General features: G+C 29.9%; 52 protein-coding genes and 1 tRNA gene (1 of these 53 running past the window's edge). 28 read left to right on the top strand and 25 right to left on the bottom strand.

Translation table 11 applies throughout. The features are described from left to right. Positions 1–50: 50 nt before the first annotated feature. The 6 genes from WHD07_RS18125 to acs form a co-directional block, all read right to left on the bottom strand. Entirely contained in the window at positions 51–407 is a 357-nt protein-coding gene (locus WHD07_RS18125) for a hypothetical protein (protein ID WP_343329509.1), read from the bottom strand. Between the two features lie 6 nt (positions 408–413). After that, positions 414–842 (bottom strand): GreA/GreB family elongation factor, encoded by a 429-nt coding sequence (locus tag WHD07_RS18120; protein WP_245893470.1) that lies wholly within the window; start codon positions 840–842, stop codon positions 414–416. 2 nt (positions 843–844) lie between these two features. Then, on the bottom strand, positions 845–1,036 hold the full coding sequence (locus WHD07_RS18115; RefSeq protein ID WP_343329508.1) for a hypothetical protein: 192 nt from the start codon (positions 1,034–1,036) through the stop codon (positions 845–847). Positions 1,037–1,218: 182 nt separating this feature from the next. Beyond that, positions 1,219–2,544, bottom strand: a complete 1,326-nt coding sequence (locus WHD07_RS18110; RefSeq protein WP_343329507.1) for a sigma-54 dependent transcriptional regulator — start codon at positions 2,542–2,544, stop codon at positions 1,219–1,221. A 3-nt stretch (positions 2,545–2,547) separates the two neighbouring features. After that, complete coding sequence (locus WHD07_RS18105) at positions 2,548–3,648, bottom strand: HAMP domain-containing sensor histidine kinase (protein WP_343329506.1); 1,101 nt, start codon at positions 3,646–3,648, stop codon at positions 2,548–2,550. A 13-nt stretch (positions 3,649–3,661) separates the two neighbouring features. Next, complete coding sequence (acs, locus tag WHD07_RS18100) at positions 3,662–5,569, bottom strand: acetate--CoA ligase (RefSeq protein ID WP_343329505.1); 1,908 nt, start codon at positions 5,567–5,569, stop codon at positions 3,662–3,664. A 431-nt stretch (positions 5,570–6,000) separates the two neighbouring features. On the opposite strand from acs, the gene WHD07_RS18095 reads away from it, so the two are divergent. Then, positions 6,001–6,771: a sulfite exporter TauE/SafE family protein gene (locus WHD07_RS18095; protein WP_105048142.1), complete on the top strand. Its 771-nt coding sequence runs from the start codon at positions 6,001–6,003 to the stop codon at positions 6,769–6,771. A 113-nt stretch (positions 6,772–6,884) separates the two neighbouring features. Next, a complete protein-coding gene (locus WHD07_RS18090) occupies positions 6,885–7,676 on the top strand; it encodes a TerC family protein (RefSeq protein ID WP_105048141.1) in 792 nt (263 codons plus the stop codon). 464 nt (positions 7,677–8,140) lie between these two features. Here WHD07_RS18090 and rny read toward each other — a convergent pair whose 3' ends face one another. The 3 genes from rny to WHD07_RS18075 form a co-directional block, all read right to left on the bottom strand. Next, complete coding sequence (gene rny / locus WHD07_RS18085) at positions 8,141–9,709, bottom strand: ribonuclease Y (RefSeq protein ID WP_105048140.1); 1,569 nt, start codon at positions 9,707–9,709, stop codon at positions 8,141–8,143. A 232-nt stretch (positions 9,710–9,941) separates the two neighbouring features. Further along, on the bottom strand, positions 9,942–10,232 hold the full coding sequence (locus WHD07_RS18080; RefSeq protein ID WP_105048139.1) for a cell division protein ZapA: 291 nt from the start codon (positions 10,230–10,232) through the stop codon (positions 9,942–9,944). 13 nt (positions 10,233–10,245) lie between these two features. Then, the gene (locus WHD07_RS18075) at positions 10,246–10,536 is read right to left on the bottom strand and encodes a hypothetical protein (protein WP_343329504.1); all 291 of its coding nucleotides are present in this window, start codon (positions 10,534–10,536) and stop codon (positions 10,246–10,248) included. A 148-nt stretch (positions 10,537–10,684) separates the two neighbouring features. Between WHD07_RS18075 and WHD07_RS18070 the strand changes: the two genes are divergently transcribed. Together WHD07_RS18070 and WHD07_RS18065 are read left to right on the top strand one after the other, a co-directional pair. After that, entirely contained in the window at positions 10,685–12,388 is a 1,704-nt protein-coding gene (locus WHD07_RS18070; RefSeq protein WP_343329503.1) for a M23 family metallopeptidase, read from the top strand. Positions 12,389–12,452: 64 nt separating this feature from the next. Next, positions 12,453–14,843, top strand: coding sequence for a TonB-dependent receptor (locus WHD07_RS18065; RefSeq protein WP_343329502.1), 2,391 nt, complete (start codon positions 12,453–12,455; stop codon positions 14,841–14,843). Positions 14,844–14,847: 4 nt separating this feature from the next. Here the strand turns inward: WHD07_RS18065 and WHD07_RS18060 are convergent, their stop codons facing one another. Both WHD07_RS18060 and WHD07_RS18055 read right to left on the bottom strand, forming a co-directional pair. Further along, the gene (locus tag WHD07_RS18060) at positions 14,848–15,240 is read right to left on the bottom strand and encodes a hypothetical protein (protein ID WP_105048135.1); all 393 of its coding nucleotides are present in this window, start codon (positions 15,238–15,240) and stop codon (positions 14,848–14,850) included. Positions 15,241–15,342: 102 nt separating this feature from the next. Beyond that, entirely contained in the window at positions 15,343–15,750 is a 408-nt protein-coding gene (locus WHD07_RS18055; RefSeq protein ID WP_343329501.1) for a helix-turn-helix transcriptional regulator, read from the bottom strand. 83 nt (positions 15,751–15,833) lie between these two features. Here WHD07_RS18055 and WHD07_RS18050 point away from each other — a divergent pair, with 83 nt between their 5' ends. Together WHD07_RS18050 and WHD07_RS18045 are read left to right on the top strand one after the other, a co-directional pair. Continuing rightward, a complete protein-coding gene (locus WHD07_RS18050; RefSeq protein WP_343329500.1) occupies positions 15,834–17,657 on the top strand; it encodes an ATP-binding protein in 1,824 nt (607 codons plus the stop codon). Further along, positions 17,650–18,276 (top strand): response regulator transcription factor, encoded by a 627-nt coding sequence (locus WHD07_RS18045; protein ID WP_343329499.1) that lies wholly within the window; start codon positions 17,650–17,652, stop codon positions 18,274–18,276. The genes WHD07_RS18050 and WHD07_RS18045 overlap by 8 nt, the downstream gene beginning before the upstream one ends. Here the strand turns inward: WHD07_RS18045 and bcp are convergent. Both bcp and WHD07_RS18035 read right to left on the bottom strand, forming a co-directional pair. Beyond that, complete coding sequence (gene bcp, locus WHD07_RS18040; RefSeq protein WP_343329498.1) at positions 18,273–18,725, bottom strand: thioredoxin-dependent thiol peroxidase; 453 nt, start codon at positions 18,723–18,725, stop codon at positions 18,273–18,275. The two genes, WHD07_RS18045 and bcp, sit on opposite strands and share 4 nt — an antisense overlap. A gap of 128 nt (positions 18,726–18,853) precedes the next feature. Next, the gene (locus WHD07_RS18035; RefSeq protein WP_105048130.1) at positions 18,854–19,711 is read right to left on the bottom strand and encodes a follicular epithelium yolk protein subunit; all 858 of its coding nucleotides are present in this window, start codon (positions 19,709–19,711) and stop codon (positions 18,854–18,856) included. Between the two features lie 237 nt (positions 19,712–19,948). Here WHD07_RS18035 and WHD07_RS18030 point away from each other — a divergent pair, with 237 nt between their 5' ends. Next, a complete protein-coding gene (locus WHD07_RS18030; protein ID WP_343329497.1) occupies positions 19,949–20,599 on the top strand; it encodes an endonuclease III in 651 nt (216 codons plus the stop codon). Between the two features lie 34 nt (positions 20,600–20,633). On the opposite strand, the gene WHD07_RS18025 is transcribed toward WHD07_RS18030, so the two are convergent. The 4 genes from WHD07_RS18025 to WHD07_RS18010 form a co-directional block, all read right to left on the bottom strand. Continuing rightward, positions 20,634–20,972: a protease inhibitor I42 family protein gene (locus tag WHD07_RS18025; protein ID WP_343329496.1), complete on the bottom strand. Its 339-nt coding sequence runs from the start codon at positions 20,970–20,972 to the stop codon at positions 20,634–20,636. A gap of 63 nt (positions 20,973–21,035) precedes the next feature. Further along, a complete protein-coding gene (locus WHD07_RS18020; protein WP_343329495.1) occupies positions 21,036–21,440 on the bottom strand; it encodes a hypothetical protein in 405 nt (134 codons plus the stop codon). 25 nt (positions 21,441–21,465) lie between these two features. Further along, on the bottom strand, positions 21,466–22,584 hold the full coding sequence (locus tag WHD07_RS18015) for a C1 family peptidase (protein WP_105048126.1): 1,119 nt from the start codon (positions 22,582–22,584) through the stop codon (positions 21,466–21,468). A gap of 399 nt (positions 22,585–22,983) precedes the next feature. Further along, positions 22,984–23,568, bottom strand: a complete 585-nt coding sequence (locus tag WHD07_RS18010; protein WP_211296700.1) for an RNA polymerase sigma factor — start codon at positions 23,566–23,568, stop codon at positions 22,984–22,986. 218 nt (positions 23,569–23,786) lie between these two features. Here WHD07_RS18010 and uvrA point away from each other — a divergent pair, with 218 nt between their 5' ends. Both uvrA and WHD07_RS18000 read left to right on the top strand, forming a co-directional pair. Next, the gene (gene uvrA / locus WHD07_RS18005; RefSeq protein WP_343329494.1) at positions 23,787–26,579 is read left to right on the top strand and encodes an excinuclease ABC subunit UvrA; all 2,793 of its coding nucleotides are present in this window, start codon (positions 23,787–23,789) and stop codon (positions 26,577–26,579) included. A gap of 316 nt (positions 26,580–26,895) precedes the next feature. After that, on the top strand, positions 26,896–28,008 hold the full coding sequence (locus tag WHD07_RS18000; RefSeq protein ID WP_343329493.1) for a MauE/DoxX family redox-associated membrane protein: 1,113 nt from the start codon (positions 26,896–26,898) through the stop codon (positions 28,006–28,008). Positions 28,009–28,083: 75 nt separating this feature from the next. Here the strand turns inward: WHD07_RS18000 and WHD07_RS17995 are convergent, their stop codons facing one another. Together WHD07_RS17995 and WHD07_RS17990 are read right to left on the bottom strand one after the other, a co-directional pair. Next, positions 28,084–29,166: an HmuY family protein gene (locus WHD07_RS17995; RefSeq protein WP_343329492.1), complete on the bottom strand. Its 1,083-nt coding sequence runs from the start codon at positions 29,164–29,166 to the stop codon at positions 28,084–28,086. 25 nt (positions 29,167–29,191) lie between these two features. After that, a complete protein-coding gene (locus tag WHD07_RS17990) occupies positions 29,192–31,321 on the bottom strand; it encodes a TonB-dependent receptor plug domain-containing protein (RefSeq protein ID WP_343329491.1) in 2,130 nt (709 codons plus the stop codon). Between the two features lie 95 nt (positions 31,322–31,416). Between WHD07_RS17990 and WHD07_RS17985 the strand changes: the two genes are divergently transcribed. The 9 genes from WHD07_RS17985 to WHD07_RS17945 all read left to right on the top strand — a co-directional run bounded on the left by WHD07_RS17985 (position 31,417) and on the right by WHD07_RS17945 (position 41,768). Continuing rightward, a complete protein-coding gene (locus WHD07_RS17985) occupies positions 31,417–32,319 on the top strand; it encodes a DUF6607 family protein (RefSeq protein ID WP_343329490.1) in 903 nt (300 codons plus the stop codon). A 3-nt stretch (positions 32,320–32,322) separates the two neighbouring features. After that, positions 32,323–33,795: an ankyrin repeat domain-containing protein gene (locus tag WHD07_RS17980; RefSeq protein WP_343329489.1), complete on the top strand. Its 1,473-nt coding sequence runs from the start codon at positions 32,323–32,325 to the stop codon at positions 33,793–33,795. A gap of 11 nt (positions 33,796–33,806) precedes the next feature. After that, the gene (locus WHD07_RS17975) at positions 33,807–34,298 is read left to right on the top strand and encodes a DUF2271 domain-containing protein (RefSeq protein ID WP_343329488.1); all 492 of its coding nucleotides are present in this window, start codon (positions 33,807–33,809) and stop codon (positions 34,296–34,298) included. 11 nt (positions 34,299–34,309) lie between these two features. Then, positions 34,310–36,508, top strand: a complete 2,199-nt coding sequence (locus WHD07_RS17970; protein ID WP_343329487.1) for a PepSY domain-containing protein — start codon at positions 34,310–34,312, stop codon at positions 36,506–36,508. Positions 36,509–36,519: 11 nt separating this feature from the next. Beyond that, positions 36,520–36,873, top strand: a complete 354-nt coding sequence (locus WHD07_RS17965) for a DUF6686 family protein (RefSeq protein WP_343329486.1) — start codon at positions 36,520–36,522, stop codon at positions 36,871–36,873. Between the two features lie 104 nt (positions 36,874–36,977). Next, entirely contained in the window at positions 36,978–38,063 is a 1,086-nt protein-coding gene (locus WHD07_RS17960; protein ID WP_343329485.1) for a hypothetical protein, read from the top strand. Positions 38,064–38,146: 83 nt separating this feature from the next. Beyond that, positions 38,147–40,168 (top strand): histidine kinase, encoded by a 2,022-nt coding sequence (locus tag WHD07_RS17955; protein WP_343329484.1) that lies wholly within the window; start codon positions 38,147–38,149, stop codon positions 40,166–40,168. Between the two features lie 3 nt (positions 40,169–40,171). Continuing rightward, complete coding sequence (locus tag WHD07_RS17950) at positions 40,172–41,017, top strand: metallophosphoesterase (protein ID WP_343329483.1); 846 nt, start codon at positions 40,172–40,174, stop codon at positions 41,015–41,017. Position 41,018: 1 nt separating this feature from the next. Beyond that, complete coding sequence (locus WHD07_RS17945) at positions 41,019–41,768, top strand: LytTR family DNA-binding domain-containing protein (protein ID WP_343329482.1); 750 nt, start codon at positions 41,019–41,021, stop codon at positions 41,766–41,768. 303 nt (positions 41,769–42,071) lie between these two features. Here the strand turns inward: WHD07_RS17945 and WHD07_RS17940 are convergent. Beyond that, positions 42,072–42,147: transfer RNA gene (locus WHD07_RS17940), tRNA-His, on the bottom strand. Between the two features lie 54 nt (positions 42,148–42,201). Continuing rightward, positions 42,202–42,918, bottom strand: a complete 717-nt coding sequence (gene bshB1 / locus WHD07_RS17935; protein ID WP_343329481.1) for a bacillithiol biosynthesis deacetylase BshB1 — start codon at positions 42,916–42,918, stop codon at positions 42,202–42,204. Positions 42,919–43,303: 385 nt separating this feature from the next. Between bshB1 and pckA the strand changes: the two genes are divergently transcribed. Beyond that, positions 43,304–44,914, top strand: a complete 1,611-nt coding sequence (gene pckA, locus WHD07_RS17930; RefSeq protein ID WP_105048113.1) for a phosphoenolpyruvate carboxykinase (ATP) — start codon at positions 43,304–43,306, stop codon at positions 44,912–44,914. Positions 44,915–44,951: 37 nt separating this feature from the next. Here pckA and WHD07_RS17925 read toward each other — a convergent pair whose 3' ends face one another. Beyond that, a complete protein-coding gene (locus WHD07_RS17925; RefSeq protein WP_105048112.1) occupies positions 44,952–46,109 on the bottom strand; it encodes a trans-sulfuration enzyme family protein in 1,158 nt (385 codons plus the stop codon). A gap of 72 nt (positions 46,110–46,181) precedes the next feature. Here WHD07_RS17925 and WHD07_RS17920 point away from each other — a divergent pair, with 72 nt between their 5' ends. From WHD07_RS17920 to WHD07_RS17905, 4 genes are all read left to right on the top strand, one after another. Further along, a complete protein-coding gene (locus WHD07_RS17920) occupies positions 46,182–46,880 on the top strand; it encodes a DUF2520 domain-containing protein (RefSeq protein ID WP_343329480.1) in 699 nt (232 codons plus the stop codon). 59 nt (positions 46,881–46,939) lie between these two features. Beyond that, positions 46,940–47,467, top strand: a complete 528-nt coding sequence (locus WHD07_RS17915) for a KdsC family phosphatase (protein ID WP_158841732.1) — start codon at positions 46,940–46,942, stop codon at positions 47,465–47,467. A 51-nt stretch (positions 47,468–47,518) separates the two neighbouring features. Then, entirely contained in the window at positions 47,519–47,947 is a 429-nt protein-coding gene (locus tag WHD07_RS17910; RefSeq protein ID WP_105048109.1) for a DUF2147 domain-containing protein, read from the top strand. A gap of 111 nt (positions 47,948–48,058) precedes the next feature. Further along, complete coding sequence (locus tag WHD07_RS17905; protein ID WP_343329479.1) at positions 48,059–49,297, top strand: ATP-binding cassette domain-containing protein; 1,239 nt, start codon at positions 48,059–48,061, stop codon at positions 49,295–49,297. Here WHD07_RS17905 and WHD07_RS17900 read toward each other — a convergent pair. Continuing rightward, positions 49,294–49,935 (bottom strand): protein-L-isoaspartate(D-aspartate) O-methyltransferase, encoded by a 642-nt coding sequence (locus WHD07_RS17900; protein ID WP_105048107.1) that lies wholly within the window; start codon positions 49,933–49,935, stop codon positions 49,294–49,296. The genes WHD07_RS17905 and WHD07_RS17900 overlap by 4 nt on opposite strands. Before the next feature lie 175 nt (positions 49,936–50,110). Here WHD07_RS17900 and WHD07_RS17895 point away from each other — a divergent pair, with 175 nt between their 5' ends. The 3 genes from WHD07_RS17895 (at position 50,111) to WHD07_RS17885 (ending at position 52,807) form a co-directional block, all read left to right on the top strand. Continuing rightward, positions 50,111–51,070: a Gfo/Idh/MocA family protein gene (locus tag WHD07_RS17895; RefSeq protein ID WP_105048106.1), complete on the top strand. Its 960-nt coding sequence runs from the start codon at positions 50,111–50,113 to the stop codon at positions 51,068–51,070. A 204-nt stretch (positions 51,071–51,274) separates the two neighbouring features. Further along, entirely contained in the window at positions 51,275–52,168 is an 894-nt protein-coding gene (locus WHD07_RS17890; protein WP_343331027.1) for a 3-hydroxybutyryl-CoA dehydrogenase, read from the top strand. Continuing rightward, positions 52,169–52,807, top strand: a complete 639-nt coding sequence (locus WHD07_RS17885; protein ID WP_343329478.1) for an acyloxyacyl hydrolase — start codon at positions 52,169–52,171, stop codon at positions 52,805–52,807. A gap of 49 nt (positions 52,808–52,856) precedes the next feature. Here the strand turns inward: WHD07_RS17885 and WHD07_RS17880 are convergent, their stop codons facing one another. Then, positions 52,857–53,330 (bottom strand): Dps family protein, encoded by a 474-nt coding sequence (locus tag WHD07_RS17880; protein ID WP_343329477.1) that lies wholly within the window; start codon positions 53,328–53,330, stop codon positions 52,857–52,859. A gap of 104 nt (positions 53,331–53,434) precedes the next feature. Here WHD07_RS17880 and WHD07_RS17875 point away from each other — a divergent pair, with 104 nt between their 5' ends. After that, a complete protein-coding gene (locus tag WHD07_RS17875; RefSeq protein ID WP_105048103.1) occupies positions 53,435–54,376 on the top strand; it encodes a hydrogen peroxide-inducible genes activator in 942 nt (313 codons plus the stop codon). Between the two features lie 126 nt (positions 54,377–54,502). On the opposite strand, the gene WHD07_RS17870 is transcribed toward WHD07_RS17875, so the two are convergent. After that, the gene (locus WHD07_RS17870; protein WP_105048102.1) at positions 54,503–56,122 is read right to left on the bottom strand and encodes an ABC-F family ATP-binding cassette domain-containing protein; all 1,620 of its coding nucleotides are present in this window, start codon (positions 56,120–56,122) and stop codon (positions 54,503–54,505) included. A gap of 187 nt (positions 56,123–56,309) precedes the next feature. On the opposite strand from WHD07_RS17870, the gene WHD07_RS17865 reads away from it, so the two are divergent. Beyond that, positions 56,310–57,671, top strand: partial view of a hypothetical protein gene (locus WHD07_RS17865; protein WP_343329476.1) — the 5' portion only. 30 nt of this gene lie beyond the right edge of the window; 1,362 of the gene's 1,392 nt are visible here — the first part of the coding sequence; the start codon lies at positions 56,310–56,312; the stop codon falls past the right edge of the window.

Here is a 57,671-nt window from a genome sequence, read left to right as displayed (position 1 = left end):
ATCTCATCTGGAGCTACCTACAAAAAAAACTAACTTAACAAATTAGCAAATTAGACCATACTATTTTTTAATTTTTTATAATTATTTAAATGCTCTATATATAAATTTCTATTTTTTTTATGCTCTGTGTAAAAGAATAAATCGCATTCTAAATCAATACATTCAATGTAATTATCTAAGACATTTCTATATTCTAAAAGTAACTGATGTAAAACCTTATTCTCTTCTACAATCTTAAAAAAAACATCACTTAAATTCTTTTTTTTAAGTATTTCAAACTCAACATTATTACATTCTTGCGAGATTTCATTAAGATCTAACATCCATCTATTTACCTCTCTTAAACTTCTTTTTTGAATTATTTCATTTTCAGAATATTCACTTATATTATTTTTTACACGCATCATAATTACCTATTTGGTTACCTTTAATTCTTGCTCTACATTTAACACATTCAATTTTTGTAAACCTCCAGGAAAATCCCATAAAATAACATCACCCTTTGCGTAGCCCAAAACAGCTGTTCCCATAGGTAACAATAAAGAAATTTTATTATCTAACGTGTTACTATTAGCTGGTACAACTAGTTTAAATGTTTTTTCCCACAAACCATCTTGAGAGCTAACTGTTACCAAAGAATTTAGTCTTACAACATCCTTAGGCATGTTATTTTCCGCAACCACTTTTGTAGCATTTCTTAGCTCTTCTTGTAATTTTAAAATATGATTTTTAACTGTTTTTGAGGCTGTTGCATTGTTTAAATTCAAGAGTTTTTCTATAATTAAAAACTCATTTTCTTCAATAATTAATTGACCATATTTCATTTTTTCTAAAATCTTCATTATTACATAATTTCGAGTTCTATTTCTCCTTCTGTAAAACTAAAATCGGGTGCTATAGTAGTTGTTGAACTCGAAGTATTAAAACTCTTTTTTTCATATTCACTACAAGACCAAATTGCATTTTTATTTGATGTTAAGCTGCAATCTATCTTATGAATACACGTATTACATAAACTTTTACTATTGAGTATCATAATATAATTTTAAATTACAATTACCTATTAGCAAGCCATGTGCCACCTTTTTAGAACAAAAACACAACACCCCGCAAAACACTATAAAACAACCATTTAATTAAAACACAACTTATATCACAAAAAAAGCAGCTGAGGAATATTTCCCTAACTGCTACTTTTTTACCCGCTTTTTTAAAAATTTATTTTAATTTTTCTCGAAGTGTTTTCCGGTCTATTTGAAGAATTTCTGCGGCTTTTGTTTTGTTGTTATTGGTTGCTTGAAGCACTTTTAAAATATACGTTTTCTCAAACTCTTTTAAAGATACTAATTCTTTATTTTCAGAAAAATCTATTTGATATTTAATGTGTTCTGGCAAGTGCTCTACATCTACAAACCGATCGCACATAATAATGGCTCTTTGTATCACATTTTCTAACTCTCTAATATTACCCGGCCAATTGTATTTTTTTAAAACGGCTAAAGCTTCTGGAGTTATTTTTAAAAACCGGTCTTTATATTCTATTCCGTATTTAAACAGGAATTTATCTACCAATAACGGAATGTCTGTAACTCTTGCTACCAAAGAAGGAACTTCTATTTGTACTACCGTTAACCTATAATACAAATCTTCTCTAAAGCGCTCTTTTTTTATTAAATCTTTTAGATTGATGTTGGTTGCGGCAATTACGCGAACGTCAATTTTTTCTGGTTTTTGAGCCCCCACTCTTACCACTTCTTTTTCTTGCAAAACACGTAATAACCTTAATTGCGTTGATAAAGGAGCGTTCCCTATTTCATCAAGAAAAATAGTACCATTATTTGCTGCTTGAAAAAAACCTTTTCTGTCTTTATCTGCTCCAGTAAATGCTCCTTTTACATACCCAAATAACTCTGACTCTAACAAATTTTCTGGTATGGCCCCACAGTTTACCACAATAAATGGTGCTGAAGAATATTTACCCATATAGTGAATAGAACGTGCAACCAACTCTTTTCCGGTTCCGCTTTCTCCATGAATAAAAACTGTTGCTTTGTTATTTTTTAAACGCTCTATTACGTCCGTTACTTTTTTCATGGCAGGAGAAGTACCTATTAATTCTCCATATGGTTTTGATACCGTTTCAGCTTTTACCTTGGTAATTTTATCTACTTTAGGTTTAGATGCCATCGATTTTAAAATGGCCGTTTTTAACTCTTCTTTTGTAAAAGGTTTGGTAATATAATCTGCCGCTCCAGATTTCATAACCTCTAAAGCGCCATCTATAGACGGAAAACCGGTAACAACTAATTTAGGTATTTTAGGATAATGTTCTGAGGCATATTTGATTAATTCTAAACCATCTACACCAGGCATTTGTAAATCTGTTATTAACAAATCTATAGAAGTATCTTTTAAAATTTCTAAAGCTTCTTTTACCGAAATGGCTTTGTATGTATGATAATTTAAGGATTGCAAATGCCTTTGAATGAGTTCTAAAATATGAATATCATCATCTACAATTAAAATATTCTCTTTATTTAGCATCTTTTAACTTTTAGGAAAGCGAACAACAAAAATAGTGCCTTTTGGTGAATTTGTTTCATGAGCAATCGTTCCTTTATGACTTTTAATAATTCCGTGTACAACGCTTAAACCTAAACCAGCACCTTCGCCTACAGGTTTGGTTGTAAAAAATGGATTAAAAATGTTTTCTGAGTTTTCTTTAGAGATTCCTTCTCCTTCATCTGAAATTTTAATTTCAACTATTTTTTGTTTGTCTTTTACCTCAATATTAATTTTACCTTTAAAAGGTGAAAAATAGATAGCATTCATTACCAAATTGAAAATAACTTGAGTTAATTGAATTTTATCTACCTTTAGGTAAACCTCATCACTAGAAAAAGAAACTGTGCAACTTATATTTTTCTTCTTAAAATTAGGATTCAACAAACGTATCGATTCTTCTATAATAGTATTGATATTAATTGCGGTCATTTGTTGTGGCATTTCACAAGAAAAAAACATTAATTTTTTTACAACTTCTCTAGAATAAATAGCACTATCTATTACTTTGTCTAGATCTTCACTACCAATTTTATCATCCTTATAGCGTTCTTTTAACAACTCTGCAAACCCTAAAATATTAGCTAATGGTGTATTTAATTCATGTGCTATACCCGCCGTAATTTCACCTAAAATAGTTAATCTGCCAGCTCTTTCTATTTGACTTTGTGCTATTTTTTCCTTTTCTTTTATTTGTTCTCTCTCTAAAAAATCGCCAATTTCTAAAGCTATTTTTTTTAACAGTAATTTCTCTTCTTTTAAAAATGCGTTTTCAGAAAATTTTTGCTTAGAATACCCAACCGTTACAGCTCCTTTTATATGACTAAACGTTTTTATGGCAGAAATAATAAAAATAGCATCTTCTATTTTTTTACCTGTAACAACGGTAATTTCACTAACTTTAATTTCCACAAACGCTTCTTTTGGAAAACGTATTGCTTGTTTTAAACTGATGCCTATTTCATTTAATAATGCTTTTCTATTATTAAAATTACTATTTCTAATTAAAGAACTGACTCGGTATAAGCAAGTCAGTTCTTTAATTCTTTCTTTTAATTTATCTTCTAAAGTAATAGAATCTTCCATTTATAGTTAAATATCACAATCTATTATCAATAATTATTTGTACAATTTCTGGATTTAACAAAGTACTTGTATCCCCTAAATTATCCATTTCATTACAAGCAATTTTACGTAAAATACGTCTCATAATTTTACCTGAACGAGTTTTTGGCAATCCTTCTGTAAACTGAATTTTATCTAATTTTGCAATTGGGCCAATTCTATCTGTTATTAATTGATTAATTTCTTTTTGTAAATTGTTATGATCTCTGTATTCTCCGGCATCTTTTAAGGTAATGTAGCCATACAACGCACTCCCTTTTATATCATGAGGAAAACCAACGATGGCGCTTTCTGCAATTGCAGGATGTTCATTTATAGCATCTTCTATTGGTGCGGTTCCTAAATTATGACCAGAAACAATAATTACATCATCTACTCTACCTGTAATTCTATAATAACCAACCTCGTCTCTAAGCGCTCCATCACCAGTAAAATACATATTATCAAACGCAGAAAAATAGGTTTCTTTATAACGCTCGTGATTGCCCCAAATGGTTCTTGCAATACTTGGCCAAGGGTATTTTATACACAATCTTCCTTCTACTTGATTTCCTTTTAATTCTTCTCCGTTTTCATCCATAATTGCTGGCTGAATTCCTATAAAAGGCAATGTTGCATAGGTGGGTTTTGTTGGTGTTACATACGGAATTGGAGTAATCATAATTCCACCAGTTTCTGTTTGCCACCAAGAATCTATAATAGGACTTCTTCCTTTACCAACATTATCATTATACCAGTGCCAAGCTTCTTCATTAATTGGTTCTCCAACAGACCCTAACACTTTTAGGCTAGATAAATTGTATTTATCAATTAATGCTGTACCATGTTTTGCCAAAGCTCTAATTGCTGTTGGCGCCGTATAAAACTGGCTTACTTTATGTTTTTCGATGATATCCCAAAAGCGTCCAAAATCTGGGTAACTTGGCACACCTTCAAACAAAACAGTAGTTGCTCCGTTTGCTAAAGGCCCATAAACAATATAAGAATGTCCTGTTATCCAACCAATATCCGCCGTACACCAATACACATCATTTTCTCTATATTGAAATGCATTTTTAAAGGTATACGCAGTGTACACCATATAGCCTGCCGTGGTATGTACCATTCCTTTTGGTTTTCCTGTAGACCCAGAAGTATACAAGATAAATAACGGATCTTCTGCATCCATTATTTCTGCTTTACATTCTTTAGAAGCTTTATCTAATAAAGGTTGTAACCAAGTATCTCGTCCTTCTTTCATGTTGATATCTGCATGGGTTCTTTTGGCAACCAACACATTTTCTACACCAGGACAACTTTCTAATGCTTCATCTACAATTCCTTTTAAATCTATTGATTTTTTCCCTCTAAAAGAACCATCTGCAGTAATAACCATTTTACAGTCAGAATCATTTATTCTGGTAGCTAAAGCTGTTGATGAAAACCCTGCAAATACAACGGAATGAATGGCTCCAATTCTTGCACAAGCCAACAAAGAAATTGCCAATTCAGGAATCATTGGCACATAAATACAAACTCTATCTCCTTTTTTAACGCCGTGTTCTTTTAAAACATTTGCAAATTGATTTACTCTTTCGTGCAATTGCTGATACGTAATATGTTCTGCTGGTTCTGCGGGATCATTTGGCTCAAACAAAATAGCCGTTTTATCGCCGCGTGTAGCCAAATGCCTATCAATACAATTTTCTGTAATATTTAATTTAGCTCCTTGAAACCATTTTATTTCTGGCTTCGAAAAATCCCAATCTAAAACTTTATCCCATTGTTTTCTCCATAAAAAATGTTCCTCTGCAATTTCTTCCCAAAAATTTTCTGGCTCTCTTATCGATTTTCTATAAACTTTAAAATATTCTTCTAAGTGTTTTATGTGGTAGTTGCTCATACTAATTTAGTTAATTGTAATTATTTCTTAAAAATATAAATTATATTTATGATTGCGAAGGGTAATAGATTAATTTAAGTGTTTTTTTAACATTAAAAATAAAAATCATGCATTTTTACCCCCTTTTTTATATTGATTTCATAAATATCTCAATAAAAAAGTACTAATTCTTTTGATCTTAATTCACTAATATCACTTAAAGAAAGTTCTTTATTTTTAAATTAAAAAGCTATTAAGTATAACAAAGTGGTCTTTTTTATCTATTTAATATTTCAACAATACACCATACCTTTATAAAAAGGAAAGCTAAAGCTATAAAATTACTTAGTAGTTGATATTAAGAAATCATTTAATTCTTAAATTTTATCATTATTTATGCTACCTTTATTTTTTATTACTAAAATATCTTCTTTTTTTTCTAAACTTTTAACTTGTTAATAGACACACTTTTTACTTATTGGCCCATTATATTACTCTTTTTTACTGTTGCTATTTTATATGCGGCTGTAGGATTTGGTGGCGGATCTAGTTATTTAGCTATTTTGGCTTTAACAGGTATTGTTTTTACTCAAATTAGAGCAACTTCACTTTTGTGTAATATTGTTGTGGTTGTAGGAAACGTATTTTTATTTCATCAACAAAAAGCCATTCAATGGAAAAAAGTGATCCCCCTAATTACCTTTAGTATTCCTTTGGCTTATTTAGGTGGATACCTAAAAATAAGTCAACAATTCTTTTTTATTCTATTAGGGCTTACATTACTTTTTGCAGCAATTACCATGTGGATTTCAAAAAAAATAATTTCTTCGGATGAAAAAAACAACTCTTCAACACCAATAAGAAATGCTAGTTTTGGAGGAATCATAGGCTTTGTTTCTGGAATGGTTGGAATTGGTGGTGGTATTTTTTTGGCTCCTTTACTACATCTTACCAACTGGGATACTCCTAAAAAAATAGCCGCTACGGCAAGTATATTTATACTCGTAAATTCTATTGCTGGTTTATTGGGGCAATATTCTAATCCAGATTTTATTATTGATTGGAACTTAACATCTTTATTATTAATTACTGTTTTTATCGGCGGACAAATAGGTAGCAGAATGAGTCATAATTACTTTAGCCCCATTCAATTAAAAAAAGCAACTGCCATTTTAATTGCCTTTGTGAGTTTACGTATTCTATGGAAATATCTTTTTATTTAATTCTCTTTAGAAATTAAAATTTTTAAAACTCCTTCTTTCAATCTTTCAAAAATAATATTGTGTAATCAATACAATCGAAATATCTTTGAAACATCTATAAAAAAAAATAAAAAATGTTAGGAATTCTTTTTACGTTATTAATGCTTGTTTTATTACAAGCTGTGCTTGGTTTTGACAACCTCCTTTATATTTCATTAGAATCTAAAAAAGCACCAGAAGCAGATCAAAAAAGGGTTAGAAAAGTAGGTATTTTAATCGCTATCGTATTAAGAATCGTTTTACTTTTTGTATTGGTTTCTATTATTGATTTTTTTCAAGAACCTTTTTCTTTTTTATCTGGAGGAATTACAGATATTATTCATTTTGCATTTAACGGTCATAGTATTATTGTACTTCTTGGTGGTGGTTTTATCATCTACACCGCTATTAAAGAAATTTGGCACATGATTTCTACTAAAGGACTTGAAGTATCTGACATGGCTACAGAGCAAAGTACAAAATCTTCTAATGCCGTTATTACTAGTATTGTTATTATGAATTTGGTTTTTTCTTTCGATTCTATTTTAGCTGCCATTGGTCTTACTAGTGAAATAGAAAGTGCTACAACCGCTTTTATCGTTATGGCAATTGCTATTGTAATAAGTGGTTTATTAATGCTTGTAATGGCCGATAAAATATCTACTTTCTTATCAAAAAACAGAATGTACGAAGTGCTTGGTTTATTTATCCTTTTTATTGTGGGAATTATGTTAGTTACAGAAGGCGGACATTTAGCACATTTAAAACTGTTTGGAGAAGAAATTGTACCAATGAGTAAAACAACATTCTACTTTGTATTGGCTATTTTAATAGTTGTTGATGTTGTACAAGGAAGATATCAAAAGAAGTTACTTTCTCAGAAATAAGAGAATCTAAATTATACTAAAAAGGGTTTCAAATAAATGAAACTCTTTTTTTTTGATTTTATGTTAATTTCGTTTAAAGATAATTAGATAAAAATAAACAAATAAGTTATATTTGTTTCAATTAGTTTCGGGGGAAACTAATTAATTAATAGTCAGATATATTGTCACACTTGATAATAGATTATTAAAACCGTTACTCTATAGTAACGGTTTTCTTTTTACAAACAATAAATAGCAATAGTAACAGATAAGCAACCAAAAGCTATTCTATTGGTTTATCTATCAAACATCAAAAGCTTAATTATTATCTTTTAATAAAAGCAACCTGCAATCTCATTACATACATATAGTGCAAAAAAAAAAATCCTATTATAAATTATAATAGGATTTTTTTGATATTTATTTTCATCGAATAATACTATTCGATTACATTTATGCTGTATTAACAGAAAGTAATAGCATTTTTATTTAGCTACATTAACCGCTCTAGTTTCTCTAATAACAGTTACTTTTACCTGACCTGGATACGTCATATCGTTTTGTATTTTTTGAGAGATACTAAAAGACAATTCTGCTGCTTTGGTATCATTTACTTTACCACTTTCTACCATTACACGTAGTTCACGTCCTGCCTGAATAGCATAAGCTTTTTGAACACCTGCAAATCCAAATGCAATATTTTCTAAATCTTTTAAACGCTGAATGTAAGAATCTAATACCTGACGTCTTGCCCCTGGTCTTGCTCCTGAAATAGCATCACAAACTTGTACAATTGGCGCTATTAACGTTTTCATTTCAATTTCATCATGGTGTGCTCCAATAGCATTACAAACATCTGGTTTTTCACCATATTTCTCTGCCCATTCCATACCTAATAAAGCATGCGGAAGTTCGCTTTCTGTATCTGGCACTTTACCAATATCATGCAATAAACCTGCACGTTTTGCTACTTTAGAATTTAACCCCATTTCTGCAGCCATAATACCACAAAGATTAGCTACTTCTCTCGAGTGCTGTAATAAATTCTGTCCGTAAGAAGAACGATATTTCATTCTACCAACAGTTTTTATCAATTCTGGATGTAAACCATGAATCCCTAAATCTATAACAGTTCTTTTACCAACTTCTATAATTTCTTGTGTAATTTGGTTCTCTGTCTTTTTAACAACCTCTTCAATCCTAGCAGGATGAATTCTACCATCCGTTACTAATTTGTGCATTGCTAATCTTGCAATCTCTCTTCGTACAGGATCAAAACAAGAAAGAATAATGGCTTCTGGAGTATCATCTACAATAATTTCTACACCAGTTGCTGCTTCTAAAGCTCTAATATTTCGTCCTTCTCTACCAATAATTCGTCCTTTAACATCATCAGACTCTAAGTTAAATACAGACACACAGTTTTCTACGGCTTGCTCTACACCTACTCTTTGTATGGTTCCTAAAATAACTTTTCTAGCTTCTTGTTCTGCTGTTAATTTAGCTTCTTCAATAGAAGTTTGTACAAAAGCCATAGCTTCTGTTTTTGCTTCGTCTTTTAAAGATGAAATCAACTCTTTTTTAGCATCTTCTGCGGATAAACCAGAAATTTGCTCTAGCATGTCTACATGACGCTTGTGCATTTTTTCTAGCTCAGTTTCTTTATTCTCTAAAAAGTCTAATTTCTTATTAAACTCCCCTTCTTTATGTTCTAAAGATTTATTTAATCTTTTATTTTTATCTACTTCAGATGCTACTTGAGACTCTCTATCTCTAATACGTTTTTCTACATCAGAAATCTTTTTTTCTCTACTAAGAATTACTTTTTCATGCTCTGCTTTTAACTCAATAAACTTTTCTTTTGCTTGTAATATTTTCTCTTTTTTTACAGAATCTGCATCTATTTTTGCCTCTTTTAAAATTGCTGCAGCTTCTTTTCTTGTTCCACTAAGTATCTTTTTCCCTTTTGCTTTTTCTAAAGCATTTGCAATTAAAAATCCGACTGCAATTCCTATCAAAACTCCCACAATAATGGGAAGTATCATTCCATCCATAATTTAAATTTAATATATAAAAAAAGCCTACATTAGTGTGGTTTTTTAAACTCCAAATATGTTACTTATAGGACTAACTAACTGTTCAAGGATCCACTTGGTACTGAAATAAATTCAGTAGCTATGGCTTGCTATAGTAGTTAAGACTCATCCTTCATAATTGAATCGTGTTGAGTTTAATAAACAATGTACTAACGTAGGCAGTGTGTTGTTAATGTATATTTTAAAGAACTTATTTTAAATGAGAATCAACCAAATTAGTTAACTCTTTTATTTTATCTACTACTTCTCTATCTGTAGAATCCTTTTCTATTGATGTTATTTCTACTTTAGAAGCAAATTGTAATGCACACATTGCTAAAACATCTTGTTTATCGCTTACTGCATAATTTTCTTCATACATAGAAATTAACTTATTAATAGCAGTTGCGGCTTTTCTCATGCCTTCCTCTTCTTTAGTGTTATTCACACTTAAAGGATAGGTTCTACCTGCTATAACAACATTAATTTTAAGTTTTCCCACAATTTAATGAACTTTATTTGTGTAATTCTATAATACACCTATCGATTTCTCGAATTAAAGTATTTATTTTGAGTTTTGTATCTCTTGTATTTGTACTACTGCCGTCTATAGTTTTTGCAATCTTAAGCAAATCATATTCTTTTTGCTGTTCTGCTAATAATCGCTGACTTTCAATTAACTGATGTTGTAATTTGTTTGTACTTTGAAGCAATATTTCATTTTCATTCTTTAAAAATTCATAATTAGATAATAAGCTTTGTAGCTTATCTTCTAGTAAATGAATTGCTTCTATTGTATTACACATCTAAATCTTAAGAATAAAACTATAACTACAAAGTTAACATTCTGTTTTAAACTTTACAACATTTTGTTACTTATTTTATCAATACATTAAGGATTAACCGTTTAATCAAAAAATGATTTTTACTATTTTTGCATAAAATAATCGCATTTTGAAACAAACAGTATTGTTATTCACATTCTTATCTACTTTTTTTAGTTTTTCCCAAGAAAAATATCCCCAAGACTATTTTAGAAATCCTTTAGGCATTTCAACTGTTTTAGCAGGTACTTTTGGCGAATTAAGGAGTAATCACTTTCATTCTGGTGTAGATATTAAAACTCAAGGAAGGGAAGGTTTAAAAGTTTATGCACCTGCAGATGGATATGTATCTAGAATAAAAGTAGCACAATATGGTTATGGTAAAGCTCTTTATATTACACATCCAAATGGATTTACTACCGTATATGGGCACTTAAGTAAATATGCTGATAAAATTCAAGAATATATAAAAGAACTTCAGTATAAGAAAGAGAACTATGAAACTGGTAATTTATTTTTTAAAGAAGATAAATTTCCTGTAAAAAAAGGAGAAGTTATTGCGTATTCTGGAGACACAGGTAGTTCTGGAGGACCACATTTACATTTTGAAGTGAGAGATACCAAAACAGAACACGTAATTAACCCATTGTTTTTTGGATTAAAACCAGAAGATACAACCTCTCCTCTTTTTCTAGCATTAAAAATATATCCGCTTAACAACAACGCAAGAATTAATAATAAAAATAAAAGCTTGGTTCTTCCTTTAAAAAGTATAAAAAAAGGCAGTTATTCAGTGAATAAAATTGCTGCTTCTGGAATAATTGGTTTTGGTGTAAATGTTTTTGATAGGCTAGATAAAGCAAACAATAAAAACGGAATTTATAGTTTAGAAATGTTTGTAAACGGAAAACGTTTTTACCATCATGATGTAGAAACTTTTTCTTTTGCAGAAAGTAAGTTTATAAACTTACACATCGATTATCCACATTATAAAAAATACAAGAAAAAATATCAAAAAACATATAAGGAAACGGCAAACAAGCTTTCTACTTACGAAGGATTGATTAATAATGGGAAAATAAACATAAAAAACGGATTGAATTACAACATAGAAATTATTGCTAAAGATTACAAAGGCAACCTTAGTTCACTTAAAATACCTATAGTAGGAAAAGAAAGTAATGCTATTTTTACTCAACAAAAAGATACAACTGCTTATAAAATTGTAGCTAAAAACTTTTATAAATTTACGCAAAAAAATGTAACCGTTGCTTTTCCTAAAAACACCTTTTATGAAGATCTTTATTTAGATTTTAAAGTGGATAAAGGCGTTGCTAAAATCCATACACCTACCCTTCCTTTAGATAAAAGTTTTACTTTAACTTTTAATGTTTCTAAATATTCTGAAACAGAAAAACAACAGCTTTATATTGCTAATGTAGAAAACGCAAAATATCCGTGGTTCCAATACACCAGAAAAAAGGACAGTACTTTTTACACCACAACCAAAACATTGGGCAAATATGCTTTGGTTAGTGATACTCATAAACCAAAAATAAGTTTATTGTATTTTAAAAATAACCAATGGATTTCTAAAAGTAAAACCATTAAAGTAAAAATTTCTGATAGTGGTTCTGGTATTAAAAATTACAGAGCTACCATTGATGGAAAATGGATACTAATGGAGTACAATCATAAAAAAAGAATATTAACCTATAATTTTAGTGATAATAAATTGGTTGGTAGCAAACATATCTTTAAAATTGTAGTCTCGGACAATGTTGGAAATACGAATACACTTTCTGCAACGTTCTTTAAGAAACAAGTAAACTAATATGTATCTAAAAAAAGTATTTCTAATTTTATTATTGCTACCTGTTTGCTCATTTGCTCAAAAAATGACTATTCTAAAGGGAACTGTTAAAGATAAAAACAAGCAACCTATAGAAAAAGTATCCATAAAATATAACAACGTGGGTACAACCACAGATAAAAATGGTAATTACCAAATTAGAATTCCTTATAGAGAAGAAATCATACTAGTTTTTAGTCATTTATCTTACAGAACTTATACTAAAAAATATATTGCAAATAGTAGAAATGGAGTTCGTTACTCTGTTACACTTACTTCTAAAACAGAAGAATTAAAAGAAATAGTTATTAAAGATAACATTAGAAATGCACAGGGTGTAAAGAAAATTGACATTGCAGTTGTTAAAAATGTTATTGGCCCAAATGCTGGTGTAGAAAACGTTTTAATGACCTTACCTGGTGTTAGTAATAACAACGAATTAAGTACCCAATACAATGTTAGAGGTGGTAATTTTGATGAAAACCTGGTCTATGTAAATGGTATTGAAATCTACAGACCTTTTTTAATTAGATCTGGTCAACAAGAAGGGTTGAGTTTTATCAACTCAAACATGGTGCAAAACATTAATTTTTCTGCAGGTGGTTTTCAGGCCAAATATGGCGATAAATTATCCTCTGTTTTAGACATTACATATAAAAAGCCAACTGAAACAGCCACCACTATTGATGCTAGTTTATTAGGTGCTAGTGCTACTTTTGAAGGGCAGTTTTTAAATAAAAAATTAAGTACAATTACAGGTATTAGATATAGAGATAACAGCTTGTTTGTAAATAGCAAACAAATTGAAACCAATTTTAAACCAAAATTTACAGATGTTCAAACCTATTTATCTTATGAGTTTTCAGAAAAATTCTCATTAAATTTCTTAGGTAACTTTTCTTTAAATGATTACAATTATCAACCAATATCTAGAAGAACACGTTTTGGTACTGTTGCAAATCCTTTAGAGTTAATTGTTTTTTATTCTGGTCAAGAACAAGATAAATACTTAACAATGTTTGGTGCTTTGTCTGCCGATTATAAAGTAAGTGATAATTTTACTTTAACAGCAACCGCATCTAGATACAATACACAAGAAGAAGAACATTTTGATATTGCAGCTGCGTATAATTTAGGTGAAATTGATGCAAATATTGGTTCAGAAAATTTTGGGGAAGTAGATTTTTCTCAAGGAATTGGTTCTCAATTAAATCATGCTCGTAACGATTTAGATGCGTTAATAACCAATCTGCAAATAAAAGGAACCATTAAAAAAGGTGACATTCAATGGAACTTTGGAGCTAAATATCAAAAAGAAGATATTAGAGATCGTATTAGAGAGTGGGAAGTTATAGACTCTTTAGGCTTTGCTATAAGACCGCCTTTCCATAGTTCTAACAATCAACCTTATCAGCCTTTTGAAGGCGAAATAACCCCATATCAAAACATTAGAAAAGACAATAATGTTGCTATCAATAGAGTTTCTGGTTTTGTGCAATTTAACCAACGTTCTTTTTGGAATGAGCATGAGGTTTTTTATAACTTAGGAATTAGATCTCAAAGTTGGTCAGTAACAGGAAATGGTATTACATCTAAAAACCAAACCATTATTAGTCCTAGAGGTCAATTTGCCATCAAACCTAATTGGGACAAAGACATGTTGTTTCGTGTTTCTGGTGGATGGTATTCTCAACCACCTTCTTATAGAGAGTTAAGAGACTTTAATGGAGATATTAATGTAGATGTAAAAGCTCAAAAATCGATTCACATGGTGGCAGGAATGGATTATAGTTTTCAAATGTGGGAGAGACCTTTTAAGCTAACAACAGAATTGTATTTTAAAGATTTATCTGATGTAAATGCCTATTCTATAGACAATGTTAGAATACGTTATAGAGCAGACAATGTAACTACAGCCTATGCAACCGGATTAGATATGCGATTAAATGGAGAGTTTGTTCCTGGTAGTGAAAGTTGGGTTAGTTTAGGATATTTAAAAACAGAAGAAAATATTGATAACAGAGGTGCTATTGCAAGACCTTCTGATCAACGTATTAAATTCGGAATTCTTTTTCAAGATTACGTACCGAATTTACCAAACCTAAAAGCCTATTTAAACTTGGTATACAACACTGGAGTTCCTGGTGGTTCTCCATCCTATGCAGATGTTTATGATTTTCAAAACCGTTTAAGAGATTATAAACGTGCCGATTTAGGAGTATCGTATATTTTTGTAGATGCAAATAAACAATATACAACAGGTTGGATGTCTAAATTTAAAGAATTATCCGCAGGTTTAGAACTCTTTAATATGTTTGATATTCAAAACTCTATTACCAATACTTGGGTTAGAGATGTGTATTCTAAAACGCAATTTGGTATTCCTAACTTTATGACAGGGCGTGTATTAAACTTTAAAGTTGGTATGAAGTTTTAAATTATTATCTAAAACAATCTGATTTTTTAGGATACTTGTTAGAACTTAATAAATCTCTTCTATAAAATAATACTTTACCTACAGAGATATTAGATTTTTTTGCAGACATGCCTAAAAACAACTCCTTTTTCCCTTTTCTAGCAAAATCATAAGTTAAGTCTTGATGCAGTGCTTTTTGAACACCTTTGTATCTATAACATACTAACAAACCATAAACACCTGAACTTTTAGTTGGTTTTTTAGCTTTCATATCATAAGAATTTGGTGTAACAATTAATCTAGCATTACCATATTCATTTTCTTCTAATAACGTTTTAACATTAGTAATTGCTTGTGAATTGATGTTTTGTGCTATAAACATTACACCAATAATAAATAATTTTGTTGTTTTGTTCATCTTATTTAAATTTAAATAATTAATACATTCTTTTTTAATAAAAAAAGCGAACAGGTTTTAATTTGCTCACTTTCTTCATTCAAACAAATTTACTTCTCCTTTTTATATTTTATCTAAAACATTAAATGCGTTGGCATATTTATACAAATCAAATATAGATTCTAACTCTAATTTTTGTTTTATATTTTTTCTATGAGTACTAACAGTTGTCGGTTCTATAAAAAGTTGTGTTGCAATTTCTTTGGTTGATTTTCCTACAACAACCAACTCAAAAATTTGGCTTTCTTTTTTAGTTAACGAATAAAATTTAGCTTTATTCAATTTTTTAAAACGCTTTTCTTCTTGTAAATTTTTAGAAAACTTTTTAAGATATGAAAGGTCTTGCAACCCTAGATTATAAAAACGCAAAAAATCTTCAATAAGATTTATAGGTATTTCTTTATCGCTAATTTGATATTTATTATCAATCGATTTTAACTCGTTATACTCATACAATTTTTTAACTTCCATAGCATAAATCATTTTTCATAAGCAAAATTAGGTTGTACTCATAAAAAAAAACCATACTTTAGTCGGGTCTTTAAATACTAAATGTGAAAATTAAACTCCCCCTACTCTTATTTTTCTTTGCTTTATGTTCTTTTTCACAAAAAGAAGCACCTTCTGTTTATAAATCTATTTCATACTTTAAACACCCTACCAAAGACACTGTTTCTTTTACTAAAATTATTAAAAACCACAAAGAAGGAAAATTTCAAGTAGAAAAAAACCCGAAAATTTATAAAAAAATAGAAGAAAATACTTTGTGGAATCATTTTGAATTGCAGCCATCTACCATAAAAAACGACTACAAATATTTTACAATTGCCGACCCATATTTACCTTACGGAAAAATATATTTAAAAATAGGTGATAAAATTGACTCCCTTTATAGAGTTTCTAATAACAAAGAATTTCCTCATAAAAATATATTTTACAGATACCCTGTTTGGAAATTACCTATAGACACTGTTAAAACTACAGATGTTTTTTTAAAAATTAAAAATACAGACACTAGAACCCGATTATCTTACTTTTTAGAGACTGAAAATCAATTTTTAAAACGTGTAGAAACCGAGTATTTTTCATTTGGCTTGTTTATAGCCTTTCTAATTTCCATGGCTTTTATTTTGGTGTTTTTTGCCGTTATAAAAAAAGAATATGCCGTTTTATTTTACGCCTTATATATTTTTACGGTATTAATAGAATTTTTAGCTGGTAAAGCAATTGGAGTGCAATATTTTTGGTCTGGTAGCGAATTTGCAATTAATAATATTAGAAGCCTTAGCCAAACAATTGGAGTGGCAGCTATTGGATATTTTTATTTAAAATTTTACAAACTAAACAAATCTCAAATAATTCCTAAATTACTTTTTAAGATTGGTACTTATATTGCTTTAACTCTCCTATTATTCTATTTGTATAAATTTTTCTTTGGCGGACTTATTACTTTATACCTTTATGTTTGGACTATCTTAAAAATAATAATTTTTATTTGGGTTTTAAACCACTTGTATTTAACCATTACAAAACAACTACCAATATACTTGGTTATCGCTTTTATACTACCTATACTAGCCGTAATAAATGGGCAAATTATGAATCCGAGTGTCTACAATCCGCTAGCCATAAAATTTAGTGGTCCGGCAATTTACTACATCGCTTTATCTTTAGAAATTTTACTTTTTACTCGGTTTATTTTTGGATCTGTCATAGAAACTCAGTTTAAATATTTTAAACTTAAAAAAATAAGCGATGAATTAAAATATAATTTTCAAAATAAAACCTTAGCATTTCAGCACGCAGAAAGAAATAATTTAGTAAACAATGTACATGATACTTTTGGTGGTTATTTAGAAGCTTTAAAACTTCGTTTATTACAAAACGATGAAAAATCACCAGAAAAAGTAAAAGAAATTTTAGATGCTTTTTATAACGATTACAGATATTTACTAAACAGTTTATATGCCCCAAAAATTAATTCTGATAATTTTATAGATAGTTTAATAGAGTTCTGTTCTAAAATTGATAATTTAACAAAACACAAAATTAGCTACAACTTCAATCTTAAAAACATCGAACTTTCTCAAGATAAATGTGTGCATCTGTATCGAATAATTTCAGAATTAACTACAAATGCCATAAAATACTCTAAAGCATCAGAAATAAAAATTAGTATGAATGACCATAAAAACCAACTCATAATACTTAACGTTACCGATAATGGTATTGGTTTTAATGAAGACTTAGTGCTAAAAAAAGGTTTTGGTTTAGAAAGCGTAAAAAAAAGAGTAGAACAAATAGAAGGAACTTTAAAAATAGACACAAGTAAAAAAGGTTCTAATTTTGAAATAAAAATACCTATAACCAATGATTAATCCCCCAATAAAAATTGTTATTGCAGATGATAATCGCTTTTTTTGTGACGCTCTAAAAGATAGTTTAAATACTCATACTGAATTAAATGTAACCAATACTTTTACTACATTAAAAGAATTGATTCAATATACAAACAGTTGTAATTTAGACGTTTTAATCTTAGATGTAAATTTTAATGGTCAAAATTCTTTAGATTTTATTGATGAAATAAAGAAAGTAAATAACAATTTTAAAATTATTGCTTTAACAACAATGAATAATAATTTTATTAAAGAAAAAGCAATAAAAAATGGTGTGGATGTTTTTGTAGGAAAAGATGGAAATCTGGCTAATTTTAAGACAATTATACTAAATTGTTTAACAGATAAAACTGTTAAAAAAGATAAAACCTCATCAAAAATTATTATAGGTAATTACACATTTACAAAACGAAAATTAGAAATATTACAAGCTTTATTTAAGCATTCTGATAAAAATGAAAAAGAACTTTCGGCAATATTACATATTACAGAAAGTTCTTTAAAATCTCATAAAAGAGAGCTTTTTGAAATTACAAATACTAAAAGCACTCCAGAATTAATCAAATTCGGAATTCAAAAATCTTTAATAGTTGTTTAATCTAAAATCTGAGCAGCGTGTGCTTTTGTTTTTACTTTTGCAATAACATCTTCTATTACTCCATTTTCATCAATTACAAAAGTAGTTCTATGAATTCCATCATATTCTTTACCCATAAATTTCTTTGGTCCCCAAACACCAAAAGCTTCAATAACAGCTTTATCTTCATCTGCTAACAACGGAAAAGGTAATTCGTTTTTGTTAATGAAATTTTGTTGTCTTTTAGCAGAATCTGCACTTACGCCCAAAACATCATATCCTTTAGCTAAAAAAGATTGATAATTATCTCTTAAATCACAAGCTTCATTAGTACAACCTGGTGTACTTGCCTTTGGATAAAAGAATAAAACCAATTTCTTACCAGTATAATCAGATAATTTTATGGTGTTTCCTAAATTGTCTTTTGCTTCAAACTGTGGAGCCTTATCTCCTATTTTTAGTGATGTCATGTTTATCTTAGTTTTTAAAGTTTAAAAGTACAAAGAAAAATTTACTGAAGTATAACAAAGAGCATAACAAAAACCACAGTTTTACTTAAACTGTGGTAAATAATTTCATAATCTATACTAAATTAGCACTAAGCTCTTTGGTCTGCCAAAGCAAAATTCTGTAACATTTTACCTTTAGCATCTATGATTTCTATTTTTCCATCAGAATAAAAACCAATATCGAAAATTTCAGTTGATTCAACCGAATTTTTTATACCTGCAGCAGACATAACACTAGCAACTGGCAAGGCAAAAAAATGATGTCCTTTAAAAGTTGGATTGTAATTTACAGCCACACTACCTGTTAAGTATGCCCTATATGTAACCTTAACTTGCATAGCCCCTTTACTTGCAGAAAGCTTTGCTTCTACAGATTGCCCTGGATCTAAATCTACACTTACACCAGAAGAAGACCCTACAGTAGTAGTTTCACTCTTTGTTTCTCCAATAGACCAAGACTGACTATAAGATAATGTTGTTGTTGATTTTGCACTTACAACCTCTATACTAACACCTACCTCAATAGCTTCACTTATAGAAAGTGTACCTCCTGTAGACCATGAACTTGAAACGGTATTTGAAACCTGCTCAGAAATACTAGCATTAAAAGAGCCTTTAACACTACTATTATTTGTAAATGTTTTGGTTGCTAAAATATCTGGTTTAGATGAGATTCCTAAAATTTCTGCTCTAATAGGTACTAAAACAGTACTTACTTGAGACCAACCATAGGTTCTGTATAAATCATTCCAAGGTGTTGGACTATGAAGATATGCATCATTAGGATTTTTTCCAAAATACTTTCCAACAGCATTCTTTAAAGAAGAGTCAGATAATTTAAATGTAGACCGCTCAGTATCTGTAATAATATGCTGAATACTTCCTGTTGCTGTTGCTTTTGATGCATTTGCATCTGTAGCAGCCGTAATATTAATTACAATTCCCATAATTATTTGGTTTTAAATTATTAATAAAATGTGTTTATTTTAATAGTTAAAAAACTATTTTACTCACTTCAAAAATACACACTTAAACAACTCTATAACATAAGGTTAACACCTGTTTAAAAAATCAAGTTCTTCTACCTATTATTCTTTTTTATTATTAACAAATATTATATGTTCTCTAAATTATTATTAAAAAAAATCAATATGCATATATTTGCTTAATCATATAAAACAACAATGACCAAACAAGAAAAAGTACAATTTGTAATTGACACACTGCAAGAAAAATATCCAGAAATACCGGTTCCTTTAGATCACAAAGACCCTTTTACGCTTTTGGTTGCAGTTTTACTATCTGCACAATGTACAGATGTAAGAGTTAATAAAATTACGCCTTTGTTGTTCGCTAAAGCGGATAACCCTTTTGATATGGTAAAAATGACCGTAGAAGAAATTAAGGAAATTATTCGTCCTTGTGGCTTGTCGCCAATGAAAAGTAAAGGCATTTACGGTTTGTCTAAAATATTAATAGAAAAATATGACGGAGAAGTTCCTAAAACTTTTGAAGCTTTAGAAGAACTACCTGCTGTTGGTCATAAAACTGCTGGCGTTGTTTTAAGTCAAGCTTTTGGTATTCCTGCATTTCCTGTAGATACTCATATTTTAAGATTAATGTATCGTTGGAATTTATCTAACGGAAAAAGTGTTGCACAAACAGAAAAAGATGCAAAAAGACTGTTTCCAAAAGAATTATGGAACGATTTACATTTGCAAATTATTTGGTACGGAAGAGAGTATTCTCCTGCTCGTGGTTGGGATTTAGATAAAGACATTATTACTAAAACAGTAGGTCGAAAAACAGTTTTAGACGACTATTATAAAAAATAGATTAAAAATTAAATAATAATTCTATCGAGCTTAATTATTTATCTTCCTCTTCTATAAGTACAGTAACTTTAAATCGATCATCAATAGAGTCGGGGCCACTCCATTCTTGCCAATATTTAAGCTCAACAGTAATTTCACCAAGTTCTTGGGCTATAAATTCTACAACTCTTTTTCCGCTTCCTCCTAAGGTTTTTTTATGGGTTAATTTATAATCATTAAAAACTACCTTTAATAGAGAAGGTATTTCCCCTTCAATACCCCAAATATAACCTGTATTTGAATTTTCTGTAAGTATTATTTTTATAGAATCCCCAATATTTACATGAATAACACTATCATGATCTTCTTTCGTTAAAATAAATTCGTTGTTCATTTCTATTTTTAATTTAAAGTTAAAAAAACTTGAGCATTTCTGCCCAAGTTTTTACACATTCTTTTACCAAACATATATTTCTTTTATTTGCCCACCATCAATTTTAATTTTAGTGTTCTTATTATATTGTTTTGCATGAGCAGCTAAAATAGATAAAGCTACACAAGAAGAGTTATTAGAAGAATTTAATTTTTTCCAACCCATTCCGCTAATTCCGGCCCAAGAGTTTCTTATTTCATCTTTTGCCCATAAAGAGGTAACTTTTTTGTTTTCGTGCCAAACACCTGCGCCAAAGCTATCATTTTCTGCAGCTTCCTCTTCATTTGGCGGAAGCAATTCTGGACCAGAAAACTCACTAAAAGCATCTGTATTTTCTAAACTTTCTTGTGGTGTAGATTCTAAAGAAGATTGCATATTTAATTCTTCTATATTTTCATCTGGACAGTTACATTTTTTATCATCTTTCATTTTGTTTATTTTTAGTGATTAATAATTAAGCGTAAACTTCAATAATTTCGCCATTACTTATTTTTACAGTTGCATTTCCATTCATTCCTTTAGCTGTAGCTAAATAGGTAAGCATTATATAGAAATTAGTATCATTTTTATTACTAATTCTCTTCCATCCTTCTCCTGATAAATACACAAAAGCATTTCTAGTTGATGAATTTGCCCAAAGACCTGTTACTTTTTTAGTTAAGGTTCCAGAATCAACAATTCCTTCAACCCCCCACACTTCATTATCTATTCCACATTGTCCGTATCCTATTTTAAAGAACCCTTGTTCTCCAAAACCAGTTCCCCAACTATTTTTACAAATCCAATACCTACCGCTGTCACTATAACCTACAATAGAAACACAATGTCCTCCTCTTTGAGTAGCACCAGCAGTTTTTCTATAAACACCACTTCTATAACCATAAAAATCTGAATACACGGTATAACAAGCTGTAAGAGGTCCTTTTGTAGACAACCAATCTTTCATTTTACTGATAGAGGTTAATTTTTTAAAACCACTAATTTTCTTAACACTGTTTTGCCATCCAGATTTTAGTCCGGTACAATCTTGATCACTCGCTGTATAAGGATAATGCGCTTCATCTGTTACCCCTTTACTTTTAAAAGCTGTCATTGCTGGTGGCACCCACCAACCGCCTTTACTACCACTACACCTTCTTCCTTCTGCTCTAGCATGACAATAAAACAAATGTGCTTCTGAGAAATCAACGGCATAATTTGCATCATTTCTCATTTTTCTTATGGTTCCTTCTACCGTAGCAATGGTACCAAAAGCAACACAAGAGCCACAACTTCTTTGATTTTTTACAGGCGTAATAAAATTTTTGCCACCTACATTTCGTAAATCGTAACTAGACGGTGCTGAAAAAGCTTTATTGGATGCTAACATAACCATGTATTCTTGAAAATTTGCTTGAGCAGCTTCTTCTTTTTCTTCTAAAGACGGCTCATCATCTCCTGGAATATATCCCAAAAGTAAATCTTGCTCTTCTTGCGACAATTCGAAAATATCAGAACTACCAGCTTGCCAACTAGCACCTTCATTTTCAATCGCACTTTTAATTGATGTTAATTTTTCTGTTTGATTAGACATAATAATTAGTTTAAGATTAATATAATAAGATATCTACACTTGCAATTGCATTACAAATGTAGTATCAACCCAAACCAATAAAAAAGGTAAACAACTGATAATCAGAAAGGAAAAACACCTTAAAAAATAAATAAAGAAGAAAAATAAACATAGAAGCACAAAAAAAAGCCCCAACGTTAGTTGAAGCTTTTTCCTCTCTTAATTCAAATTCAATTCAATGAAGTCTTTTGATTTCGTTTTAACAAAAGTTAGCGATTTGGAAAAATTAATCAAAAATTGAACTGTTTCTTGTTTAGGTTGCTTCCGAAAATCAGAAGACTTTTTAGAGTAAAGTTGCATCATATAGTTAATTTAATAAACTGATTATAAACTACTAACGCTACTTAATTTCTTTTATTGTTAATCAACCAAAATAATTTTATGTTTTTCTATTAATTTACGCATATTTATAAGAGCATAACGCATTCTACCAAGTGCTGTATTAATGCTAACCCCTGTATTTTCGCTAATTTCTTTAAAACTCATATCTTTATACATGCGCATTATCAAAACCTCTTTTTGTTCTTCTGGCAGCTCATTTACAAGCTCTCTAACATCTGCATGAATCTGTTCTTGTATAATTTGCTTTTCGGCATTTAAATTGCCATCCCCCAAAATAGAAAAAATATCAAACTCATCAGTATTTTTAAAGCTTGGCATTCTATTGGTTTTTCTAAAATGATCTATTACCAAATTATGAGCAATTCTCATAACCCAAGGTAAAAACTTACCTTCTTCGTTATAATTTCCTTTTTTTAAAGTTCTAATAACTTTTATAAATGTATCCTGAAAAACGTCTTCTGTAATATCTCTATCTTGTACTTTGCTATATATAAAGCTAAATAATCTTTGTTGATGTCTTTTAATTAAAACCTCTAAAGCTGCTTCTTTTCCTAAAATATAATTACTTACTAAAGTACTGTCTGTAATTGAGTTTTTTTCCATCATAACCACTTTTAAAGAGCAAGTTGCTCTTCTGTTTTATTATTAAATTAATAATTTAAAAGTAGTTTTTTACGTATATGCGTCTAATTTAGTGGTGCTTATGAGTTCCAAATATCAATATTATTTTTGAAATCAACAAATGTTTTAGCAAAATTCATTAACATTTCTTTTAAATTGGTTTAAAAAAGAGGTATTTTTATACCTTATATTTTTTATGAATGAAGACGGACATTTCTAAAGTAAATCCTAAAGAAAACATTATAATTAAAGGAGCTAGACTCCATAATTTAAAGAACATAGACGTTGTTATACCAAGAAATAAATTGGTTGTAATTACAGGACTTTCTGGTTCAGGAAAGTCATCTTTAGCGTTTGATACTTTGTATGCAGAAGGTCAGCGACGTTATGTAGAGAGTTTAAGCTCTTATGCGCGTCAGTTTTTAGGCAAATTACACAAGCCTAAGGTAGATTATATAAAAGGTATTGCACCGGCAATTGCCATTGAGCAAAAAGTAAATTCTACAAATCCGCGTTCTACAGTAGGTACATCAACAGAAATTTACGATTATATAAAATTATTATATGCCAGAATTGGTAAAACCTTCTCCCCTATTTCTGGTAAAGAAGTTAAAAAAGACACGGTTTCTGATGTAGTTTCTTTTGTAAAGGAGTTTGATGAAAGATCAAAATTATTGTTGTTAGCTCCTATTACAATTGATGAAAACCGAGATTTAAAAACCGTTTTACAAGTTCTAGAACAGCAAGGCTATGCGCGTTTAAAATGGAACGATAAAGTATATAGAATTGCAGATTTTCCGCAGGCTGAATTTAAAAACGAACCTTTATTTTTAGTCGTAGATAGAATTATTACCAAAGACGATGACGACTTTTTTAATCGTTTAGCAGATGCTATTCAGACAGCTTTTTTTGAAGGAAAAGGAATCTGTTTTATAGAAAATTTAGAAGACAATAAAGTAGCTGAATTTAGTAATAAGTTCGATTTAGACGGCATGTCTTTCTTAGAACCCAACACACATTTATTCAGTTTTAACAATCCTTATGGCGCTTGTCCAACTTGTGAGGGGTATGGAAGCGTAATTGGTATCGATGAAGAATTAGTGATTCCGAATACGGGTTTATCTATTATGGAAGATTGTATTTTTCCGTTTAAAACACCTTCTTATGTACATTATAAAGAAGACCTAATAGATGTTGCGTATCAATTCGATATTCCTATTCACAAACCTTGGTTCGAACTTACCGAAGAACAAAAAGAATTGGTTTGGAATGGTAATAAATCCTTTAACGGAATACATCATTTCTTTACCGTTTTAGAAGAAAAAAGTTATAAAATTCAGAACCGAGTAATGCTTTCTCGCTACCGCGGAAAAACAAAATGTACGTCTTGTAATGGAAAACGTTTAAGACACGAAACGAATTTTGTAAAAATAAACGAAAAAACAATTTCAGACCTAGTAACTCTTCCTTTAGATGAATTATCTGTCTTTTTTAAGAATATTAAATTAGATAAATACGATGCTAAAATAGGGCAGCGTTTACTAACAGAAATTAACAATCGTTTGCTGTTTTTAACCAATGTTGGTTTATCTTATTTAACCATCAACAGAACTTCTAATACTCTTTCTGGAGGTGAAAGTCAGCGTATTAATTTAGCAACTTCTTTAGGGAGTTCTTTAGTGGGTTCTATGTATATTTTAGATGAACCAAGTATTGGTTTGCATCCAAAAGATACCGAACGCTTAATTGATGTTTTAAAAGATTTACGAGATTTAGGAAACACCGTTGTTGTGGTAGAGCATGATGAAGATATTATGCGAGAGGCCGATTATATTATAGATATTGGTCCAGAGGCTGGTACTTTTGGTGGACATGTTGTTGCAGAAGGAAACTTTGATGCCATCTTAAAATCAGACTCATTAACGGCAAAATACCTTAACGAAGAATTAAAAATCGAGGTTCCTACCAAACGTAGAACTTCTAGAAATAAAATTGAAATAATTGGTGCCAGAGAAAACAATTTAAAGAATGTAGATGTTAAGTTTCCACTAAATTGTTTGTCTGTAATAACAGGTGTTTCGGGTTCGGGAAAAAGTACGTTGGTTAAAAGCATTTTGTATCCAACAATGCAAAAACAACTGATTGGTCATGGAGAAAAAGTTGGACAACATACAGAAGTAAAAGGCGATTTTGACACCTTAAAACACGTAGAATTTATCGATCAAAACCCAATCGGACGCTCATCTCGTTCCAACCCTGTAACGTATATTAAAGCTTATGATGATATTCGCTCGTTATTTGCAAATCAGAAATTATCATCCATCAGAAACTACAAACCCAAGCACTTTTCTTTCAATGTAGAAGGCGGTCGTTGCGAGGTTTGTAAAGGAGAAGGAGAAGTTACCATCGAAATGCAATTTATGGCAGATGTACATTTAGAGTGTGATGCTTGTAACGGAAAACGCTTTAAAAAAGAAGTTTTAGAAGTTAAATTCGATGGAAAATCTATAGATGATATTTTAAATCTAACGATTGATGATGCGGTTGCATTTTTCTCAGAAAATTTGGTAACAAAAATTGCAAGTAAATTAAAACCTTTGCAAGATGTTGGTTTGGGTTATGTAAAATTAGGCCAGTCTTCTTCTACCCTTTCAGGCGGAGAAGCGCAGCGTATAAAATTGGCTTCCTTTTTAGTAAAAGGAAACACCAAAGACAAGGCATTGTTTATTTTTGATGAACCTACAACAGGTTTGCATTTTCACGATATTAAAAAATTATTAGCATCGTTTAATGCCTTAATAGACAAAGGGCATTCTATTATTGTGATAGAACATAACATAGAATTAATTAAATGTGCAGATTATATTATAGATTTAGGTTTAGAAGGTGGTAAAAACGGTGGAAACCTTATTTTTCAAGGAACTCCAGAAGAATTAGCAAAAAATAAAGAGTCTTATACGGCTAAATATTTGGCAGAAAAATTGGTTTATTAGAAGCTATTTCCGGCTTTACACTATATCTTTTTATAGCCGTCATTGCAAGTTTACTTTTTTGTAAACTGTGGCAATCCTTTAATTGAAGAGATTGCTTCGTTCCTCGCAAAGACCCCCATTAATAAAGGCTATAAAAAGGATGTCGTTTCAATCCGGGCTAGACTTGTTTGCATACAAAGTGAAAAAGGATTTTTTTTCCATTCCAAGCAAAGGATAAAGAAGAATCTAAAAAAATTAGAATTAAATGATGAGATTTCTCAATCACTGAAAAAACTCATTTAGGAATAACAAGCGTTAGAAAATAAAAACAAATAAAATGATTACAAATCTAACAGACAAACAGAAAATAAACTGGGTAAGAATTCTTGCTATTCTTGCCGTATTAGTAGTTATGGTATATTCTCCAAAATTATGGCTTACCACAAAAGTTTTCCCTGTATTACCTATGTTCGATTGGTTGCCAATTCCTACCTATCCTTTCGATTATATTTTAGCAGGATTTTTCTTTTTAATACAGGTTGTCTACATTTTTCAGAATAAAAGATGGCAAGGTTGGACCATTCTTGGTCTTTACCTATTTTTAGCTTTTGTAGATCAAAACAGATTACAGCCTTACGTCTATCAAAGTTTTTTAACCATTTTTGCGATAGAAATTTTCAATAGAAAAGCAAATCCAAGGAAAATATTATATGCTATTATTCTTATCTTTTTCGCTACTTATTTTTGGAGCGGAATTCAGAAATTAAATGAAGCCTTTTACATACAATGGTTAAGCGCCATCAACAAACATTTTGGTTTTTTACCGCAATGGTTTTTAGTTGCTTTTACCTATGCAGTGCCTTGGTTAGAAGCTTTAATGGGTGTTTTATTACTGTTTAAAAAAACTAGAAAATTTGGAGTTCTTTTTATTACATTAATGCATTCTACAATTACATTTTTATTATTTTATTTGGGCTATGGTTACAATGTTGTACCATGGAACATTCAGAATATATTAAGTGTAATCATCATCTTTTGGACTTTAAAAACATCAAATGCATTTGAATTCTTTCTACAATTTTTTAATACACAGAAATTAGCCATTTTGGTTTTCACCATGATGTTACCACTTGCAAACAACCTAACTGGTTTTTATGACAACTTGTTATCTTTTCATTTTTTTACAGCGGATTTAAAATATTATATTGTTTACCTAGATGAAGAATTAGAACAAAATTTACCAGAACACATTCAAAATTTTTGTAGAACTTTCGAAGGAAAAACATACATAAACATAGCTGAATGGTCTCAACATGACAATAAATCTTTGTTTTACCCAGAAGACAGAACTATTGAATATGTAGATGCTTATTTGCGATCTTTTGCTAAAAACCCAGACAAAGAAGGGTTGACACAATTGGTAAATTATAACCAAATAATTAAAGAATAAAAAAGCCATTTAAACTTTCGTTTAAACGGCCTTTCCAACTAAAATTACAAATTATATAATAACTGAAGACTAAAATTATTGTAATAAACTATATATAAATTCTGGATGTCCACGTTCTCCTGCATCGTTTGTTAATGCTAAAAACTGAAGTTTATAAAGGTTGCCATCTGTGTCATTTACAATATAAAACACATTCTCTTTTAAAGTAGGTAAACTTCCTGGTCCACCACCATTTCTCCAACTACTACCAATACCACGTTGGTCTGTTGTAAATTTTGTTGCATCTACATCTGTTAAAGAAAAACTATCATAACTAAAAGAATCTACTTCTGTATCTATCATATAAACTTTAGCGTCTGATTTTGTATTATTTGTTACATAATCAGAAAATCCATAAGAACCATAACCATCAATTTCGTTGGTAAAAACTGTAAAATTTAAGTCCCAATTTGCTTTTTCTGGTGCAACCGTAACCACACTTTCTGTATTAAAACTAAAAAAAGTAAAATTGTGTGTTGCGCTTTTAGAGATGGTTACTTCTTTATGCGTTGTTGCATCTAAATCTGCATATTGTAAAACATAATTGTTTCCATCTTTTAAGATTCTTATTTTTTTCCATCCTCTAGCCTCTCCTGCAACTGCAACGCTTCCTGTTGCTGCTGTTTCTGTACCAATTTCGAAACCTAAGTTTATTAAATACACTTTATTAGCTGTGTTTGTATCAGAAATTTCTGCAATTGCAGTTGCTATTATAGTACCATCTGGTGAGTCTACATAAACGGTATTATTAGCATCAAAAGTACCAACAGCTACTTTTCCTTGTAATTCTTGCACTTCTGCTGTTGTAGCGTTTACAGCATCTATATCTGTTGATGATAATTGACCAGTAGCCATATATAGAGATCCATTTATGGTTACTCTAAATTCAGACCCTGAATAGAAACCTAAATCCCAAGAATCTCTTTTTACAACAGAAGTTGTATTTGTACTTAAATCTACATATACTTGGTTTGGTTCATTAGGTCCGCCTACTTCTGGAGAAATGGCTGCTCCATCTATTATTACAACAAAGGGGTCTATTGGAGTGTCTTCTGAGTTACAACTTGCAAAAGAAAATACAGCTGCACATAAAATAAAGGTTAAAAATTTGTTTGTCATGATTTTAATATTTGGTTATTAGTGTTTAAAAATTAAGGTTATATAATAGTTTTAAGTAATAAGATCGTCCGTAGCCCAATAACAAAGAATTATTGTTAGAAGCATGTGCTACTCCGTCTGTACTTGCATTGCTAACATTTACATTAGTAACGTCAAATAAGTTTCTACCGCCTAAAGTGGCTTGAATTTTATTGTTAAAGAATGATTTTTTTACAGAAGCATCTACCCAATTATAAGCGCTGGTAGACGATTTAGAAAATATAGAATTCCCGTTATCATCTACACCCGATGAAATATAATTTTGCTGATTACCATTGTGTTTAAACAACACTGTAAATGCCGTTTTCCATTTTTCTATATTGTAACTCGCACTTGTGTTTAATTGAAAAGAGTATAAAAAGTCGTTTTCTGCATTTATTTCATTCGTAGCTATTCTAGAAATACCTTGTAAAGTAGCGCCCAAGTTAAAGGTCCAATTATCTTTTTTAATACTATTTTCAGAAGAGATTCCCCATAATTTATAAGCATCAATATTAATATATTGATATTGCAAAGGAGTAGGATTTACAATAGCTAAATCTATCTTACCTCTAACATCTAAATAACTAACTTTTAAACTGTTTAATAAAGACAAATCATGAATATAACTGTGTTTTTTTAGGTTGATAAATGCCGTAAATCCGTTTTCTGGATTCAGGTTTTCATTCCCTCTAACATCATGATTCGAATCTACGAAGTAATAGTATAACTCTTCAAAATTTGGCGTTCTGTAAGAAGTACCAATGTTACCACGTAACTCAAAACCATTATTCATTAAATATCGCGCACTTATAGAGGCTAATATTTTAGACTTGAATAACGAATTATATTCATATCGTATTCCGGGTCTTAGTAAAAATGCATCAGAAAACTTAAATTCGGCAGAACCATAAAAAGCATAATTATTCTGAGATTGCTGTTTATCTTGTTGCGTAACATCGCCAGAAGCTTGCGTGTCAAAACCATTGATAAACCTTGTTTCGTATCCTAATTGAAAATTAAAAAAATCACTTTTTACAAGGTTATTAATGCTTCCTTTAGAAAAGAAAACTTTACTTGACTGATATACATCATCCGTTTCATTACTTCTTTCTGAACTTAAAATGTAGTAATTAAACTCGTTTAAATAACGCTTTTGTTGTTGGTAAGAAAGTGAAGCATTATAATTAGCGCCCGTGTTTAAACTCCCTACAAGATTTAGATTATTTACAAACCGATGCGTTTTAAAAATTTTATCCGTTGCAGACGGATTACTCGTTTGCGCTTGTGTATCTATATTTGCTCTAACCGCTTCATCATAATAATTTATGAGCTCATTAAAGTATTCAAATTTATAAAATAACTGAAAATTATCTTTCTTGTATTGTACAAATGCAGTTGAATTAAATTGTTCTTTTGGTAACCAATCATATCCTCTTAAACCATCATTTTGGTAATAGCTTTTTCCTTGTTTACCATTAAAAAAACCTGCAAACTGATTGCGATTCACACCAACTCTAGCAAACCAATTTTCATTTATATTATGAGAAATATTAAATACTTGTATATGTCTGCCTTCATTAAACCAAGCATACTCATCACTCACCGTTTCTTCTTGCAAAGAAGCATTAATATTCCACTTATTTTCTATCGCTTTTTTAGTAATAATATTAATGACTCCAGATACAGCATTTGCGCCATACGCTACGCCCATTGCTCCTTCTACAATTTCTATTCGTTCTATATCATCTAAATTAACTTGGGTTAAATCGATGTTGTTTCCTAATCCGCTATCACTAACTAAAGGAATATTATCAACCAAAATATTAAAATACTGAGCATCTAATCCGAAGAAAGAAATAGTAGACTTACCTGTTTGAGAATTAGGTACTATGGTTAAGTTTAAATTAAAATTTAATAAATCTGCTAAATTATTAGCTGCCTGACTTTCTATTTGCTCTTTTTTTATAACGGTAACATTATGTACCGATTTTTTTACAGATTGAGGATTATACTGCCCAGTAATTACAACTTCTTCTAAAACAGTGATTTGTGTTGTGTCTTTTTTTACCTCTTGACTAAAAATACTGAGTGATACTAATAGTAATACAATAGTAATTTCTTTATTTAGAAACATTCTTAATAATTTTCGACAAATATATACGTTATTTTTAATCAATCTAAATAAATTTTATATTTTTGTCGAAATAATTAAAACACCAAAAAATAAAAATGACCAAATCAATATTAACTACACTACTACTTTTAGTATCGATTGCTATAAGTGCACAGAGCAAAAAAACAAAAGACAAGAATGCCATAAAAAAAATGTGCGGTTGCTATGAAGTGACTTTCAATTTTGCTGAAACTTTTAATTATAGTAAAGATTCTACATACAGACCTTCTAAAACTAAAGTTGATAAAGCTTTAGAATGGGCGGGTTTGGTAGAAGACGAGAATAATAAAATATCAATTCAACATTTATTACAAGTTGGTAACCCAAAAGACCCAATGATTATTAAACACTGGCGACAAGATTGGTTGTATGAAAACACAGATTTTTACATGTTTAATGGTGATAACAACTGGACTTTTGAGCAAAAAAATAAAAGTGATGTAAAAAAACAATGGACACAAAAAGTATATCAAGTAGATGACAGTCCACGTTACGAAGGTTCTGGAACTTGGGTTCATGTAGACGGAAAAAGCTATTGGGAAAACGAAACTACCGCTCCATTACCAAGAAGAGAATACACCAAAAGAAGCGATTATAACATCACGTTAAGAGGTAATAGACATGAAATTACAAGCTACGGTTGGCTTCATAACCAAGATAACAGTAAAATTATTCGCGAAGCGGGAAAAAAAGATGTTGTTTTAGCAAAAGAAAAAGGATACAATACGTACGTAAAAGTTGATGATAGTAGATGTAAAGCGGCTTCTGACTGGTGGAAAACTAACAATAACAAATGGCAATTGGTTAGAAATAAATGGGAAGATGTTTTTAATAGAAACAGAAATTTATCCTTAGAAAATAAAGTAGACAACAAACCATTATACAAACATTTATTTTCTGATAAAATTACCAAAGAAGACGAAATAAACACAATCATAGAATCATTTGTAAAAAAATAAATTATGCAAAAATCAAATAAAATAGCCTTACTATTTTTACTTATTAGCGTTACAGTAACTGCGCAAAAAAACAACATTTTTCATAACAGAGCTTTTTGGAAAACAAACCCAAGTATCTCTATTATAGATCAAAAAATTGCAGAAGGAAATGATGTTTCTGCTTCAAACAAAAATGCTTTTGATGGTGTTGTCTATGCAATTTTAAACAAAGTAGACAACAAAACAATTGAATATATTTTAACTAAAAATGGAAATAACGTTAATAAAAAAACACATGATGGACGAACGTATATTTTTTGGGCTGCTTACACTAATAATTTAGAAATTATGAAATATCTTGTTTCTAAAGGAGCAAAAACAGATGTAATTGATACACACGGAAACACTTTTTTAAACTTTGCTGCTTCGGCTGGTCAATTAGATATTGAATTGTACAAATACAGTTTTAGTATTGGTGCAGATATTACCAAAGAGAAAAATCATGATGGTGCAAATGCATTGTTGTTGGTTGCTTCTCATTTAAAAGATTTTAAACTTGTAGAATATTTAATTACAAAAGGAGCTTCATTAAGTGATAAAGACGCTAACGGTAACGGGCTTTTTGAATATGCTGCAAAAGGTGGTAACACCCAATTTTTAAAAATTCTTTTAGACAAGGGGGTTGATACCGGAAAAAATGCGATGTTATTTGCTAGCAAAGGTTCTAGAAACAAACAGAACACTTTAGAAACGTATCAATTTTTAGAAAAAAACGGAATAAAACCAAATGTTGTTGATGACAATAATAGAAATCCACTTCACTTTATCGCTAGAAATAATAAGGATCTTTCAATTTTTAAATACTTTATAGATAAAGGAGTATCTACTAACTTACAAGATAAAGAAGGAAATTCTCCTTTTATAAATGCTGCCAATAGCAACAGCTTAGAAGTTGTTAAATTATTATCTAAGGATGTAAAAAGTATCAACCTAAAAAATAATGACGGTCATACTGCCCTAACAAATGCTGTTGGTAGAAACTCTGTTGATGTAATTGAATACTTATTAGAAAAGGGTGCAGACATTAACACTGTTGATAAAGATGGAAATACGCTTTCTTATTATCTAATTAAAAACTTTAAAGCAAATAAGCCCGAAATTTTTGATGCCAAATTAAACGTTTTAGAAAAAAACGGATTGGTTATAAATCAACTTCAAAATTCTGGAAACACATTATTACATATTGCCACTCAAGAAAATAATTTGCCTTTATTAAAAAGGTTAGCCGCATTTAAAATTGATGTAAATACACTAAATAAAGAAAGCTTATCTGCATTACAAATAGCAGTTATGAAAGCTAAAAATATAGAAATCATTAAATATTTACTAAGCATTGGTGCTGATAAAAATATAAAAACAGATTTTGATGAATCTATTTTTGATTTAGCTTCTGAAAACGAATTATTACAAAAACAACAAATCAACTTTTTAAAATAATACCCTAACCCATGATTAAAAAAATCTTATTTATAATTCCAATATTTTTATTGGTTGTAACGGCCTTATTCAGTTTTAAAAAAACAAGTGAAAGCACTCCATACAAATGTATGATTCAAATGAAAAACTACACGGGCGAAGGTGCTTATGTAGTGGTCTCTTTATTAAACCCAAAAGGAGAATATGACGAAACTTTATATGTGCAAGGTGATGATGACGAATGGTATTTTGATATTACAGAATGGTGGAATTTTCAAGGTAAAAAAAGAGCTGATATTGATGCAATTACAGGAGCTACAATTAGCGGCGGACAACGTACAATTAGCGTAATTAGAATTGATAAAGATAAAATAGACAAAGGATATAAAATTCGTTTTGAAACTGCTGTAGAAGATCAAGAATATCATAAAGATGATGTAGAATTTGAGCTAACAACAGCCAATTTAAAATCTAAAATTGAAGGAAAAGGATTTATACGCTACGTAAGAATGTTAGCACAATAAAAAGAAACAGAATGACAATTTCTATTTGGAGATATAGCCACTTAACCCTGGCTATATCTTCTGCTTTATTTATTATAATTGCTTCTGTTACCGGAATAATATTAGCTTTTGAACCAATATCAGACAAATTAAATTCGTTTGATGTTGTGCCTACTAATCAAATTTCTATTGCAGAAACCATTGCCGTATTGCATCAAAAATATGAAGAGGTAATTACCATAGAAGTCGATGAAAATGATTTTGTGTCTGCAAATGTTATTTTAGAAAATGGTAAAAGTGCTACTTTTTACATCAACCCAAAAACAGGAGAAAAGATTGGAGAGATCATAGAGAAAAAACCAATTTATGAATTTGCTACAAATTTACATCGTTCGTTATTTTTAAAATCTACAGGAAGAATCTTAATTGGTTTTGTTTCCTTTTTACTGCTGTTAATTTCTGTTACTGGCGTTGTATTAATTGCAAAAAGACAAGGTGGTATTTCTAAGTTCTTTTCTAAAATTATTAAAGAAAATTTTAACCAATATTACCACATTATTATAGGGCGTTATACCTTAATACCTATTATAATCATTACCGTAACCGGAGTTTATTTGTCTTTAGAAAAATTTTCTTTGTTACCAAAAGACACTGCTATTCATCAAAATATTGAACAGAAAAAAGACACCTCAACAGTTAATAGCACTACTTTTGAGTTTTTTAAATCCACAAAGTTAGATAAAGTCAAAAAAATAGAATTCCCTTTTTCTACGGATGAAGAAGATTATTACTATGTAAAACTTACAAACAAAGAAGTTGCTGTACATCAAAAAACAGGGCAAATTATCAGCCTAAAAAAACAACCACTTGTAACTTTTGGGTCTTATTATAGTTTATTACTCCATACAGGAAAAGGCTCTATTTTATGGTCTATCGTTTTATTATTAGCTTGTTTTGCTATTTTATTCTTTATTTTTTCTGGTTTTGCAATGACTTTACAAAGAAGAAAGAAAACGACAATTATAAAAAACAAGTTTCACAAAGATGAAGCTGAATACATTATACTTGTTGGTTCTGAAACCGGAAGTACTTTTAATTTTGCAACTGCTTTTTACAAAGCTTTAATCGCTTCTGGTAAAACGGTGTTTTTATCAGAATTAAACCAATACACAAGCTATAAAAAAGCAACAAACCTTATTATATTTACAGCAACTTACGGTGAAGGAGAAGCGCCCATAAATGCAAAGAAATTTATTTCTAAAATTGAAAGCACACCGCAAAACAATGTCTTAAATTTCTCTGTAGTCGGTTTTGGCTCTAAAGAATATACACAGTATTGTAAGTTTGCTATTTTAATACACGCTAATTTACAATTACATCATAAGTTCACTCCTATTTTACCCGTTTCTAAAATTAATAATCAATCTTTTTCTGAATTTAATCAATGGTTAGAAGAATGGAATACTTTTTATAAAACAGCACTTACCATAACTAAAGAAAGTCTTTTAACAAATAACAAAAAGGAACAAGAGTTTACCGTTATCAGTAAAACTGCTATTAATTCTGATGATACTTTTTTAATTCAATTAAAGCCGAATAAAAAAACAACTTTCGAATCTGGAGATTTACTTTCTATTACTCCAAAAAATGAAACGAGAAGCCGTTTGTATTCTATTGCAAAAATAAATAATACGATACTGTTAAGCATTAAAAAACATGAATTTGGACTTTGCTCGACCTATTTTAATAGTTTACATACAGCTGATAAAATAGTCGCAAGCGTTCAAAAAAATGTGGCGTTTCATCTTCCGAAGAAAGCAAAAGAAGTTATTTTAATTGCCAACGGAACCGGAATTGCCCCTTTTTTAGGAATGATTAATGGAAAAAAATCAAAAACAAAAGTGCATTTATTTTGGGGAGGAAGAACAAAAGAATCCTTTAAAATCTACAAAAGCAACATTAATACAGCTCTAGAAAGTAAAGAACTTACTTCTTTTTATACTGCGTACTCTCAAGAAGAAAAAGAAAAAATATATGTTCAAGATATAATAAAACAGCAAGCAACTTTAATAGCAAATACTTTAAAAAACGGAAATATAATTATGATTTGTGGCTCTATTGCTATGCAAAAAGGAGTTACAAAAGTATTAGAAGAAATATCTAAAAAACACCTACAATCTTCATTATATAAATTTGAAGAAAACAACCAAATTAAAACTGACTGTTACTAAAAATTAAAAGAATGTGTCAAAAATCTAAAATAATAGCTAGCGTTAAAAACGGAGAAATATCAAATTGTAAAGATTGTAATAATTACAACCTTATTTTTAATAATATCTTTTTTCAGTTTGATAAAGAGCAATTAAAGAAATTTAAAGAATATGTTGCCGCCATAGACATTCATTATTGGTTAGATTACAGTGCTAACACAACACAAAGAAGAAAGATACCGGTACCCACTTTTCATCAAAATTTAGTTTTAGTTTTTGATACTTATGAAGTTGAAGAACTTAAAATTTTATTAGGAATTTATCCTTCCAATAAAAACAAAATGATAGCTACTGCGGACATTGATTATTCTTTAATTTTAAATTAAAACACGAATTCTAATTCATTATTTACGAATTCTAATAGCCGCAAAATATAAGAGATCTTCTCAACTACTTTTACAGTGTATTAACATTTAAAAAAGCAGAAAACATGAGAACTATCTTAAAAACATCCGTATTTGTAGCAGGTTTAATTTTATTAAGCAGCCCTTTTATCAGTTGTGATAGCAACGAAATAAAAAAAGAAACAATTGCTATAGTAGACAACAACACTATTAAAAATGAAATAGCTGTAAATGTTGCTGCAAGAAAACCCATTGTATTTATTACCGGTTTCGATAAAGGCAACGAAACTTTTTATTCGAATGCGCGCGCCTATTTTCAGGAAAAAGATATCAAAATAATTGACGGTCAATATTCTTTAGAAGAAATTATTTTGTGGTTAAATAAAAACGCAAATAAGCATCCTTATGGAGATATTCATATTGTAAATAAAAGCAATCCTTATAAAGGAATGAATTTAGAAACCGTTGTTAGAGGAGACAAAATTACCACAGAAACCCTAAAAAGAAGCTTATCAGAAGGTACTTTACCATCTTTAAAAGACGTGGTAAACAATAACACAAAAATAGTGTTTCATGCTTCTGGTTTGGTAGAAAACGCTAAGCTTTTAAATACGTTAAAAAGTGCTTTGTCTGCTAAAAGTTTACCAAAAGTAATTGCATCTCCCTATTATACTGTGTTTGGCGGCAAATTCTCTAACTACTATTTAGCACAACCTTATTATGTTTTTTATCCAACAGCAAATTCGCCAGGAAAAATAGATTTATCTAAAGAAATCGCCAGAAAATATCCAGAAGAAAAAGACATAAATTGGTATGATGCTTTAAATAATGAAGAAGAAAGATACGTAGGTGAACCTTATACAAAACAGTTTTCTATACCTATTAAATGGGAATTTGGATACCATAATACAGATGATGAAATGCCAATATTTACATCACAAGAAGAAGTAATGGATTGGATTGAACAAAATGAAGAACTAATGGTAGAAATGAACGCACATAACATTCCGCTAGAAAAATATAGATGGAATTGGAGTACTAAAAACAGCACTTTAATAATTAGAGGAAGAACATCTGGTTTAGTGGTTTTAAAACCATTGATTAAGCCTTACGGAGATTTAGAACACATAGAACCAGACACCAACAACAAACGCTTGTATGCGATGAAGTAATTTGAAATGGAAATTGTACCTTAAGCGTCATTACACAAAATTAAAAATGGTGTAATGACGTTTTAATTAGTAAGTTTGTTATCATGGAAATAATTTTTAAAATTTTGTCTTCTAAATATCATGCAGAACAAGGAGCAAAAAGGAGACTAAAAACTTCACTTTTCTTTCTTGTTTTTTTTCTGATAAACGCCACGTATTCTCAAGAAAACACGCTTCAAAATTTTTCTATTTCTGACGGATTACCAACAACTTCTATAAATGATATTGCCCAAGATAAAATTGGCTATTTATGGCTAGCCACAGATAAAGGATATACAAAGTTTGATGGTGTAAATTTCACCAACCACACACAAGAAAAAGCGAATTGTATTCTTATAGAAGACAACAAGGTTTATGTAGGGTTAAAAAACGGACTTTTAATTCTTCAGAACAACAAATCAACCTTTTTTGAAAGCAAAGAAATCCTTAAAATTAAAAAGATACAAAATCAAATAATTCTAGCAACGGTACAAGGAGTCTCAGAATTAAGAGAAGATTATATTCAGCCTTTAAAAATAAATACTCAAATAGATTTTTCTATTATTAATGACATCGTTTATGTTAAAAACTCCTTTTACATTGCTTCTATAAAAGGATTATGGAACATAGACAAGCTTTACCAACCAAAGAAAGTAACTAAAATTTCTAATGATAATTTTACCTCTTTTTTAATACAGAATGATAAAATAATGGCAAGTAGTTTTTTAAATGGATTAAAAGTTATTGAAAATGATTCCATCATTAAAAACATTCCAACCTCTAAAAACACCTCATCTTTAAAGAAAATAAATGATGAAATTTGGATTACTACCAAAGAAAATGGAATCGAAGTTTTAGACGCAGAAAATTATACTTTTAAAAGAAACATAAACAAATACAATACAGCAATTTCTAATAAAATAAATGCCCTAATTATAGACCAACAAAATACTATTTGGATTGCAAGTTCTAACAAAGGTTTATATAAATACAATACCTTTTTAAAAACAATTACACCTCGTGTTTTTATTGAAAGTATTTCTGTAAATTATAAATTCTTAGATTCAATAAACATAAAAAAGCTAACTTTAAAACCTAATGAAAACAACATTTCATTTACTTTTAAAACAGTAGATTTAAGAAACCCAAAAAACTTACAATACCGTTATCAACTAAATAATAAGTTTACGCCTTGGAGCCATCAAAATCAGGTAGATTTCGCAAACTTAAAAGCTGGTAACTATACATTTTCGGTGCAGTCTAAAGATGGAGATATAGTTAGTGAAAAAGTATCCTTTTCTTTTTTTATAGAAACTCCGATTTATAAAAAAGCTTGGTTTTTAATTTTATGCGTTGCTTTTTTATGTTTGTTATTGGCTGCTATTATTGAACTATATATTAGAAAAATCAATAAAAAAAATCAACAAAAAATTGATACCCTAAAAATAAAAAACAAGGTATTAACTCTAGAGCAGAAAGCGTTGCAATTACAAATGAATCCGCATTTTATTTTTAATGTTTTAAACGGAATAAAAGCGCTTGGTAATGCTGGAGATTCTAAAGAATTAAACAAAACCATTTCTCAGTTTTCTATACTTTTAAGAAGTGTTTTAAATAATTCTCGTTTAGAAGAAATTAGCTTAAAAGACGAACTTGAAACCATAAAGAATTATTTAGATTTAGAACAAAAAATGAATTCGAAATCTTTTGAATATAACATAGAAACCTATTTAAAAAATATAGATTCCGAAGAAATTTTAATTCCGCCTATGTTAATTCAACCTTTTATAGAAAACTGCATTAAACATGCTTTTCAACCGAATAAAAAAGATGCAAAAATTAAACTTATTTTTGAAGTTAGAAATAGTTTCTTACATTTTACCATAGAAGATAACGGTATTGGCTTTTATCAATCAAAAAAAGAAAAGAAAAATACAAATCATCAATCGGTGGCGTTAGAAGTTACAAAAGAACGTATTCAGCATATAACAAAATACAATTCATTTTCTATTGAAGAAATAAAAAATAATAACAACATAGAAGGCACAAAAGTTGGGTTTAAAATTCCTCTAAAAACAGATTATTAAAAAATGGAAAGACGAAAATTTATAAAAAACACTTTACTTTCAGGAATAGGAGCAACTGCTATTGGAGGTCTTTACTCTTGGCAGGTAGAACCTTTTTGGTTAGAATTTGTAAACGTAAAAATGCCTATTAAAAACCTACCTAAAAACCTAATTGGCAAAACATTAATGCAAATTAGTGACATTCATGTGGGTAATAAGTTTGATTATAATTACATTATCGATTCTTTTAAAAAAGCACGTCTTTACAACCCCGATTTTGTTGTGTACACAGGAGATTTTGTTTCTTATGAAACTCCAGAACAATTTGATCAATTAGAAAAAGTTTTTAAATATGCGGTAAACGGTAAGTTAGGAACTGCAGGCGTGTTAGGCAATCATGATTATGGTGTTAATTGGTTAGAACCAGATGTTGCCAATAGAATTTCTAACATTTTAGATAAAAAAAACATTACCATTTTAAGAAACCAAGAAGTTAGTTTTAGTGGGCTAAATATACTAGGTATTGATGATTATTGGAGTTCTAATTTTAACCCCGTAAAAATAATGAACAAATACGATGCTAAAAAAGCTAACGTAGTATTATGCCACAACCCTGATGTTTGCGATTTAAATGTTTGGAATAATTATAAAGGTTGGATTTTATCTGGACATACACATGGCGGACAAGTAAAACCTCCGTTTTTAAACCCTCCTATTCTTCCTGTAAAAAACAAAAGATACGCTGCCGGAGAATTTGATTTGTATGATGGTAGAACTTTATATATTAATAGAGCACTTGGTAATTTGTACCAAGTACGATTAAATGTGAGACCAGAAATTACATTATTTGAACTCGTTGAAGAAGTATAATATGAAAGAATTAACCGCTATTTTAGTTGATGACATGCCAGTAGCTTTAGACATGTTAGCAAATGATATTACTAATAACCATACAGAAATAAAAATTATAGGAAAAGCAACCTCTGTTGTAGAAGCTGCTAAATTGCTACGCAAACAACAACCAGATATATTATTTTTAGATATTATGCTAGGCGATGGAACTGGATTTGATATTCTAGAGATTTTTCCTGATTTAAAATCCAAAATCATCTTTGTAACCGCAAGTGACGCTTTTGCCATAAAAGCCTTTAAGTTTGCCGCAATCGATTATATATTAAAACCCTATTCCGACGAAGATTTAGCTTCTTCTATAGAAAAAGCACAAAATCAAATACAACCAGATAAAGAACAACTAGATGTTTTACAAGAAGCAGTAACATCTCCAAATAATAAACCGAGTAAAATTTCTTTACATACTTCAGAAAAAATAATTGTGGTAAATATTGAAGATATAATTCACTGTAAATCTGACAACAACTACACTACCTTCTTTTTTAAAGATAAATCTAAAATATTAGTTTCTAAAACACTAAAACATTATGCAGATATGTTAAAAGAAGTTGGTTTTTTAAGAGTGCATCAAAGCCACTTAGTAAACACCACTTATATTAAGGAATTTATAAAATCTGACGGTGGCTATCTTATACTTACCAACAACTCAAACATTCCTGTTTCCGTGAGAAAGAGAAATGAGGTTTTAGAAGTTTTAAGTTCTTTTTAAAATCTTTAGTAAATGTTACCTTATTAAATTCACCCTTTAACAGAACTTTCTTGCATTTCGTCGAACATAAAACTACAGACCAACGGAAATTAATCTTTTAAACGAATTAAAGTTGTTTCTTTGAAGTGTATTTATATCTCGGGGGATTTATAAATAACAACAAAACCATCTAGAATTAATTTTTGAGATGGTTTTTTTTATTCTAATAATTAAATACTCCTTCTACATTTAAAACTTATTGAATCTAAAAGGAAATTTTGGGTACAAAAAAAGCTTCTTATTTCTAAGAAGCTTTGTTTTTTTGGGTGGAAGACGGGACTCGAACCCGCGACACTCGGTACCACAAACCGATACTCTAACCAACTGAGCTACAACCACCATATAATTGCGGCTGCAAATATAAAAACTTTTTTTGTTTCTAAAAAATAAAATATCAAATTAATTTACTTAAATTTTCAACAGCAACGTAACGTTCTGAAATAAAGCCTTCTGCAAAACCCACTCCAATTAGTCTTCCTAAATCTTTTGCTCTATAATCTACACTGTCTGTAAAATTCTTACTCGTAATAGGTGTTTCTGGCTCATTACTAGTTGGATCATAGAACTGAGAAGTGTATGCTAATACAGATTTCTTTTTAAGATCCATAAAACCGGTAACATCAATTACAAAATCTGGTTCTAAATTTTTCCATTGTATATAATGATATACCAACTTTGGTCGCCACTTTTCTTGCAACTCCCCTTCTATTGTTGTTTCAATCTTTAACAACCCACTTAAAAAACACGCATCAGAAACCAAACTGCTTCCTTTTGGATGATCTATATGACGATCATCAATAGCATTACACAACACAATTTCGGGTTGGTACTTTCGTATCATTTTAATAACTTCTAATTGATGTTCTTTATCGTTCACAAAAAAACCATCAGAAAAACGAAGGTTTTCACGCACAGAAACCCCTAAAATTTTAGCAGAATTAACGGCTTCAATATCTCGTAAATCAGCAGATCCTCTAGTCCCCAATTCTCCTCTTGTAAGATCTACGATTCCTACCTTTTTTCCCAAAGAAATTTCCTTTGCAATTGTTGCTCCACAACCCAATTCCACATCATCTGGATGGGCTCCAAAAGCCAAAATATCTAGTTTCATATATAATGTACTTATTTAAGATATATTAATGTTTTATCAGTTTTTATTATAAAAACCAATCTAATGTCCTTAAAATAGACAACAAATTCATCATTTTATTAATTATTCTACAATAAAACAAGAAAATGAATCATCAAAAATAATCATTTTTTAAAGAAACGTAATAAGAAATTATTTCTATTACGTTTTCGTATTTAATTTTATATAATATTGACTTCTTTTTGTTAGGATTATCATAAAAATTAACTGTACGGTACTGGTATGATATATGTCATAAAACAAACTTTATAATGTGAGTAATTTTACAATATCAAAAAACAATAATATAAAAGCCAATCAGATGGCAATTGTAATAAACATTAATTAATAACTATAAAATTAAATTATGGCAACCAACAGAAACATGGAAACTTACGGATTAAAAAACGTAACAGTAAATTGGAACTTACCTACTGAAGAACTTCAAAAAATTACTATTGAAAAAGGTATGGGTAGAGAAACCAAAAATGGAACTTTAGCTGTAAACACTGGTAAATTTACAGGTAGATCTCCTCAAGATAGATTTATAGTAAAAGATGATTATACAGCAGACAAAGTTTGGTGGGGAAAAACCAACAAACCTGTTTCTCAAGAAAATTTCGATAAATTAAAAAAGAACGTTACAGATTATTTATCTAATAAAGAAATATACGCTAAAGATGGTTATGTATGTGCAGACCCAACTTACAGAACAAATATTAGAACCGTAGCAGAATACCCATGGTCTATTTCTTTTGTTTACAATATGTTCTTAAGACCTTCTGACGAAGAGTTAGCTAACTTTGATGAAGACTGGTTAGTATTATGTGCTCCTGGTTATATTTGTGATGACCCAAAAGCATACGGAATCCGTCAAGGAAATTTCTCTATCATTAACTTTACAGATAAAATTGCTTTAATTGGTGGTTCTGGTTATACAGGAGAAATTAAAAAAGGTATATTTTCTGCATTAAATTTAATTTTACCAGTAGAAAAAGATGTTTTACCAATGCACTGTTCTGCAAATGTTGGTGAAGATGGAGATACAGCAATTTTCTTCGGATTATCTGGAACAGGAAAAACAACTTTATCTGCAGATCCTTCAAGAAAATTAATTGGAGATGATGAACATGGTTGGACTAAAGAGAACAATATCTTTAATTTTGAAGGTGGATGTTACGCTAAAGTAATTGACTTATCAGAAGAAAAAGAACCAGATATTTTTAGAGCTATTAAGCCAGGTGCTTTATTAGAAAATGTAGTATTTAAAGAAGATGGAGAAGTAGATTACATGGATGGTTCTATTACACAAAACACACGTGTAAGTTACCCAATTTATAACATCGATAATATTGCAGTACCATCATACGCAAACAACCCTAAAAACATTTTCTTTTTAACTGCAGATGCTTTTGGTGTTTTGCCTCCAGTTTCTAAATTAACTCCTGGACAAGCTGCATACCACTTTATCTCTGGTTATACTGCAAAAGTAGCAGGAACAGAAGCTGGTATTACAGAACCTGTACCATCTTTCTCTGCTTGTTTTGGTGAACCTTTTATGCCATTACACCCAACAAAATATGCTGAAATGTTAAGTACAAAAATGACTGAAGCAGGTGTAAATGTTTGGTTGATTAACACAGGTTGGTCTGGAGGTCCTTACGGAACTGGTTCTCGTATTAAATTAAAATATACAAGAGCAATGATTGGAGAAATCTTAAAAGGAAGTTTAGATAATATCGAATTTGAACAACACCCTATTTTCGGATTATTTATGCCAAAATATTGTCCTAATGTTCCTACAGAAATGTTAAATCCAATGAATACTTGGGTAAACAAAAGTGCATACATTAGTAAAGCAATTCACTTAGCACATTTCTTCCACTTAAACTTCGAGAAATTTGCTAACGAAGCATCAGAACACATTATTGAAGGTGGTCCATTAATTGACGAACACCACCAATTAGATCACATGTAGAATTTTTATAATTTTTACTATATAAAAGCAAAGAGTTTTAACTCTTTGCTTTTTTTATTGCTTGTAAAATATCTTTAATTAAATCTTCTGCTTCTTCTATACCTACAGAAAAACGAATTAAACCATCTTTAATTCCTCTTGCCAAACGTTCTTCTTCACTTAACAAAGCGTGTGTTGTTTGTACCGGACTTACCGTTGTACTTTCTAAACCAGCTAAACTCATAGAAGGTTTTATCAATTGTAAATAATTTTGAAATTTCATAGCATCAATTCCTTCTGATAACTCAAAAGACATCATTGCTCCAAAACCTTTCATTTGTTTTTTTGCCAACTCATATTGCGGATGACTTTTTAATCCTGGATAATAAACCCTATCAATATCAGCGTTATTTTCTAAAAACTCTGCCATTTTTTGTGCATTTTTAGTTTGCTCTTTTACACGTAAATTCAGTGTTTTTAAACTCCTTTCTAACAACCAAACCGTTTGATCACTTAAATTACCACCAAAATTGATAGCTGTTTTCCAAATTTTCTCAATATGTTCTGTGGTTGCAGCAATGGCACCGGCAGAAATATCAGAATGTCCCCCCATATATTTAGTAGCAGAATGCAACATAATATCAATTCCAAAATCTATAGGATTCTGGTTAATAGGTGATGCAAACGTATTATCTATCATTGTTAAAATACCGTTTTCTTTTGCCAAAGCAGCAATTGCTTTCATATCTGTAATACCTAATAACGGATTAGAAGGCGTCTCTATATATAAAACTTTGGTGTTTGCCTTAATCAATGGTTTAAAGTCTTCTACTTTATCAGATTCTGTAAAAGAATATTCTATTCCAAATTTATCAAATTCTGAAACGATAAAATTATAAGTACCTCCATAAATTACTTGCTGAATCACCACGTGATCTCCTTTTTTTAAAAAAGCAAATAATGCTGCAGATATAGCTGCCATTCCAGAACCAAAAATTAAAGCATCTTCTGTTTTTTCTAAAGCAGCAATCTTTTTGTGCAACATTTCTTGATTTGGTGTGTTAAAATAACGTGGATAACGTTTTACATCAACCCCATCAAAAGCATAAGAAGTAGCAGTATAAATAGGCGAAACAGCTCCTTTAAATTGCTCATCCTTAACTTCGCCAACATGTACACAAGTAGTGTTTATTCCAAATTTATTTGATTCTTTCATTTCTATCGTTTTATGATGGCTAATTTAATAATTCCTTGTGCAATCCACTAAAAAAATCAATATCTTCGTTTTATGATATCTGTATTACTTGTTGGAAAAGGAAATGTTGCTACACATTTATACGCTGCTTTCTTAAAGGCTGATGCTATTACAGTTACGCAAATTAGTTCTAGAGAATTAAAAAACATCCTAAAAGCAGACCTTACAATTATTGCCGTTTCTGATGATGCTATTGCAGAAGTTTCATCAAAAATAAACAACAAATTTGTGGTACACACCTCCGGTGGATGCTCTATTAACGAATTAAAAAACCAAACTAGAAAAGGTGTTTTTTACATGCTACAAACTTTTTCTAAAGGAAAAGAAGTTAATTTTAACGAGATTCCTTTTTGTTTAGAAGCTACCAATAAAAAAGACCAAGAACTGCTTGATGAAGTTGCAAAATCAATAGGAAAAAAAACGTACGAAGTAGATTCTGAACAAAGAAAAGCATTGCATGTTGCCGCAGTATTTGTAAATAACTTTACCAATCACTTTTATAAAATTGGAAATGATATTTGCACAGAGCACCATGTTCCTTTCGAAATTTTACACCCCTTAATTAATGAAACTGCTAGTAAAATTGCATCTTTATCGCCAGAAAAAGCACAAACCGGACCTGCAGTTAGAAAAGACAGCAAAACAATTAAAAATCATTTAGACTTGTTGAATAAAGAGCAACAAAAAATATATAAAATTATTACAAAATCAATTCAAAATTCAATTGATTAATTTTTTTTAAACAAATAAGACACTTCTAAAATAGTCTAGAAGTTTTACAAAATATAAATATGGATATTAGTTACAAGCAATTATTACCAAAAATAAACACCTTAATTTTTGATGTAGATGGAGTACTTACCAACGGAATGGTTACCATTATGCCTGACGGAGAATTGGTAAGACACATGAATATTAAAGATGGTTATGCATTAAAAACTGCCGTAGATAAAGGCTTAAATGTCTGTATAATTTCTGGAGGAAAAAACGAAGGCGTAAGAACTCGTTTAGCTAATTTAGGAATTAAAGATATTTATTTAGGTGCTCACGATAAAATTAAACAATACAACGAGTTAGTAGAGAAATACAATTTACAACCAGAAAATGTGTTGTATATGGGAGATGACATTCCAGATTACCCTGTTATGGAATTGGTAGGAATGCCTTGTTGCCCAAATGATGCTGCTCCAGAAATACAAGGAGTTTCTAAATATATTTCTTACAAAAAAGGTGGAGAAGGATGTGTTAGAGATGTTATAGAACAAATTTTAAGAGTACAAGGAAAATGGGAAAACAACTTTAGTGCAAAATATGATTAACCTTTTTTGGAACAATTATTGAATAACAGAACATAAATACAATTTAAACAAATGAAAAAATCAATTTTTACTTTAGTAGTATTAATGCTTGCAGTAACAGTAAATGCACAATCAATTTTAGGGAATTGGAAAACTGTAGATGATGAAACTGGTGAAACGAAATCGATTGTGAACCTTTATGAAGAAAACGGTAAAGTTTATGGTAAAGTTGTAAAAGTATTTAACAAAGACCGACAAGATGCTGTTTGTGATAAATGTGAAGGAGCTAAAAAAGATAAACTTATCTTAGGCATGACCATTATTGAAGGCTTAAAAAAGAAAGGTGATGAATATAAAGGAGGTACAATTTTAGACCCTCAAAAAGGAAAAGAATACGACTGTAAAATTTGGTTAGAAGAAGACAACGCTAACAAATTAAACGTGAGAGGTTATATTGCCTTTTTTTATCGTACCCAAAACTGGTACCGTGTAGTTGAATAGTTCTTTACAATTCGCATAAATATAAAACCCAGTAAAAGTACTTGGTGGTATTGATATTATTTTATTTAGAAAAATAGCTTTCTATAAAAAAGCTAAATAAATTAAAAAAACATGGAGCAAATCCATTTTACAATTGAAAACACACAACTTTCTGCTAACAGTAAATTAGTAGAAAACATCTTAAAAGGCCTAGATTTTTTACCTTATTTACAAGATAAAAAAGGCCTTTTATTTTCTAACACTGTTTTAGATCAATTTATAGAAAAAGAAGCCAAACACAATGTACAAACCTTAACAACTAAAGAAAACAGAAGCATTAGAACCTTATCTAGTGGAGAACAAAAAAAAGCTTTACTCAATTACTTACTTCAACAAAAACCCGATTTTTTAATATTAGACAGTCCTTTTGAAAGTTTAGATACTCAAGCAGTTGCTAATTTAAAAGCACACCTAATCACGCTATCTTCGGATATTATTTTTATTCAAATTTTCAACCGAAAAGATGAAATTTTACCGATAATTACACACGTTTTAGAAATCGAAAACGATAAAATTACAGAAAGCATCCCTTTAGAGGCGTATCAATTTAAAGAAATTAATTTTACTTTTAAAGGAGACGTACCTAAACCTATTACTTTTTACAAAGACATACCAGAACAGTTAATATCATTACAAGATGTAAATGTTTCTTATGATGATCGTTCTATTTTAAATAACATCAATTGGACTATCCATAAAAACGAATTTTGGCATTTAATAGGTCCAAATGGTTCTGGTAAAACCACTATTTTATCCATGATTTACGGAAATAACGTAAAAGCATTTAGGCAAGAAGTTTATTTATTTGGTAAGAAAAAAGGTTCCGGAGAAAGTGTTTGGGAAATAAAAGAGAAAATAGGCTACTTTAGTCCAGCAATACTAGAATTATTTAAAAGAAGAATTACGGTAGCTCACATGGTGTTATCTGGTTTTTTTGATAGTGTTGGCTTATATGAAACGCCGTCTACCTTACAAATTAAGGTAGCTAATGAGTGGTTACAGTTATTAAATTTAGAAAGTAAAAAGAATACTCCATTTAACAACTTAACTGCTGCAGAACAAAGATTGGTTTTAATAGCAAGGTCTATGATTAAACATCCTCCTTTGTTAATTTTAGACGAACCGCTTATTAATTTAGACAACCAAGGAACCGCAATTATTGTTAGTTTAATTAATAAAATTGTAGCAGAAAGTGATACTACCATTTTATTTGTATCTCACAGACCTGTTAAAGATTTACATCCTAACTTTATATTTGAGCTGATACCTACTAAAAAGGGTTCTATAGGTAATGTAAAAACAGCTGATTAATTTTTCTCTTCTAGCATGGGTACAAAAGCAAAATCACCTAATTCGTGTTTTTCAAAGGCTGTAGCAGAATTACGAATAAACAAAGTCATTATTTGTGTTTTATCTCCAACTGGAATTAACAACCTACCTCCTATTTTTAATTGAGATAATAATGGTTTTGGCACATAAGGCGCACCTGCAGTTACTATTATTTTATCGAAAGGAGCTTGTTCTTTTAAACCGATATAACCATCTCCAAAAATAAATCTTTTAGGATTGTAACCTAATTTAGGTAAAAAACGAGAGGTTTTTCTATACAACTCTCTTTGTCTTTCTATAGAATACACTTCAGCCTTTAGTTCTAACAAGACAGCTGTCTGATACCCAGAACCTGTACCAATTTCTAATACTTTATCACCAGGTTTTAACTCTAACGTTTGAGATTGAAAAGCAACCGTATAAGGCATAGAAATAGTTTGATCTGCCGCTATAGGAAAAGCTTTGTCTTGATAAGCATGAGACTCAAAACTACTATCAATAAATAGATGGCGTGGAATTGCACGCACTGCATTTAATACATTTTCATCAATAATACCTTTTGCTTTTAATACGTTAGCAAGTTGGTTTCTAAGTCCTTGGTGTTTAGAAGTGTCTCTCAATTTTTATAAATTTCTGGAGTCTAAAAATAGTAATTAATCCATATAAATAGGCATAAAATTGTATCTTTGTTTTTGGCTTTTTATTTTGCCTTAAAATATTAAATATCGGTTCGAGCGCAGTCGACCACTCATATATACCTCTCGACTGCGCTCGAGAAGACAATAAAACTATCTTATGCTTAAAGTTGGAGTATTAGGTGCTGGACACTTAGGAAAAATTCATTTACGATTATTACAACAATCAGATAAATATAACTTAGTAGGTTTTTATGACCCTTCTAAAGAAAACGCAAAAAATGTAACCGAAGAATTTGGCTATACTTCTTTTGATTCTATAGAATCGTTAATAGATGCTGTAGAAGTTGTAGATATTGTAACTCCTACTTTATCACATTTTGATTGTGCTAAATTAGCGATAGAAAAAGGACGTCATATTTTTGTAGAAAAACCAATTACAAAAACAGTTTTAGAGGCAGAAGCTATAAAAACGTTGGCGAGTCAATTTCATGTTTTAGGACAAGTTGGTCATGTAGAGCGTTTTAACCCAGCATTTACCGCTGTAAAAGATAAGATTGAAAACCCAATGTTTATAGAATGCCATAGATTGGCAGAATTTAACCCAAGAGGAACCGATGTGCCTGTTGTATTAGATTTAATGATTCATGATATTGATATTATTCTTTCTGTAGTAAAATCTACTGTAAAAAATGTACATGCAAGTGGAGTTTCAGTTATTTCTGACACACCAGATATTGCCAACGCAAGAATTGAGTTTGAAAACGGTTGTGTCGCCAATTTAACTGCAAGTAGAATTTCTATGAAAAACATGCGTAAATCTCGTTTTTTTCAGAAGGATGCCTATATTTCTGTTAACTTTTTAAGTAAAGAATCTGAGGTGGTTAGAATGAAAGATGTACCTGAAAATCCTGATGAATTTGCAATGGTTTTACAAAATGCTGAAGGCGTTAAAAAACAAATTTATTTTGAAAATCCAGAAGTAGCAAACAACAATGCTATTTTAGATGAATTAGAAACTTTTGCAGATGCTATTAATAATAACACGTCTCCGATTGTAAGTTTAAGACAAGGAACAGAAGCTTTAAAAGTTGCTCAGATGATTATTGATTGTTTTTAAATAAAAACAACAAAGTATGATAACAACAAGCTTGTAAACACTCTAAATTTATCTTTTAAATATTGAGGCTTGCAAGTAATTGCGTTAAGGATAGAGCGGTCTGTTTGAGCTCTTTTTAAATTTTTATATAAAAAATTTAAAAAAGCGAGTAGCGAAAGCCTGTTTAAACGCCAAAAAAAAACAACTTTTTAAATAATTTTTATGATGAAAAACATTGCTGTTATTGGAGCCGGAACCATGGGAAATGGAATTGCTCATACATTTGCACAATTTAATTATAAAGTGAGTTTAATTGATATTTCTGAAGCTTCTTTAGAAAAAGGAATGGCAACCATTGCTAAGAATTTAGACCGAATGGTGGCTAAAGAAAAAATTTCTGAAGCAGACAAAACGCAAACTTTACAAAATATTAGCACTTTTACTACTATTAAAGAAGGAGTTGAAAATGCCGATTTAGTGGTAGAAGCAGCTACTGAAAACGCTGTTTTAAAATCCAAAATTTTTAAAGAACTAGATAATGTTTGTGCCACTAACACCATTTTAGCAACCAACACTTCGTCTATTTCTATTACGCAAATTGCTGCCGCAACCAACAGACCCGATAAGGTAATTGGAATGCATTTTATGAACCCTGTACCAATTATGAAATTGGTAGAGATTATTAGAGGTTACAACACGTCTGATAAAGTGATGGAAACCATTGCAGAACTTTCTAAAAAAGTAGGTAAAATTCCGGTAGAAGTAAATGATTATCCTGGTTTTGTGGCAAATAGAATTTTAATGCCAATGATTAACGAATCTATAGAAACTTTGTATAATAAGGTTGCTGGTGTAGAAGAAATTGATACGGTAATGATGTTAGGAATGGCACACCCAATGGGCCCTTTACAGTTGGCAGATTTTATTGGTTTAGATGTTTGTTTGTCTATTATGAATGTGCTATACGATGGCTTTAAAAACCCTAAATACGCACCTTGCCCATTATTAGTAAACATGGTTATGGCAGGTAAATTAGGTATAAAATCGGGCGAAGGTTTTTATGATTATTCAGAGAGTAGAAAGGCAGAGAAAGTAGCTAAAATGTTTTCTTTGTCTTAGATGAAAAAACACTTATTTATTTTATTGTTTTTTATTGTTTTTTCTGCATTTAGTCAGGAAAAAAAAGTAAGAATTTGGCATCCAACTAAAGTTGGATTTCTTTACAACAAAGCACAAGACAATAATTTTTTATTTGATGATAAAGATTATTCTTATACTACAGAAACTTTTAAAGCACAACTCTTTTACGATTTAGGAAGTTGGAAAAAATTAAATTTTGAAATGAGTGTTCAACCTCAAATTCAGACTTTAAAACATCAGTTAATAAACGAGCAATTTGTATTGCCTTCCGAAGAAAATTACCAAGATAAAAGAACTGAATTTACAACTCCCAAAACCATGCATTTATATGCTTTTGAATTAGGTTTTATTCTAAAAAAGAAACTTTTAAAAAAGTTAGATTTACAAGCAAAAATAGGACTAGGTGTTGCCACAATTAACACAAGAACTGAGCGTTTGGCTAAAGGTTTTACGTTTATAGAAAACGGTTCTTTAGGATTCTCTTACAAAACAACCAATACAACATTTTTATATATAGGAACTAACATAGGACATATTTCTAACTTTGATACACAAGACCCAAATAACGGGTATAATATTCTTGGGTACGAAATTGGTTTTTCATATTTGTTAAAATAAAAAAGGAACTCATAATAAGTTCCTTTTTTTTTGTAATAACATTAGTAAATTATTTACCTAACCAAGAATTTAACATCCAAATTGTTTTTTCTTGTTCTGCAATAAAGTCACTCATCATAGAGTTTGTACCTTCATCACCTGCTTTGTCTGATAAATCTAAAATTAAACGTTCGTTTTTTAATAATTCTGATAGTGAATTTACTACCAACTCTACACCTTCTACATCATTAGAAATATCTTTACCTACTGCCACAGAAGAGTTTTCTAAATAGTCTGCAAATGTATGTAATGGTTTTCCTTGTAAGGTTAAAATACGTTCTGCTATTTCATCTATTTTAACTTGTGAATCTGTATAAAACTCTTCGAATTTTACGTGTAATTGAAAAAAGTTCTTTCCTTTTATGTTCCAGTGCAAACCTCTTAAACTTTGATAATAGATTTGAAAATTTGATAACAATCCGTTTAGTTCTGTAACTAAATTAGCTGTTTCTTTTTTGTCTAATCCTAATATTGTTTTGCTCATTTTGTTGTTATTTTTTAATAGCATAAATTTACAAGAAATTTAAGAGGAAATACTATAATTTTAATTGATAGTTTTAATATCTTTATCAAAAAATTTTATCTAAAATGACCATTACACAATTAAAATACGTTTTATCCGTTGCAGAGTATCAAAATTTTACCGTAGCTGCAGAGCATAGCTTTGTAACACAACCTACTTTGAGTATGCAAATTCAAAAATTGGAAGACGAATTAGGTGTTAAAATATTTAATCGCTCTAAAAAACCTATCGAATTAACTGAAGTAGGAAAAAAAATAGTTGAACAAGCTAAAGTTATTGTTGATGAAAGTAATAGAATTTTAGATATTGTACATCAACAAAAAGGATATATAGGTGGTGAATTTAAATTAGGAATTATTCCTACAATTATGCCAACTTTATTACCTATGTTTTTGCAAAACTTTACTAAAAAATATCCGAAAGTAAAATTAATTATAGAAGAGTTAACTACCGAAGAAATTATAAGAAAGTTAACAGACGGACATATAGATGCAGGACTTGCCGCAACACCATTAGAAAACGAAGCTATTAAAGAAAGACCTTTATACTACGAACCATTTGTTGGTTTGGTGCCTCAAAACCATAGATTGTATAAAAACAAAAACATTACTGCAGATGAGTTAGAGATGGAAGATATTTTACTTTTAGAAGATGGTCATTGTTTTAAAGATAGTGTCCTTAATTTATGCAGAAATCATAAAATTGATAATAAAAAGAGATTTCAGTTAGAAAGCGGAAGTTTTGATACTTTAATTAAACTATCTAAAGAAGGTTTAGGAATGACATTACTACCTTACTTACATACATTAGATTTAAATGAAGTTGATAAAAGCCATTTACGCGAATTTACGAGTCCTCCACCAGCAAGAGAAGTGAGTTTAATTTATCATAAATCGCAATTAAAAATGCAAATGATTGAAGCTTTAAAGAAAACTATTGATGGAGTTGTTAGAGGTGCAATCTCTTTTTCTGATGTAAAAATTATTAGTCCTTTGCAAAAAAAGTAAAACAAAATATTTTAGAGTTTAAATATCTATTTACTTAATTATTAGCTTCTGTTATTTTAAACAAAAAAAAAAGCGAAATCTAAATTTAGATTTCGCCTTTTTTTTTATATGATGTATCTTTATGTCTTAAGAATACATTTTATCTCTTAATTCTTTAATTTTTGGGTCAGATAAATACTCATCAAAAGTAGTATATCTATCTATTGCACCTTTTGGCGTTAACTCTATAACTCTATTGGCAACTGTTTGTGCAAACTCATGATCATGAGTGGTAAACAAAACGGTACCTTTAAAATTGATTAATGAATTATTTAATGCTTGTATAGACTCTAAATCTAAGTGATTTGTTGGCTCATCTAAAACTAAGATATTCGCTCTTTTCATCATCATTCTAGATAACATACAACGTACTTTTTCCCCTCCAGACAATACATCACTTTTCTTTAAAGCTTCTTCACCAGAAAAAATCATTTTACCTAAGAATCCTCTTAAGAAAACTTCTTCACGCTCTTCTTCTGTTTGTGCATACTGTCTTAACCAATCTACTAAATTCAATTCGCCATCTTTAAAGAAAGAAGAATTATCTAAAGGTAAATAAGACTGTGTTGTTGTAACTCCCCAATCAAAAGTACCTTCATCAGCTTTTTCATTCCCCATTACAACTTGATAAAAAGCAGTTACAGCTCTAGAGTTTCTAGAAATAATAGCAATTTTATCTCCTTTATTTAAATTGATATGAATGTCTGAAAATAACTTTTCTCCTTCAAATTCTTTTGATAAACCTTCTACATTTAAAATCTGATCTCCGGCTTCTCTATCTCTATCAAAAATAATTGCAGGATAACGTCTACTTGATGGTTTAATTTCATCAACATTTAATTTCTCGATCATCTTTTTACGAGAAGTTGCCTGTTTTGATTTAGCCATATTTGCAGAAAAACGACGAATAAATTCTTCTAATTCTTTCTTTTTCTCTTCTGCCTTTTTATTTTGTTGTGCTCTTTGTCTTGTTGCTAATTGACTAGACTCGTACCAGAAAGTATAGTTTCCAGAAAAGTGGTTAATTTTACCATAATCAATATCAGAAATATGTGTACAAACGGCATCTAAAAAGTGTCTATCATGCGATACTACAATTACACAGTTATCAAAATTTGCAATAAAGTTTTCTAACCAAGCAATGGTTTCAAAATCTAAATCGTTGGTAGGCTCATCCATTATTAGTACATCTGGATTACCAAAAAGTGCTTGTGCAATTAATACACGTACTTTTTGTTTACCATCTAAATCTTTCATTAATGTATAATGCAAGTCTTCAGAAATACCTAAGTTAGATAACATGGCAGCAGCATCAGAATCTGCATTCCAACCATTCATTTCTTCAAAAATTATTTGAAGCTCACCAATTTTTTCTGCGTTTTCATCCGTATAATCCGCATATAAATCATCAATCTGCTTTTTAATTTTAAACAGCTCTTTGTTACCCATAACCACTGTCTCTAACACAGGAAACTCATCAAAAGCATAATGGTCTTGTGTTAAAACAGACATTCTTTTTCCTTTTTCTAAATGCACTTGCCCCGAAGTTGGTTCTTGTACACCAGAAATTATTTTTAAGAAAGTGGATTTTCCGGCTCCGTTTGCGCCAATAATTCCATAACAATTTCCTGTTTGAAATTTTGTATTAACATCATCAAACAAAACTCGTTTTCCGAATTGAACAGATAAATTAGAAACTGATAACATACTCTATTTTTTAAATTTGTGCAAAAGTACAAATTTGATTTGTCTTTTCACCCTTGATTTCAAACGGTTTTTGAGAAATTAAAAATACTATCATAGTAATAATTTTAGACCTATTTTAACAATCAATTAACAACAATAGCTCTTATGAATACCTAACTTTGTTGCTTATTATATCCCTATAATGTATATGATTAAATATCTACTTCGTTTCATTTTATTAATTACAATTACTGGTTTTGCAAGTTGTAATTCTACTTCTAAAAATACAGCAACGTATTTTGGCGGTAAAATTATAAACCCAAAATCTAATTTTATTGTTTTGTATTCTATGGATAAAATGATAGACACACTTTATCTTGGTAAAGACAATAAATTTTTAGGAAAACTAGATAACGCCAATGAGGGTTTATACTACTTTAAACATGGTAACGAAAACCAGTATATTTATATAGAACCAAAAGATAGTTTAATGTTGCGTTTAAACACTTGGGATTTTGATGAATCTATAGTATTTGCTGGTAAAGGAGCAGAAAGAAACAATATTTTAATAGATTGTTTTTTAGAAGAAGAAAAAGACAATAAAATATTTTACAAGTTAAACCAGCTACAACCTAGTGCTTTTATTAAAAAAGCCGACTCTTTATTACTTTTAAAACAAAAAACATATAGAAATTACATAGAGCAACACCCAGATGAAACAAAAGGTTTTAACAATGTTTTAAAAGTTGCACTTACCTACCCTATTTATGCAAGAATAGAAAGATACCCAATAGCAAACGTAAAATACAATCATAAAACAAAATTTACCGCTATAGATAAATCATTTTATAAGTACAGAGCATCTGTAAGTATTAATAATGATTCTTTAATGTATTACCCACCTTATTCTCTTTATGTGCGTAATTTCTTATATAATACTACCTATGCTTTAGGTCATAAACCAATGACAGATGAATATTCATCCGATTTTACGGTAGATTTATTAAAAACGATAGACAATAATATAAAATCAGAAGCTTCTAAAAATGCATTTCTAAAACAAACTGTAATTGGTCATTTTTATAAAAAATCTAGCTGTAACGCTAACAAAGATGCGTTTGACGCCTACTTTAAGCTAAGCACAAGTACAAAAGATAAAGACCATGTAAAACAATTACTTTTAGATAGCAAAACGTTGCACAAAGGGCAAGAACTTACAGATTTTACACTTTATGATTTTACAAACGGAAAACACTCTATAAAAACGCTTACCAAAAATAAAAATACTTTTCTATTATTTTGGAATTCAGAGTATATAACGCCAATTTACATCTCTTCTAGAGTTAATTATTTATCTAGAAAGTTTCCAAACATACAATTTATTCAAATAAAAATTGACGGGAACTCACATGATAGAATACCAAAACTAGATATTAAAAATCAATATTTTATTACCGCAGATAGTGAGGCTAACTCTTTTCTAACAAGTAAAATGACAAGGTCTATCATTGTTGATAAACAAGGAGTTGTAACCAATGGTTTTGCTTCTATTTCTTCAAAAAAATTGTAT

It is taken from the genome of Polaribacter staleyi, from assembly GCF_038024045.1.
Classification (GTDB): domain Bacteria; phylum Bacteroidota; class Bacteroidia; order Flavobacteriales; family Flavobacteriaceae; genus Polaribacter; species Polaribacter butkevichii.
The sequence above is the reverse complement of the archived record's forward strand: the minus strand, read 5'-3'. Positions and strand labels throughout refer to the sequence as shown.

Bases quoted from the DNA above. Each gene is read 5' to 3' on its own strand.
- WHD07_RS18110 (WP_343329507.1), bottom strand. From the start codon at position 2,544: ATGCTAAATAAAGAGAATATTTTAATTGTAGATGATGATATTCATATT.
- WHD07_RS18020 (WP_343329495.1), bottom strand. From the start codon at position 21,440: ATGAAAGATGATAAAAAATGTAACTGTCCAGATGAAAATATAGAAGAA.
- pckA (WP_105048113.1), top strand. From the start codon at position 43,304: ATGGCAACCAACAGAAACATGGAAACTTACGGATTAAAAAACGTAACA.
- WHD07_RS18010 (WP_211296700.1), bottom strand. From the start codon at position 23,568: ATGGAAAAAAACTCAATTACAGACAGTACTTTAGTAAGTAATTATATT.
- WHD07_RS17870 (WP_105048102.1), bottom strand. From the start codon at position 56,122: ATGTTATCAGTTTCTAATTTATCTGTTCAATTCGGAAAACGAGTTTTG.
- WHD07_RS17895 (WP_105048106.1), top strand. From the start codon at position 50,111: ATGCTTAAAGTTGGAGTATTAGGTGCTGGACACTTAGGAAAAATTCAT.
- WHD07_RS18015 (WP_105048126.1), bottom strand. From the start codon at position 22,584: ATGTCTAATCAAACAGAAAAATTAACATCAATTAAAAGTGCGATTGAA.
- WHD07_RS17960 (WP_343329485.1), top strand. From the start codon at position 36,978: ATGAGAACTATCTTAAAAACATCCGTATTTGTAGCAGGTTTAATTTTA.
- WHD07_RS18060 (WP_105048135.1), bottom strand. From the start codon at position 15,240: ATGAACAAAACAACAAAATTATTTATTATTGGTGTAATGTTTATAGCA.
- WHD07_RS17995 (WP_343329492.1), bottom strand. From the start codon at position 29,166: ATGACAAACAAATTTTTAACCTTTATTTTATGTGCAGCTGTATTTTCT.
- WHD07_RS17955 (WP_343329484.1), top strand. From the start codon at position 38,147: ATGGAAATAATTTTTAAAATTTTGTCTTCTAAATATCATGCAGAACAA.
- WHD07_RS18075 (WP_343329504.1), bottom strand. From the start codon at position 10,536: ATGTGTAATACAATAGAAGCAATTCATTTACTAGAAGATAAGCTACAA.
- WHD07_RS18125 (WP_343329509.1), bottom strand. From the start codon at position 407: ATGATGCGTGTAAAAAATAATATAAGTGAATATTCTGAAAATGAAATA.
- WHD07_RS17970 (WP_343329487.1), top strand. From the start codon at position 34,310: ATGACAATTTCTATTTGGAGATATAGCCACTTAACCCTGGCTATATCT.
- WHD07_RS17885 (WP_343329478.1), top strand. From the start codon at position 52,169: ATGAAAAAACACTTATTTATTTTATTGTTTTTTATTGTTTTTTCTGCA.
- WHD07_RS17980 (WP_343329489.1), top strand. From the start codon at position 32,323: ATGCAAAAATCAAATAAAATAGCCTTACTATTTTTACTTATTAGCGTT.
- WHD07_RS17875 (WP_105048103.1), top strand. From the start codon at position 53,435: ATGACCATTACACAATTAAAATACGTTTTATCCGTTGCAGAGTATCAA.
- WHD07_RS17965 (WP_343329486.1), top strand. From the start codon at position 36,520: ATGTGTCAAAAATCTAAAATAATAGCTAGCGTTAAAAACGGAGAAATA.
- WHD07_RS18000 (WP_343329493.1), top strand. From the start codon at position 26,896: ATGATTACAAATCTAACAGACAAACAGAAAATAAACTGGGTAAGAATT.
- WHD07_RS18045 (WP_343329499.1), top strand. From the start codon at position 17,650: ATGATTAATCCCCCAATAAAAATTGTTATTGCAGATGATAATCGCTTT.
- WHD07_RS18065 (WP_343329502.1), top strand. From the start codon at position 12,453: ATGACTATTCTAAAGGGAACTGTTAAAGATAAAAACAAGCAACCTATA.
- WHD07_RS18115 (WP_343329508.1), bottom strand. From the start codon at position 1,036: ATGATACTCAATAGTAAAAGTTTATGTAATACGTGTATTCATAAGATA.
- WHD07_RS17990 (WP_343329491.1), bottom strand. From the start codon at position 31,321: ATGTTTCTAAATAAAGAAATTACTATTGTATTACTATTAGTATCACTC.
- WHD07_RS17950 (WP_343329483.1), top strand. From the start codon at position 40,172: ATGGAAAGACGAAAATTTATAAAAAACACTTTACTTTCAGGAATAGGA.
- WHD07_RS18055 (WP_343329501.1), bottom strand. From the start codon at position 15,750: ATGGAAGTTAAAAAATTGTATGAGTATAACGAGTTAAAATCGATTGAT.
- WHD07_RS18090 (WP_105048141.1), top strand. From the start codon at position 6,885: ATGTTAGGAATTCTTTTTACGTTATTAATGCTTGTTTTATTACAAGCT.
- bshB1 (WP_343329481.1), bottom strand. From the start codon at position 42,918: ATGAAACTAGATATTTTGGCTTTTGGAGCCCATCCAGATGATGTGGAA.
- WHD07_RS17920 (WP_343329480.1), top strand. From the start codon at position 46,182: ATGATATCTGTATTACTTGTTGGAAAAGGAAATGTTGCTACACATTTA.
- WHD07_RS17890 (WP_343331027.1), top strand. From the start codon at position 51,275: ATGAAAAACATTGCTGTTATTGGAGCCGGAACCATGGGAAATGGAATT.
- WHD07_RS18120 (WP_245893470.1), bottom strand. From the start codon at position 842: ATGAAGATTTTAGAAAAAATGAAATATGGTCAATTAATTATTGAAGAA.
- WHD07_RS17910 (WP_105048109.1), top strand. From the start codon at position 47,519: ATGAAAAAATCAATTTTTACTTTAGTAGTATTAATGCTTGCAGTAACA.
- rny (WP_105048140.1), bottom strand. From the start codon at position 9,709: ATGGATGGAATGATACTTCCCATTATTGTGGGAGTTTTGATAGGAATT.
- uvrA (WP_343329494.1), top strand. From the start codon at position 23,787: ATGAAGACGGACATTTCTAAAGTAAATCCTAAAGAAAACATTATAATT.
- bcp (WP_343329498.1), bottom strand. From the start codon at position 18,725: ATGACATCACTAAAAATAGGAGATAAGGCTCCACAGTTTGAAGCAAAA.
- WHD07_RS17905 (WP_343329479.1), top strand. From the start codon at position 48,059: ATGGAGCAAATCCATTTTACAATTGAAAACACACAACTTTCTGCTAAC.
- WHD07_RS17925 (WP_105048112.1), bottom strand. From the start codon at position 46,109: ATGAAAGAATCAAATAAATTTGGAATAAACACTACTTGTGTACATGTT.
- WHD07_RS17985 (WP_343329490.1), top strand. From the start codon at position 31,417: ATGACCAAATCAATATTAACTACACTACTACTTTTAGTATCGATTGCT.
- WHD07_RS18030 (WP_343329497.1), top strand. From the start codon at position 19,949: ATGACCAAACAAGAAAAAGTACAATTTGTAATTGACACACTGCAAGAA.
- WHD07_RS17945 (WP_343329482.1), top strand. From the start codon at position 41,019: ATGAAAGAATTAACCGCTATTTTAGTTGATGACATGCCAGTAGCTTTA.
- WHD07_RS18025 (WP_343329496.1), bottom strand. From the start codon at position 20,972: ATGAACAACGAATTTATTTTAACGAAAGAAGATCATGATAGTGTTATT.
- WHD07_RS18105 (WP_343329506.1), bottom strand. From the start codon at position 3,648: ATGGAAGATTCTATTACTTTAGAAGATAAATTAAAAGAAAGAATTAAA.
- WHD07_RS18035 (WP_105048130.1), bottom strand. From the start codon at position 19,711: ATGGGAATTGTAATTAATATTACGGCTGCTACAGATGCAAATGCATCA.
- WHD07_RS17975 (WP_343329488.1), top strand. From the start codon at position 33,807: ATGATTAAAAAAATCTTATTTATAATTCCAATATTTTTATTGGTTGTA.
- WHD07_RS17915 (WP_158841732.1), top strand. From the start codon at position 46,940: ATGGATATTAGTTACAAGCAATTATTACCAAAAATAAACACCTTAATT.
- WHD07_RS17880 (WP_343329477.1), bottom strand. From the start codon at position 53,330: ATGAGCAAAACAATATTAGGATTAGACAAAAAAGAAACAGCTAATTTA.
- acs (WP_343329505.1), bottom strand. From the start codon at position 5,569: ATGAGCAACTACCACATAAAACACTTAGAAGAATATTTTAAAGTTTAT.